Source organism: Nocardioides potassii (assembly GCF_021648885.1).
Lineage (GTDB): Bacteria > Actinomycetota > Actinomycetes > Propionibacteriales > Nocardioidaceae > Nocardioides > Nocardioides potassii.
Window position 1 is genome coordinate 227,131 of record NZ_JAKJHZ010000006.1, and the last position, 55,229, is coordinate 282,359.

The 55,229-nt window shown below is 72.0% G+C and carries 59 protein-coding genes, 1 tRNA gene and 1 pseudogene (2 of these 61 only partly in view); 29 read left to right on the forward strand and 32 right to left on the reverse strand.

Annotated elements, in window-relative coordinates:
• Positions 1-1,529, forward strand: partial view of an acetate--CoA ligase gene (gene acs, locus L2K70_RS10400; RefSeq protein WP_236401767.1) — the 3' portion only. It extends 436 nt beyond the left edge of the window; only the last 1,529 of its 1,965 coding nucleotides appear in the window; its start codon lies off the left edge, out of view; it ends in the stop codon at positions 1,527-1,529.
• A gap of 12 nt (positions 1,530-1,541) precedes the next feature.
• Here acs and L2K70_RS10405 read toward each other — a convergent pair whose 3' ends face one another.
• Complete coding sequence (locus tag L2K70_RS10405; protein ID WP_236401768.1) at positions 1,542-2,231, reverse strand: TetR/AcrR family transcriptional regulator; 690 nt, start codon at positions 2,229-2,231, stop codon at positions 1,542-1,544.
• 84 nt (positions 2,232-2,315) lie between these two features.
• Between L2K70_RS10405 and L2K70_RS10410 the strand changes: the two genes are divergently transcribed.
• From L2K70_RS10410 to L2K70_RS10420, 3 genes are read left to right on the forward strand one after another with little or no spacing between them, the layout of a single operon-like run.
• Entirely contained in the window at positions 2,316-3,185 is an 870-nt protein-coding gene (locus tag L2K70_RS10410; RefSeq protein ID WP_236401769.1) for an NmrA family NAD(P)-binding protein, read from the forward strand.
• Between the two features lie 9 nt (positions 3,186-3,194).
• Positions 3,195-4,010 carry an S-methyl-5'-thioadenosine phosphorylase gene (locus L2K70_RS10415; RefSeq protein ID WP_236401770.1) on the forward strand — a complete coding sequence of 272 codons (816 nt, stop codon included), beginning with the start codon at positions 3,195-3,197 and terminating at the stop codon, positions 4,008-4,010.
• The gene (locus L2K70_RS10420) at positions 4,007-5,056 is read left to right on the forward strand and encodes an NAD-dependent epimerase/dehydratase family protein (protein WP_236401771.1); all 1,050 of its coding nucleotides are present in this window, start codon (positions 4,007-4,009) and stop codon (positions 5,054-5,056) included. The genes L2K70_RS10415 and L2K70_RS10420 overlap by 4 nt, the downstream gene beginning before the upstream one ends.
• Here L2K70_RS10420 and L2K70_RS10425 read toward each other — a convergent pair whose 3' ends face one another.
• Entirely contained in the window at positions 5,057-6,382 is a 1,326-nt protein-coding gene (locus tag L2K70_RS10425) for a hypothetical protein (RefSeq protein WP_236401772.1), read from the reverse strand.
• Positions 6,383-6,495: 113 nt separating this feature from the next.
• On the opposite strand from L2K70_RS10425, the gene L2K70_RS10430 reads away from it, so the two are divergent.
• From L2K70_RS10430 to L2K70_RS10460, 7 genes are read left to right on the forward strand one after another with little or no spacing between them, the layout of a single operon-like run.
• A complete protein-coding gene (locus L2K70_RS10430; RefSeq protein ID WP_236401773.1) occupies positions 6,496-7,152 on the forward strand; it encodes a glycosyltransferase family 2 protein in 657 nt (218 codons plus the stop codon).
• A complete protein-coding gene (locus L2K70_RS10435) occupies positions 7,149-7,799 on the forward strand; it encodes a TIGR04282 family arsenosugar biosynthesis glycosyltransferase (protein WP_236401774.1) in 651 nt (216 codons plus the stop codon). The genes L2K70_RS10430 and L2K70_RS10435 overlap by 4 nt, the downstream gene beginning before the upstream one ends.
• Positions 7,796-8,434 carry a class I SAM-dependent methyltransferase gene (locus L2K70_RS10440; RefSeq protein ID WP_236401775.1) on the forward strand — a complete coding sequence of 213 codons (639 nt, stop codon included), beginning with the start codon at positions 7,796-7,798 and terminating at the stop codon, positions 8,432-8,434. The genes L2K70_RS10435 and L2K70_RS10440 overlap by 4 nt, the downstream gene beginning before the upstream one ends.
• Complete coding sequence (locus L2K70_RS10445) at positions 8,431-9,609, forward strand: molybdopterin-dependent oxidoreductase (protein WP_236401776.1); 1,179 nt, start codon at positions 8,431-8,433, stop codon at positions 9,607-9,609. The genes L2K70_RS10440 and L2K70_RS10445 overlap by 4 nt, the downstream gene beginning before the upstream one ends.
• Positions 9,606-10,037, forward strand: a complete 432-nt coding sequence (locus L2K70_RS10450) for a hypothetical protein (protein ID WP_236401777.1) — start codon at positions 9,606-9,608, stop codon at positions 10,035-10,037. The genes L2K70_RS10445 and L2K70_RS10450 overlap by 4 nt, the downstream gene beginning before the upstream one ends.
• A gap of 4 nt (positions 10,038-10,041) precedes the next feature.
• Positions 10,042-10,791, forward strand: a complete 750-nt coding sequence (locus L2K70_RS10455) for a response regulator transcription factor (protein ID WP_236401778.1) — start codon at positions 10,042-10,044, stop codon at positions 10,789-10,791.
• Positions 10,788-11,930 (forward strand): sensor histidine kinase, encoded by a 1,143-nt coding sequence (locus L2K70_RS10460; protein ID WP_236401779.1) that lies wholly within the window; start codon positions 10,788-10,790, stop codon positions 11,928-11,930. Before L2K70_RS10455 ends, L2K70_RS10460 begins: the two co-directional genes overlap by 4 nt.
• A gap of 23 nt (positions 11,931-11,953) precedes the next feature.
• On the opposite strand, the gene nhaA is transcribed toward L2K70_RS10460, so the two are convergent.
• Positions 11,954-13,369, reverse strand: a complete 1,416-nt coding sequence (nhaA, locus tag L2K70_RS10465) for a Na+/H+ antiporter NhaA (RefSeq protein ID WP_236401780.1) — start codon at positions 13,367-13,369, stop codon at positions 11,954-11,956.
• Positions 13,370-13,544: 175 nt separating this feature from the next.
• Between nhaA and L2K70_RS10470 the strand changes: the two genes are divergently transcribed.
• On the forward strand, positions 13,545-13,949 hold the full coding sequence (locus L2K70_RS10470; protein ID WP_236401781.1) for a phage holin family protein: 405 nt from the start codon (positions 13,545-13,547) through the stop codon (positions 13,947-13,949).
• Between the two features lie 327 nt (positions 13,950-14,276).
• Here L2K70_RS10470 and L2K70_RS10475 read toward each other — a convergent pair whose 3' ends face one another.
• Genes L2K70_RS10475 through nth form a run of 4 tightly spaced genes read right to left on the reverse strand, consistent with a single transcriptional unit; the run spans position 14,277 to position 17,450 of the window.
• Positions 14,277-15,452, reverse strand: a complete 1,176-nt coding sequence (locus tag L2K70_RS10475; RefSeq protein WP_236401782.1) for a MarP family serine protease — start codon at positions 15,450-15,452, stop codon at positions 14,277-14,279.
• A gap of 5 nt (positions 15,453-15,457) precedes the next feature.
• A complete protein-coding gene (locus tag L2K70_RS10480) occupies positions 15,458-16,195 on the reverse strand; it encodes an NUDIX hydrolase (RefSeq protein WP_236401783.1) in 738 nt (245 codons plus the stop codon).
• Positions 16,192-16,797 carry a TlpA family protein disulfide reductase gene (locus L2K70_RS10485; protein ID WP_236401784.1) on the reverse strand — a complete coding sequence of 202 codons (606 nt, stop codon included), beginning with the start codon at positions 16,795-16,797 and terminating at the stop codon, positions 16,192-16,194. The genes L2K70_RS10480 and L2K70_RS10485 overlap by 4 nt, the downstream gene beginning before the upstream one ends.
• Complete coding sequence (gene nth, locus L2K70_RS10490) at positions 16,794-17,450, reverse strand: endonuclease III (RefSeq protein WP_236401843.1); 657 nt, start codon at positions 17,448-17,450, stop codon at positions 16,794-16,796. Before nth ends, L2K70_RS10485 begins: the two co-directional genes overlap by 4 nt.
• 247 nt (positions 17,451-17,697) lie before the next feature.
• Here nth and L2K70_RS10495 point away from each other — a divergent pair, with 247 nt between their 5' ends.
• The 3 genes from L2K70_RS10495 (at position 17,698) to L2K70_RS10505 (ending at position 20,216) form a co-directional block, all read left to right on the forward strand.
• Positions 17,698-18,375: a Crp/Fnr family transcriptional regulator gene (locus tag L2K70_RS10495; protein ID WP_236401785.1), complete on the forward strand. Its 678-nt coding sequence runs from the start codon at positions 17,698-17,700 to the stop codon at positions 18,373-18,375.
• A gap of 81 nt (positions 18,376-18,456) precedes the next feature.
• Positions 18,457-18,954, forward strand: a complete 498-nt coding sequence (locus tag L2K70_RS10500; RefSeq protein WP_236401786.1) for a SigE family RNA polymerase sigma factor — start codon at positions 18,457-18,459, stop codon at positions 18,952-18,954.
• On the forward strand, positions 18,951-20,216 hold the full coding sequence (locus L2K70_RS10505; protein WP_236401787.1) for a WD40 repeat domain-containing protein: 1,266 nt from the start codon (positions 18,951-18,953) through the stop codon (positions 20,214-20,216). The genes L2K70_RS10500 and L2K70_RS10505 overlap by 4 nt, the downstream gene beginning before the upstream one ends.
• A gap of 185 nt (positions 20,217-20,401) precedes the next feature.
• Here L2K70_RS10505 and L2K70_RS10510 read toward each other — a convergent pair whose 3' ends face one another.
• The 3 genes and pseudogenes from L2K70_RS10510 to L2K70_RS10515 all read right to left on the reverse strand — a co-directional run bounded on the left by L2K70_RS10510 (position 20,402) and on the right by L2K70_RS10515 (position 22,315).
• On the reverse strand, positions 20,402-20,620 hold the full coding sequence (locus L2K70_RS10510) for a DinB family protein (RefSeq protein ID WP_236401788.1): 219 nt from the start codon (positions 20,618-20,620) through the stop codon (positions 20,402-20,404).
• 44 nt (positions 20,621-20,664) lie between these two features.
• Positions 20,665-20,931, reverse strand: a pseudogene (locus L2K70_RS21855) (maleylpyruvate isomerase N-terminal domain-containing protein); the annotation flags it as partial.
• 10 nt (positions 20,932-20,941) lie between these two features.
• The gene (locus tag L2K70_RS10515) at positions 20,942-22,315 is read right to left on the reverse strand and encodes a helix-turn-helix transcriptional regulator (protein ID WP_236401789.1); all 1,374 of its coding nucleotides are present in this window, start codon (positions 22,313-22,315) and stop codon (positions 20,942-20,944) included.
• A gap of 110 nt (positions 22,316-22,425) precedes the next feature.
• Here L2K70_RS10515 and L2K70_RS10520 point away from each other — a divergent pair, with 110 nt between their 5' ends.
• Positions 22,426-22,998 carry a hypothetical protein gene (locus L2K70_RS10520; RefSeq protein ID WP_236401790.1) on the forward strand — a complete coding sequence of 191 codons (573 nt, stop codon included), beginning with the start codon at positions 22,426-22,428 and terminating at the stop codon, positions 22,996-22,998.
• On the opposite strand, the gene L2K70_RS10525 is transcribed toward L2K70_RS10520, so the two are convergent.
• From L2K70_RS10525 to L2K70_RS10545, 5 genes are all read right to left on the reverse strand, one after another.
• Positions 22,995-23,780, reverse strand: a complete 786-nt coding sequence (locus L2K70_RS10525; RefSeq protein WP_236401791.1) for an MBL fold metallo-hydrolase — start codon at positions 23,778-23,780, stop codon at positions 22,995-22,997. The two genes, L2K70_RS10520 and L2K70_RS10525, sit on opposite strands and share 4 nt — an antisense overlap.
• Entirely contained in the window at positions 23,777-24,652 is an 876-nt protein-coding gene (locus L2K70_RS10530) for an NUDIX hydrolase (protein ID WP_236401792.1), read from the reverse strand. Before L2K70_RS10530 ends, L2K70_RS10525 begins: the two co-directional genes overlap by 4 nt.
• A 4-nt stretch (positions 24,653-24,656) precedes the next feature.
• Entirely contained in the window at positions 24,657-25,112 is a 456-nt protein-coding gene (locus tag L2K70_RS10535; RefSeq protein ID WP_236401793.1) for a RidA family protein, read from the reverse strand.
• Complete coding sequence (gene sp36, locus L2K70_RS10540; protein WP_236401794.1) at positions 25,112-25,267, reverse strand: Sp36 family protein; 156 nt, start codon at positions 25,265-25,267, stop codon at positions 25,112-25,114. Before sp36 ends, L2K70_RS10535 begins: the two co-directional genes overlap by 1 nt.
• A 149-nt stretch (positions 25,268-25,416) precedes the next feature.
• Entirely contained in the window at positions 25,417-26,037 is a 621-nt protein-coding gene (locus L2K70_RS10545; RefSeq protein ID WP_236401795.1) for a hypothetical protein, read from the reverse strand.
• 179 nt (positions 26,038-26,216) lie between these two features.
• Here L2K70_RS10545 and L2K70_RS10550 point away from each other — a divergent pair, with 179 nt between their 5' ends.
• The 3 genes from L2K70_RS10550 to L2K70_RS10560 are packed head-to-tail and all read left to right on the forward strand — an operon-like array spanning position 26,217 to position 29,326.
• On the forward strand, positions 26,217-28,238 hold the full coding sequence (locus L2K70_RS10550; protein WP_236401796.1) for a sensor histidine kinase: 2,022 nt from the start codon (positions 26,217-26,219) through the stop codon (positions 28,236-28,238).
• Entirely contained in the window at positions 28,235-28,918 is a 684-nt protein-coding gene (locus L2K70_RS10555; protein ID WP_236401797.1) for a response regulator transcription factor, read from the forward strand. Before L2K70_RS10550 ends, L2K70_RS10555 begins: the two co-directional genes overlap by 4 nt.
• Before the next feature lie 9 nt (positions 28,919-28,927).
• Positions 28,928-29,326, forward strand: coding sequence for a low affinity iron permease family protein (locus L2K70_RS10560; protein WP_236401798.1), 399 nt, complete (start codon positions 28,928-28,930; stop codon positions 29,324-29,326).
• On the opposite strand, the gene L2K70_RS10565 is transcribed toward L2K70_RS10560, so the two are convergent.
• Positions 29,320-30,354, reverse strand: a complete 1,035-nt coding sequence (locus tag L2K70_RS10565) for an LLM class flavin-dependent oxidoreductase (protein WP_236401799.1) — start codon at positions 30,352-30,354, stop codon at positions 29,320-29,322. The two genes, L2K70_RS10560 and L2K70_RS10565, sit on opposite strands and share 7 nt — an antisense overlap.
• Before the next feature lie 76 nt (positions 30,355-30,430).
• On the opposite strand from L2K70_RS10565, the gene L2K70_RS10570 reads away from it, so the two are divergent.
• The gene (locus L2K70_RS10570; protein WP_236401800.1) at positions 30,431-31,804 is read left to right on the forward strand and encodes an MFS transporter; all 1,374 of its coding nucleotides are present in this window, start codon (positions 30,431-30,433) and stop codon (positions 31,802-31,804) included.
• 115 nt (positions 31,805-31,919) lie between these two features.
• Here L2K70_RS10570 and L2K70_RS10575 read toward each other — a convergent pair whose 3' ends face one another.
• From L2K70_RS10575 to L2K70_RS10605, 7 genes are all read right to left on the reverse strand, one after another.
• Positions 31,920-33,008, reverse strand: coding sequence for an alkene reductase (locus L2K70_RS10575; protein ID WP_236401801.1), 1,089 nt, complete (start codon positions 33,006-33,008; stop codon positions 31,920-31,922).
• Between the two features lie 218 nt (positions 33,009-33,226).
• A complete protein-coding gene (locus tag L2K70_RS10580; RefSeq protein ID WP_236401802.1) occupies positions 33,227-34,273 on the reverse strand; it encodes an aldo/keto reductase in 1,047 nt (348 codons plus the stop codon).
• Positions 34,270-35,610, reverse strand: coding sequence for an LLM class flavin-dependent oxidoreductase (locus L2K70_RS10585; protein ID WP_236401803.1), 1,341 nt, complete (start codon positions 35,608-35,610; stop codon positions 34,270-34,272). Before L2K70_RS10585 ends, L2K70_RS10580 begins: the two co-directional genes overlap by 4 nt.
• A complete protein-coding gene (locus L2K70_RS10590) occupies positions 35,607-36,398 on the reverse strand; it encodes an ABC transporter ATP-binding protein (RefSeq protein WP_236401804.1) in 792 nt (263 codons plus the stop codon). Before L2K70_RS10590 ends, L2K70_RS10585 begins: the two co-directional genes overlap by 4 nt.
• Positions 36,374-37,216 carry an ABC transporter permease gene (locus L2K70_RS10595; protein WP_236401805.1) on the reverse strand — a complete coding sequence of 281 codons (843 nt, stop codon included), beginning with the start codon at positions 37,214-37,216 and terminating at the stop codon, positions 36,374-36,376. Before L2K70_RS10595 ends, L2K70_RS10590 begins: the two co-directional genes overlap by 25 nt.
• Positions 37,213-38,274 carry an ABC transporter substrate-binding protein gene (locus L2K70_RS10600; protein WP_236401806.1) on the reverse strand — a complete coding sequence of 354 codons (1,062 nt, stop codon included), beginning with the start codon at positions 38,272-38,274 and terminating at the stop codon, positions 37,213-37,215. Before L2K70_RS10600 ends, L2K70_RS10595 begins: the two co-directional genes overlap by 4 nt.
• Positions 38,275-38,375: 101 nt before the next feature.
• The gene (locus tag L2K70_RS10605; protein ID WP_236401807.1) at positions 38,376-39,437 is read right to left on the reverse strand and encodes an LLM class flavin-dependent oxidoreductase; all 1,062 of its coding nucleotides are present in this window, start codon (positions 39,435-39,437) and stop codon (positions 38,376-38,378) included.
• A gap of 108 nt (positions 39,438-39,545) precedes the next feature.
• Here L2K70_RS10605 and L2K70_RS10610 point away from each other — a divergent pair, with 108 nt between their 5' ends.
• Positions 39,546-40,472 carry a DNA-binding protein gene (locus tag L2K70_RS10610; RefSeq protein ID WP_236401808.1) on the forward strand — a complete coding sequence of 309 codons (927 nt, stop codon included), beginning with the start codon at positions 39,546-39,548 and terminating at the stop codon, positions 40,470-40,472.
• On the opposite strand, the gene L2K70_RS10615 is transcribed toward L2K70_RS10610, so the two are convergent.
• Together L2K70_RS10615 and L2K70_RS10620 are read right to left on the reverse strand one after the other, a co-directional pair.
• Positions 40,426-41,094, reverse strand: coding sequence for a 3-oxoacid CoA-transferase subunit B (locus L2K70_RS10615; protein WP_236401809.1), 669 nt, complete (start codon positions 41,092-41,094; stop codon positions 40,426-40,428). The genes L2K70_RS10610 and L2K70_RS10615 overlap by 47 nt on opposite strands.
• A 1-nt stretch (position 41,095) precedes the next feature.
• Positions 41,096-41,932, reverse strand: a complete 837-nt coding sequence (locus L2K70_RS10620) for a CoA transferase subunit A (RefSeq protein ID WP_236401810.1) — start codon at positions 41,930-41,932, stop codon at positions 41,096-41,098.
• Between the two features lie 99 nt (positions 41,933-42,031).
• Here L2K70_RS10620 and bagA point away from each other — a divergent pair, with 99 nt between their 5' ends.
• Positions 42,032-43,057 (forward strand): ATPase BagA, encoded by a 1,026-nt coding sequence (gene bagA, locus L2K70_RS10625; protein WP_236401811.1) that lies wholly within the window; start codon positions 42,032-42,034, stop codon positions 43,055-43,057.
• Positions 43,054-44,217: an ArsA family ATPase gene (bagB, locus tag L2K70_RS10630; RefSeq protein WP_236401812.1), complete on the forward strand. Its 1,164-nt coding sequence runs from the start codon at positions 43,054-43,056 to the stop codon at positions 44,215-44,217. Before bagA ends, bagB begins: the two co-directional genes overlap by 4 nt.
• Positions 44,218-44,229: 12 nt before the next feature.
• Here the strand turns inward: bagB and L2K70_RS10635 are convergent, their stop codons facing one another.
• Positions 44,230-44,517, reverse strand: coding sequence for a WhiB family transcriptional regulator (locus L2K70_RS10635; protein ID WP_236401813.1), 288 nt, complete (start codon positions 44,515-44,517; stop codon positions 44,230-44,232).
• Between the two features lie 206 nt (positions 44,518-44,723).
• Between L2K70_RS10635 and L2K70_RS10640 the strand changes: the two genes are divergently transcribed.
• Positions 44,724-47,096: a penicillin-binding protein gene (locus tag L2K70_RS10640; RefSeq protein ID WP_236401814.1), complete on the forward strand. Its 2,373-nt coding sequence runs from the start codon at positions 44,724-44,726 to the stop codon at positions 47,094-47,096.
• A gap of 88 nt (positions 47,097-47,184) precedes the next feature.
• Here L2K70_RS10640 and L2K70_RS10645 read toward each other — a convergent pair whose 3' ends face one another.
• On the reverse strand, positions 47,185-47,643 hold the full coding sequence (locus L2K70_RS10645) for a GatB/YqeY domain-containing protein (RefSeq protein ID WP_236401815.1): 459 nt from the start codon (positions 47,641-47,643) through the stop codon (positions 47,185-47,187).
• Positions 47,644-47,669: 26 nt separating this feature from the next.
• Here L2K70_RS10645 and L2K70_RS10650 point away from each other — a divergent pair, with 26 nt between their 5' ends.
• The 5 genes from L2K70_RS10650 (at position 47,670) to L2K70_RS10670 (ending at position 51,311) form a co-directional block, all read left to right on the forward strand.
• Positions 47,670-48,620: a metallophosphoesterase gene (locus L2K70_RS10650; RefSeq protein ID WP_236401816.1), complete on the forward strand. Its 951-nt coding sequence runs from the start codon at positions 47,670-47,672 to the stop codon at positions 48,618-48,620.
• A complete protein-coding gene (locus L2K70_RS10655) occupies positions 48,620-49,246 on the forward strand; it encodes a dihydrofolate reductase family protein (RefSeq protein WP_236401817.1) in 627 nt (208 codons plus the stop codon). Before L2K70_RS10650 ends, L2K70_RS10655 begins: the two co-directional genes overlap by 1 nt.
• A gap of 81 nt (positions 49,247-49,327) precedes the next feature.
• Positions 49,328-49,401, forward strand: a tRNA-Pro gene (locus tag L2K70_RS10660).
• Between the two features lie 75 nt (positions 49,402-49,476).
• Positions 49,477-50,238, forward strand: coding sequence for an alpha/beta hydrolase (locus L2K70_RS10665; RefSeq protein WP_236401818.1), 762 nt, complete (start codon positions 49,477-49,479; stop codon positions 50,236-50,238).
• Between the two features lie 239 nt (positions 50,239-50,477).
• The gene (locus tag L2K70_RS10670; protein WP_236401819.1) at positions 50,478-51,311 is read left to right on the forward strand and encodes a hypothetical protein; all 834 of its coding nucleotides are present in this window, start codon (positions 50,478-50,480) and stop codon (positions 51,309-51,311) included.
• 6 nt (positions 51,312-51,317) lie between these two features.
• Here L2K70_RS10670 and L2K70_RS10675 read toward each other — a convergent pair whose 3' ends face one another.
• The 5 genes from L2K70_RS10675 to L2K70_RS10695 form a co-directional block, all read right to left on the reverse strand.
• Positions 51,318-52,364 (reverse strand): aspartate-semialdehyde dehydrogenase, encoded by a 1,047-nt coding sequence (locus L2K70_RS10675; protein WP_236401820.1) that lies wholly within the window; start codon positions 52,362-52,364, stop codon positions 51,318-51,320.
• Complete coding sequence (locus L2K70_RS10680; RefSeq protein ID WP_236401821.1) at positions 52,361-53,641, reverse strand: aspartate kinase; 1,281 nt, start codon at positions 53,639-53,641, stop codon at positions 52,361-52,363. The genes L2K70_RS10675 and L2K70_RS10680 overlap by 4 nt, the downstream gene beginning before the upstream one ends.
• A gap of 69 nt (positions 53,642-53,710) precedes the next feature.
• Positions 53,711-54,298 carry a DUF5063 domain-containing protein gene (locus L2K70_RS10685; RefSeq protein ID WP_236401822.1) on the reverse strand — a complete coding sequence of 196 codons (588 nt, stop codon included), beginning with the start codon at positions 54,296-54,298 and terminating at the stop codon, positions 53,711-53,713.
• A complete protein-coding gene (gene recR, locus L2K70_RS10690) occupies positions 54,291-54,890 on the reverse strand; it encodes a recombination mediator RecR (RefSeq protein ID WP_236401823.1) in 600 nt (199 codons plus the stop codon). Before recR ends, L2K70_RS10685 begins: the two co-directional genes overlap by 8 nt.
• 10 nt (positions 54,891-54,900) lie before the next feature.
• Positions 54,901-55,229: the 3' portion of a YbaB/EbfC family nucleoid-associated protein gene (locus tag L2K70_RS10695; protein ID WP_236401824.1), read on the reverse strand. 64 nt of this gene lie beyond the right edge of the window; 329 of the gene's 393 nt are visible here — the last part of the coding sequence; its start codon lies beyond the right edge, outside the window; it ends in the stop codon at positions 54,901-54,903.

Sequence of the window (55,229 nt, forward strand, 5' to 3'; positions counted from 1 at the left end):
CCGAGGTCGTCGTCGCCATGCTCGCCTGCGCCCGCCTCGGCGCCCCCCACACCGTCGTGTTCGGCGGGTTCTCCGCCGACGCCCTCGCGTCCCGCCTGGAGGACTGCGAGGCGCACGTCGTCATCACCAGCGACGGCGGCTACCGCCGCGGTGCGGCCAGTGCGCTCAAGCCCGCCGTCGACGAGGCGGTGGAGAAGACCGGCGACCTCGTGCGCAACGTGCTCGTCGTACGTCGTACGGGCCAGGACGTCGACTGGCACGAGGGCCGCGACGTGTGGTGGCACGACGCCGTCGACTCCGCGTCGGCCGAGCACGAGGCCGAGCTGCACGACAGCGAGCACCCGCTCTACGTGATGTACACCTCCGGCACGACCGGCAAGCCCAAGGGCATCCTGCACACCACGGGCGGCTACCTGACCGGTACGTCGTTCACGCACTGGGAGGTCTTCGACCTCAAGCCCGACACCGACGTCTACTGGTGCACCGCCGACGTCGGCTGGGTGACCGGCCACAGCTACATGGTCTACGGCCCGCTCGCCAACGGCGCGACGCAGGTGATGTACGAGGGCACGCCCGAGAAGGGCCGCTGGTGGCAGATCGTGCAGGACTACAAGGTGACGATCTTCTACACCGCGCCGACCGCGATCCGGACCTTCATGAAGCAGGGACGCGAGATCCCCGACGGCTACGACATGTCATCGCTGCGCCTCCTCGGGTCGGTCGGTGAACCGATCAACCCGGAGGCCTACGTCTGGTACCGCGAGGTCATCGGCGGCGACCGCTGCCCGGTCGTCGACACCTGGTGGCAGACCGAGACCGGCCAGATCATGATCAGCCCGCTGCCCGGCGTCACCGCCGGCAAGCCGGGCTCGGCGATGAAGGCACTGCCCGGTGTCGGCGCGGACGTCGTCGACGACGAGGGGAACTCCGTGCCCGACGGCTCGGGCGGCTACCTCGTGCTCACCAAGCCGTGGCCGGCGATGCTCCGCACGCTGTGGGGCGACGACCAGCGCTTCAAGGACACGTACTGGTCGCGCTACCCCAAGCAGGGCTTCTACTTCGCCGGCGACGGCGCGAAGAAGGACGAGGACGGCGACCTCTGGATGCTCGGTCGCGTCGACGACGTCATGAACGTGTCCGGCCACCGCCTCTCCACCACCGAGATCGAGTCGGCGCTCGTGTCGCACCCGAAGGTCGCCGAGGCCGCCGTCGTCGGCGCCGCCGACGAGACCACCGGACAGGCCGTCTGCGCCTTCGTCATCCTCCGCGAGTCGGCGGGTGACGGCGGCCCCGACATTGTTGAGGAGCTCCGCAAGCACGTGCAGAAGGAGATCGGCGCGATCGCCAAGCCGCGCCAGATCATGGTCGTGCCCGAGCTGCCCAAGACCCGCTCCGGCAAGATCATGCGCCGCCTGCTCAAGGACGTCGCCGAGCACCGCGAGGTGGGCGACGTGACCACCCTCGCCGACTCGACGGTGATGGACCTGATCAAGGACAAGGAGGGCTCCGCCGCCTCGTCGGAGGAGTGATCGGCGCGCGGATCAGGCGCGGGTGGTGCGGTCGAGCCACTCGCGCATGAGCCCCCGCTCGGCCGGGGTGAGGTCGAGTCCGTCGAGGTGCGCGAGCAGGGCGAGCGCAGCGGGCACCGGACCGGGGTCGGGCCGGTCGTCGCCGGGGTCCGGGGTGACGACAGCGGCGAGCACCGCCTCGCACATCACCTCGACCATGCCGAGGTCGCGCTCCTCGACCGGACGGCTCAGGAGGTCGACGACCAGCCCGTTCCCGCTGGCGTGCAGGAGGGTCGTCGCCTGCTCCTGCGGCAGCGCGAGCCGGCCGTGCTCGGCGAGCCGGCGCACCTTGGCGCGCAGGACCTCGAGCCCGGCCGCGACCGCCGGGGACGGCGCGCCCGGCCGTGGCGCCATCATCAGCGAGACGAGCGCCGGGTTGGCGAGCCCGAACTCGACCGCCTCGATCCAGCCCGCCCGAACGTCGGACACGGGGTCGCTGTCCCGGGCGCCGGCGGCACGGCGCGTCTTGTCCGCCACCCAGGTAGCCATGGTGTGCTCGGCGACGGCGTCGAGGAGCCCGTCCTTGTCCCCGAAGACGCGGTAGATCGCCGGGGCCTGGACTCCCGCCTCCTGCGCGACCCGGCGGGTGGTGACCGCGTCGACCCCCTCGGCGTGGAGCAACCTCGCGGCCACCTCCACCAGAACGTCGCGACGATCGGTCATGTTTCCAACGATATCGCGTGACCGGTTCCGCTGATGTATCTTTGATATCGCCAAACCGTTATCATCGATATCGAGGAGACATCCATGATCGTCATCACCGGAGCGACCGGCCGCCTCGGCTCCCTGGTAGTCGAGAAGCTGCTCGCCCGCGTCCCGGCGTCCGAGGTGGGGGTGAGCGTGCGAGACCCGCAAGCGGCCCACCGCCTCGCCGCTATCGGGGTCCGTGTCAGGCGCGGCGACTTCACCGCGCCCGAGACGCTCCTGCACTCCTTCGAGGGCGCCGTTCGCGTGCTGGTGGTCTCGGCGCCACTGGTGGGCGCGGAGGCCGTGGAGGCCAACACCGCGGCGATCGACGCCGCGGTGGCGGCGGGCGCGGAGCGCGTGGCCTACACGGGCCACCAGGCGGCCTCACCGACCTCGCTCTTCACGCCCCAGCCGGTGCACGCCGCCACCCAGGACCACCTCGCTGGGGCCGGCGTGCCCTTCACCGCACTGCGCAACGGCTTCTACGCCAGCACCGTCCCGATGCTCGTGGCGGACGCCCTCGAGACCGGTGAGCTTCGGGCGCCTGCCGACGGGCCGGTGTCGTGGACCGACCACGGCGACCTCGCCGAGGCGGCGGTCGCTGCACTCCTCGGTGACCCGCGGCTCGACGGCGTCACCGCTCCCCTCACGGCCCAGCGCGCGTTCGACTTGACCGAGGTCGCCGCCCTCCTGTCGGAGATGACCGGGCGAGCGGTCGAGCGCCGCGTCGTCGACGACGAGGAGTGGGTCGCCACCCAGGTCGCCGCGGGCACACCGGAGGGGCGGGCGCGGTTCGCCCTCACGATGCACCTCGCCTCGCGTGCCGGCGAGTTCGACATCACCGACCCGTTGCTCGGCGAGGTGCTGGAGCGGCCGACGACCCCGCTGCGCGAGGTGCTGGCACGAGAGGTTCTCGGGCAGGCTCACTAGGGTGGCCGGGTGCCTGACTCCCCACGCGCGGACGTCGCCGTCATCGGCGGCACCGGCTTCTACTCCTTCCTCTCCGACGCCGTCGAGCACCGTGTCGAGACGCCGTACGGCGACCCGTCGGCGCCCGTCTCGATCGGCGAGGTCGCCGGACGCCGGGTCGCCTTCCTTCCTCGGCACGGCCAGCACCATGAGTTCCCGCCGCACGCCATCCCCTACCGGGCCAACGCGTGGGCCCTGCGCTCGCTCGGCGTGCGCCAGGTGCTGGCGCCGTGCGCCGTGGGCGGACTGCGGGACACGGTGGCCCCGGGCGACCTCGTCGTACCGGACCAGCTCGTCGACCGCACCCACCGCCGCATCGGGTCGTACGTCGAGTCGGGCGCGGTCCACCTGCCGTTCGCCGACCCCTACTGCCCGGGCGTCTCGCGCGCGCTGTCGGCCGCCGGCGCCGACATCCACGACGGCGGCACCATGGTCGTCATCGAGGGGCCGCGGTTCTCCACCCGCGCAGAGTCCCGGCACTACGCCGACCAGGGCTGGGACCTCATCAACATGACCGGCGCCCCCGAGGCGCAGCTCGCCCGCGAGATGGGCCAGTGCTACGCCTCGCTCGCGCTCGTCACCGACATGGACGCCGGCGCCGAGTCGGGCGACGGGGTCGGCCAGGACGAGGTCTTCGCGCTCTTCAGGCAGAACCTCGACCGGCTCACCGGCCTCCTCGCCGCCGCCATCGAGGGGCTCCCCGACCCGGCCGGCTGCACGTGCGCGACGTGGTCGGACGGCATCGAGCTGACCTACGAGGTCCCTGGGATCGAGCTCCGCCCGTGAAGGTGCTGCTCACCGGGTCGGCCGGCTTCATCGGGTCCGCGATCGCCCGGCGGCTCGAGGGCGAGGGGCACGAGGTGGTCGGCGTCGACCTGATGTTGTCCTCGGCGCACGGGTCGAGCGAGCCGCCGGAGGGCACGCTCCAGCTCGACGTGCGCGACGCGGGCTCGGACGAGTGGGCCGAGGCCCTGCGGGGTGTCGACGCGGTCTGCCACCAGGCGGCACTCGTCGGGGCCGGCGTGCGGGTCGCGGACCTTCCGGACTACGCCTCGCAAAACGACCTCGGCACGGCCGCCCTGCTGGCCGCGATGCACGAGGCGGGGGTCGACCGACTGGTCCTCGCGAGCTCGATGGTCGTCTACGGCGAGGGTTGCTACGCCTGCTCCGAGCACGGGCCGCAGCTGCCGCCCCCGCGGCCGGTCGCGGCGATGGAGGCGGGCGACTTCGAGAACCGCTGCCCGGCCTGCGGCCAGGCGCTCGACTGGGAGCTGGTGCCGGAGGACGCGCGGCTCGACCCTCGCAGCAGCTATGCCGCGAGCAAGCTCGCCCAGGAGCACTACGCCTCGTCGTGGGTGCGCCAGGCCGGAGCGGCCGCCATCGCCCTGCGCTACCACAACGTCTACGGCCCGATGATGCCGCGCGACACCCCCTACAGCGGCGTCGCGGCGATGTTCCGCTCGTCGCTCGAGCGCGGCGAGGCGCCGCAGGTCTACGAGGACGGCGCGCAGGTGCGCGACTTCGTCCACGTCGACGACGTCGCCCGCGCCAACGTCCTCGCGCTCGAGGCGGTCGTCGCCGGCGGTACGCCGCGCTGGTCGGCGTACAACGTCTGCTCCGGCCAGCCGGTCACGATCCTCGACGTCGCCACCCGGGTCGCCGAGGGAACCGGCTGCGACATCGCGCCGCAGGTCACCGGCGGCTTCCGGCCCGGCGACGTCCGCCACGTCGTCGCCTCGCCGGCCCTGGCCGCGGCCGAGCTCGGCTTCACCGCGTCGGTCTCGCCGGAGGAAGGCCTGCGGGCGTTCGCGACGGCACCGCTGCGGACCTGATCACCAGCTCGTGTAGAGCAGGTGCTCCACCACGAGCGCCGTGAGCACCTGCAGGCCCAGGCCCCAGCGCAGCCACCCGCCCGGGAGCAGCGAGAGCGACACAGTGAGCCACGGGACGAACGGCAGCCAGATCCGCTCGACCTCGGCCTTCGACATCCGGCTCAGGTCGGCCAGCGCGATGGCGAGCGCCGCCGCACCCGCCAGCACGGCGACCGTGCGGGAGGGCCCGATGTGCCGACGGGCCGCGACGGCGAGGCCAGCCCCGAGCAGCGGCCCTCCGGACACGAGTAGCGCCCCGAGGTTGCCCCACACCCAGTAGGAGAACGGGCGGGTCGAGGCAAGGCCCGCCCAGTAGCGGTCGTGCAGCACCGGATAGGCCCCCCACCACGAGAAGCCGAGCACGGCGAAGCCCAGCACGACGGCGAGCGCAGCGGCCGCAGCGACGGGCAGGGGCCACCACGACCGGGCCAGCCAGAGCACTGCCAAGGCGAGGATCCCGAGCAGCGGCAGGCCGTAGGAGCTCATCACGCACCAGCCGAGCAGCAGCCCGGCCACGACGCCCCATCCCACGAGACGGCCGCGCACGGTCGACGTCGCGGACGCCGCGAGGGCCGCGAGCCCCCACGCGGCGCAGGCGGCGAAGACCGCGTCGGCCGAGACGGCGAGGAACACCGCGGCCGGGGAGAGGACGAGGAACGGAGCGGCGAGCCGCCCGAACCCCTCCGCACCCAGGAGCCGGAGGGTCACGAGGGTCGCCAGCGGGATGGTCGCCGCGATCGTGACGATGACCAGCGCCGACACGAGGTCGCCGCCGAGCCCGAGCCGCACCAGCGCGACGTGGAACAGCACGGCCCCCGGCGGGTGTCCGGCGAGGTGGATCGGCCAGTTGTCGGGCGCGGTGTAGGGGATGCGGTCGACGTACTCCCGCAGCATCGCCGGGACGTCGGTGATCTCGCGGGCCGTGACCATGTACTCGCTCGGGCTCGTCATCACCCGGGTCAGCCCGACCTCGCCGTCCACCAGTGCGAGGGCGACGAGCCACACCAGCCCGACGACGTACGACGTCAGCAGCAGGCGCCGCCACGACAGCGTGCGGGCCAGGTGCTCACCTCGCCACACGCCCGCGACCGCGACCAGGACGGCCAGCACGGAGGTCGCCGACCAGCGCACGTCCACGAAGCCGTGGAGCGGTGGCAGGCCGACCATGTCGCTGCGCGCATCGACGTCCCACCCGGTGAGGGGCGGTACGACGAAGGACGCGACGACGACCACGACCGCCACCGCCAGACCGGTCGCTGCGCGTGGGGCGAGGCGGTCGCGGCTCATGCCGACACCCTAGGGACGCGGCCTGAGGCGACGGCGGCGGCGACGCACACGTCATTGGTTCGTAAGGGTGAGAAGGATGGTCCAACGTCTGCTGCTCTGGCAGCGTCGAGGACGTGACAACCTGCGACCTCGTGCTGCCGTGCAAGGACGAAGCACCGGCCCTGCGCACGCTCCTCCCGCGTGTCCCCCGCACCTTCTCGGTGATCGTCGTCGACAACGGCTCGCGCGACGACACCGCCGACGTCGCCCGGGCCCTGGGTGCGCGCCTGGTGCGAGAGACGACGCCGGGGTACGGCGCCGCGGTGCACGCGGGTGTCGAGGCGGCCACCTCCGACTACGTCGCCGTGATGGACGGGGACGGCTCCTTCGACCCCGACCAGCTGCTCCCCCTGCTCGCCGACGTCGCCTCCGGGCGCGCCGACATCGCCATCGGCCGGCGTCGACCGGTCCGACGCGGGGTGTGGCCGTGGCACGCCCGCGCCGGCAACGCGCTGATCGCGACGTGGCTGCGCCACCGCATCCGGATGGACGCCCACGACATCGCACCCATGCGCGTGTGCCGGCGGCAGGCGTTGCTCGACCTCGGGCTGCAGGACCGCCGCTTCGGCTACCCCGTCGAGCTGCTGCAGGCGATCACCGTCGCCGGCTGGCGGGTCAGCGAGCACGACGTCGACTACCACCCACGCGCCGCAGGGACGCGGTCGAAGGTCTCGGGCTCGGTGGTCGGCACCGCGCGCACGGCGCGCGACTTCTGGCGGGTGCTGCGGTGAAGGTGCTGCTCGTCGCCAAGGCCCCGGTTGCCGGGCGGGTGAAGACGCGGCTGGGGGCTCTTGTCGGCCACGACGCCGCGGCGGACCTCGCCGCCGCCGCCCTGCTCGACACCCTCGACGCGTGCCGGGCGACCGGTGCCGGCGGTCACCTCAGCCTCGACGGCGACGTCGCCGACGCGGTCCGCGGCGCCGAGGTCGCGGCCGCGCTCGAAGGCTGGACCGTCACCCCGCAGCGCGGCGACGACTTCGCGGCGCGGCTCGTCGCTGCTCACCGCGACGCCGGGGACGGGGTCGTGGTGCAGATCGGGATGGACACCCCGCAGGTCACCGCCGCAGCACTGGTCGACGTCGTCGACGCGATGGCCGACCACGACGCCGTGCTGGCACCCGCGACCGACGGCGGCTGGTGGGCGCTGGCTCGCCGGCGCGCGGACGTCGTACGGCACCTGCGGGAGGTGCCGATGTCGAGCGACCGGACCTTCGACGAGACCCAGGCCGCGCTCGAACGAGCGGGCGCCCGGGTGACGCACGGCGCCTCGATGACCGACGTGGACGAGGTGGCCGACGCCGACCTCGTCGCCTCGCTCGCACCGGGGACGCGGTTCGCGGAGGCGTGGCGGGCGCTCCGGGCGGGGGCGGCGTCGTGATCGAGCAGTCCTTCAGCGAGGTCTTCGCCAGTGCGCTCGGCGGTGCTCACACCGTCGTCGTCGGGATCGGCGACGAGCCGGTCGTCCTGCCGGTGCACCTCTGGAGCCGCGCGGCAGACGCACACGACCACACGCTCGTGGCGCTGTGCGACGGCCCGACCCTCGACATCGGGTGCGGTCCCGGGCGGCTCACCGAGGCCCTCGCGGCCCACGGACACCTCACCCTCGGCATCGACGTGGTGGCCGCCGCCGTCGCGATGACCGTCGACCGGGGCGTGCCCGCACTGCAGCGCGACGTCTTCGACCCGCTCCCGGGCGAGGGTCGCTGGCACACGGCGCTGCTCGCCGACGGCAACATCGGCATCGGCGGCGACCCGGTCCGGCTGCTGCGCCGGGTGCGCTCGCTGGTCGTGCCCGGCGGCCGCGTCGTCGTCGAGCTCGACGGGCCGGGCGCCGCGGTGGTGCAATGCTGGGCCTCGCTCCAGGCCAGCGGCCGCCGCAGCCGTCCCTTCCGCTGGGCGACGCTCGGCGTCGACGGCATCGCCCATGCGGCCGCCACCGCCGGACTGCGGGTCGTCGACACCCACCGCCTCGGCGAGCGGTGGGCGGCGGTGCTGTCGGAGGCGGTGGCATGACAATGCGACTCGCACCCCCGTCCCCCGACCAGTTCACGTCGCGACTCCGATCCCCCGCCGTCGCCGCACGCGTCGGCCTGTGGCTCGGCATCTGCTTCGGCACCTGCTTCGTCACCGGCCTGATCAGCCACTACGCGCAGCTCCCGGACCAGCCGATCCCCTTCCCGACCAGCCCGAGCTGGGGCTACCGCCTCACCCAGGGCCTCCACGTCGTCACGGGGACCGCCGCGATCCCGCTGCTCCTGGTCAAGCTGTGGTCGGTGCTGCCCAAGCTCTTCGAGGGCCTTCCGCTGCGCGACGTCCGCGCGCTCGTCCTCACCGGACTCGAGCGTGCCTCGATCGCGGTCCTGGTGGCCTCGGCGATCTTCCAGCTCGCGACCGGGCTCGCCAACGCCGCCCAGTGGTACCCGTGGTCCGCCTTCTCCTTCCGCACCACCCACTACGCGATCGCGTGGGTCGCGATCGGCGCGCTCGTCGTGCACGTCGCGGTCAAGCTGCCGGTCATCCGCGACGTGCTCACGAGCGACATCGACGCGACCTCGCGCGACCGCGCGACGGCCGCGACTGACACGCCAGGCGTCCTGTCACGCCGCGCCCTCGTGCGTACGACGTTCGCTGCCGCCGCGGTCACCGCGCTCGCGACGGCCGGCAGCACCGTGCCGTGGCTGCGTCGGGTGTCGGTCTTCGCGGTCCGCACCGGCGAGGGCCCCGGCGGCGTACCGATCAACAAGTCGGCGCGGGCCGCCCGCGTCGAGGAGTCCGCGACGTCGGCCGACTGGCGGCTCGAGGTGGTCGTCGACGGGAGCACCGCAGCCTCGCTGTCGTACGACGACCTGCGCGCGATGCCGCAGCACACCGCCGACCTCCCGATCGCCTGCGTCGAGGGCTGGAGCGCGCAGGGGACCTGGTCCGGCGTCCGGCTGGTCGACCTGCTCGCCTCGGCCGGTGCACCGGCGGACCGCGACGTGGCCGTCACGTCGCTGCAGGAGTCGGGGCCCTACCGCCGGACCACGCTCCCGGCGAACTTCGCCGCCGACCCGCGCACGCTGCTCGCGCTCGACCTGTCCGGCGAGCCGCTCGCCCTCGACCACGGCTACCCCTGCCGGCTGATCGCGCCCGACCGCCCGGGCGTGCTGCAGACGAAGTGGTTGTCCCGTCTCGAGGTCTCGACATGAAGCCCACCCCGCGAAAAGCGATGCGGCTCGCGCTCGGCGCAGTCGGGCTGCTGGTCGGGATCTACGGGGCCGTCCTGCTGCTCACCCGGCAGGACCCGCGCCAGTGGCTCGAGGTCGCCATCTGGTTCGGCGTGGGCGTGCTCGCGCACGACGTCGTGCTGTCGGGGCTGCTGATCGGCGTGTGCCTGCTCGGTGGCCGGTTCCTGCCGCCGCCGTGGCGCGCGCCGGCGACGATCGCCCTGGTCGTGTGGGGCACGCTGACGGTCGCGACCGTGCCCGTGCTGACCCGGGCGGGCGCCCGTGCCGACAACGCGACGCTGCTCGACCGGCCCTACGCCGCGACGTGGTGGGCGATGACTGGCATCGTGGTCGTCCTCGTGGCCGTCGCCGGGCTCGTCCGCTCCCGCCGGTCGCACGAGGAGGGGTGAGCCGATGTCCAGGGTGCTGGTGGTCGACGACGACGCCACCGTGCGCGAGGTCGTCGTCTCCTACCTGCGCGCGGCGGGCCACGAGGTGCGCGAGGCCACCGACGGGCCGGGCGCGCTCGACGCCGTACGCACCGAGCCTGCGGACCTCGTCGTGCTCGACGTGATGATGCCCGGCCTCGACGGGCTGGAGGTCTGCCGCCGCCTCCGGGCCACCTCCGACGTACCGATCGTCCTGCTCACCGCTCTCGGCAGCGAGCAGGACCGCGTCGTCGGCCTCGAGATCGGCGCCGACGACTACGTGACCAAGCCCTTCAGCCCGCGTGAGCTCGTGCTCCGCGTCGACTCGATCCTGCGCCGCTCCTCCGCCGGCCTCGACACCGGCACGCCGTCCGTCCTGACCGACGGCGACCTCGTCGTCGACCGCGCGCGCCGGCTCGTCACCCGCGACGGCCGGGAGACGTCGCTGACGTCACGGGAGTTCGACCTGCTGGCGTTCCTCGTGTCCCGACCGGGCATCGCGTTCTCCCGCGACGACCTGCTCCAGCAGGTGTGGGGCTGGTCGTTCGGCGACCAGTCGACCGTCACGGTCCACGTCCGGCGGTTGCGCGAGAAGGTCGAGCCCGACCCGACCAACCCGGTGCGGCTGCTCACCGTCTGGGGCGTCGGCTACCGCTGGGAGGCAGCCGATGACCACCCCACGACGTTCCGCTCCCCCGCAAGCTCCTCCGCACAACGCCGCGGGGACCCCGGATGAGTGACCTCGCCGAGATCTGGCTCGTCGCCATCGGCAGCGGCGTCACCGTCGGGCTGCTCGGGCTGCTCGCCGGCTGGGCGCTGCGCCACCGCTCGCTGCGGTGGCAGCTGCTCGTCGTGGGTGTGGTCACCACGGTGACGGTCCTGCTCGGGGTTCAGGTCATCTCGCGGCGGATGCTGATCTCCGACCACGACCGGTCGGTCGTGCTGATCGTGACGAGCGCCGCCGCCGTGGTCTCGCTCGCGGTCGCCCTCGGCCTGGCGGCCGCCTTGGCGCGGTGGTCGCAGTCGCTGCGCGAGGAGGTACGACGCGTCGGCGACGGCGGCGCGGTGGTCGCCGAGCGCCGCTACCCGGCCGAGCTCCAGGGGCTGGCGACGGAGCTCGCCGACGCGAACCGGCGCCTGGCCGAGGCCCGTGAGCGCGAGCAGCGGCTCGAGGACTCGCGGCGCGAGCTGGTCTCGTGGGTCTCCCACGACCTCCGCACGCCGCTCGCCGGGATCCGGGCGATGGCCGAGGCGCTCGAGGACGGCGTCGCCGTCGACCCCACCCGCTACCACCGGCAGATCCGTGGCGAGGTCGACCGGATGGTGCTGATGGTCGACGACCTCTTCGAGCTCTCCCGGATCCACGCCGGCCAGCTCGTCGTCGAGCCGCAGGCGGTGTCGCTCGGCGACCTCGTCAGCGAGGCGCTCGCCGCGGCCGACCCGGTCGCCCGCGCCCGCGGCGTGCGCCTCGACGGCGAGGTCCCCCACGGCCTCCAGGTCGACGCCGACCCCGCCGGGTTGTCACGCGTGCTGGCCAACCTGATCGTCAACGGCATCCGGCACACGCCCGCCGATGGCTCGGTGCACGTCCTCGCCCGGCCGGTGGACGACGGCGTCGAGCTCGCCGTGACCGACGGTTGCGGCGGGATCGCCGACGACGCCCGCGACCGGCTGTTCGACGTCGGCTACCGCGGCACGGCGGCGCGCACCCCCGAGGGCGGCGAGCTGCAGGACGTCCACACCGCCCGGGCCGGGCTCGGCCTCGCGATCGTCAAAGGCATCGTCGAGGCACACCACGGCCGGGTCGCGGTCGAGAACGTCCCGACGGCCGCCGGTCTCGCCGGCTGCCGCTTCCGGGTCGTCCTCCCCGCCTGATCCGCCGCCCCGACCGCGGGCCTTCACTGGGTATCTAGGGATGTTCTGGTAGGCGATCCGGCCTCCGGACCTACCATTTCGTCCCTAGATACCCCGCCTTGACGGCGGGTGGACGCCATCAGGAGGACGACGCCGACGACGGCGGCGATGAGCGAGGCCAGCAGGATCGCGATCTTCGCCTCCTCGGTCAGCAGGTCCGCGCCCGGGAAGGACAGCCCGGCGATGAAGATCGAGACGGTGAACCCGATGCCGCCGACCGCGCCGAGGCCGAGGACCATCGGCCAGGTGGTGTCCTCGGGCAGCCGCCCGAGCCCCAGCCGTACGGCCGCGAACGACGCCAGGAAGATCCCGACCGGCTTGCCGAGCACCAGCCCCAGCACGATGCCGATGCCGACCGGTTCGGTGAAGACCTTGCCGATCGCGCCCAGCTCGACGCCGGCGTTGGCGAGCGCGAAGACCGGCAGGACGACGTACGACGACACCGGGTGCAGCGTGGCCTGGAGCCGCTCGACGACGGACACCGACTCCTTGAGGAGGAACCGCAGCTTCGCGAGCTCGTCGGGGTCGAGGTGGTGGTCGCGCAGCGCCTCGCGGGCGTACTTGCGGGAGACGTCCTCCTTGAGCAGCGGCGAGGCGGGCGCGAGCAGGCCGATCGCGACGCCGGCCAGCGTGGCGTGCACCCCCGACTCGAGCAGCGCGAACCACACGCCGACGCCGAGGACGGCGTAGACCACGACCGTCCAGATGCGCAGCGCCTTGGCCACGGCCATCGCGGCGAGCAGGGCCAGGGCGATCGCGAGCCAGCCGAGCGACAGGTCGGAGGTGTAGAAGACCGCGATCACGAGGATCGCGCCGATGTCGTCGACGATCGCCAGCGTCAGCAGGAAGAGCCGCGCGGACGACGGGATCCGCCGGCCCAGGATGCCGAGCACCCCCACCGCGAAGGCGATGTCGGTCGCCATCGGGATGCCCCAGCCCGCGCTGCCGTCGCTGCCGGGCGGGTTGAGCGCGAGGTAGATCCCGGCCGGGACGACCATCCCGCCGATCGCGGCGACGATCGGCAGGGCCGCGGTCTTCGGGTCCCGCAGGTCGCCGTTGACCAGCTCGTACTTGATCTCCAGGCCGACGACGAAGAAGAAGACGACCATGAGCGCGTCGTTGACCCAGTGCTGCAGCGACTCGTCGAGGTGCAGCGGGCCGACGTCGAGGACGAGGTGCGTGTGCCACAGGGAGTCGTACGACGACGCCCACGGGCTGTTGGCCCACAGCAGCGCGACCGCCGCGGCGAGCAGCAGGAGGAGCGAGCCGGCCGCCTCGACCCGGAGGAACTCGCGCACCGGCCGCGCGACCAGCCTCGCCAGTGGTCGGTCGCTCGCGGTGTAGGAGGGGCCGGACTGCCAGAGCTCGTCGGGCGCGCGGCGGGGAGGGGTGGAGGCCATCGGGAGGTGCGTCCTTCCGGGGTGGTCGTCGACGTCATCACCGCGACTGCACGTCGCGGGCCGACCAGACTTCCCGGCTCACCTGTCCCCATTCTAGAGGGTGGCCGGACGGGCGGGGACGCGTTGGTAGGGTCGCTGACGTCAGCCCCCGGCGTACACCGAAGGATCGCTCCCCATGTCTCACGCACCGATCAAGGACGAGGATCCCACGCTCGGCAAGCTCGTCATGGACGCGCAGCGCGACATCTCGACGCTCATCTCCAAGGAGATCGAGCTCGCCAAGAGCGAGCTGAAGGTCAGCGTCAAGCACGGTGGCGTGGGGATTGGCCTCTTCGCGGCCGCGGCCTTCCTCGGCCTCCTCGCGATCATCATGCTGTCGGTCTCGATCGCCTACTTCATCCACTGGAACGGCAGCGGTCTCGACCTCCACTGGGCGTTCCTCATCGTCTTCGCGCTCTACCTGCTGATCGCCGGGCTGCTCGCCTTCATCGGCATCAAGCAGGTCAAGAAGGTCAAGGCGCCGGAGAAGGCGATCAAGCAGGGCAAGCAGATCCCCCAGGCCCTCAAGGGCAAGGGCTGACCCTCCGCCTCCCGGTGATCGAGTAGCCGGCGAGGACGAGCCGCTCTACTGCCAGTCGGGTAGCCGGCGAGGAACGAGCCGGCGTATCGAGACCGACCTCTTCCGGAGCGGTGGTCCACCCACATTCGCCGCGCTGGAACTGTGGCTCAGCCACCGCTCGTCGGCGTGTCATCCACGACGCCCCGTAGGGGCGGTGGTCCAGCCACATTTCGGGCCCCAGGAATGTGGCTCCACCACCGCTGAGCGGGACGGACGGGCGGTGAGTGAGGGGGATTCCATTGCCCGAAAATGCCCCTCACCCACCGCCGAGCGGGAGGACGTACGGCGTCAGCGCACGCAGGTGCCGGTGTCGACCGGGGCGTCGCGGGTCAGCCCCTTCGCCGCCGACTCGCTGAGCTGGGTGGCGGTCAGCGCGTAGCCGGTGTCCTTGTCGCTCACCGAGGCGGCGAAGACCATGCCGGCGACCTCGCCGGCCGAGGTGACGATCGGGCCGCCGGAGTTGCCGGGGCGGATGAGGGCGCGAAGCGAGTAGACCTGCCGGATGACCGTGCCCTCGCCGTAGATGTCGGGCGAGCGCAGCCGCTGCTGCGACCGGATCCGGCCGACCTCGACCGTGTAGGGGCCGTCCTCGGGGTAGCCGAGGACCGCGATGTTGTCGTCGGGGCCTGCGCCCGTGTCGAGCGTGAGCTGGGGAACGCCGGCGTCGGGGAGCGCGAGCACGGCGATGTCGAGGTCGGCGTCGTAGAGCACCACCGAGGCGACCACCGTCGAGCCGGCCACCTCGACCTCGGGGCGGGTCACGCCGGCGACGACGTGGGCGTTGGTCATCAACCGGCCGGGCCCGTAGAAGAAGCCGGTGCCCTCCACGCCGCCGCCGCAGCCGTTGGTGCCGCGGACCTTCACGACGCTCGACTGGGCGACCACCACGTCGGGGTCGGTCAGCATCCGCTTGTCGCCGGGCTTGACCGCGACGATCCGCTCGGGCGCGAACGGCTCGAGGTAGCGCGGGAAGAAGGTCGTGCCGACCACGTTGTTGAAGGCCTGCAGGACCTTGCTCGAGTCGGGCGGCAGGGTCTCGTTGACCTTGGCCAGGACGGTCGAGTCGCGCACGAGCGGCGTGATCCCGCCGATGCGGGTGCCGGAGACCGCGACGCCGAGCGCCCACGCCACCAGCAGTACGGCGACCGCGCTCAGGGCGGACCCCCCGATGGCGTCGACCGCCCGGATCGGCTGCCACGTGATGCGCGCCCGGATGCGCGAGCCGGCGTACTGGAACAGCGCCTGTCCCAGCGACGCGGCCGCGATCACGATGAAGAGCGCCCCGAGCGAGACCCACAGCGACGGCGCGGCGTCGCCGAGCGCCATCGGCGCGGCCCAGATGCCGAGCAGGCCGCCGAGCAGCAGGCCTGCGGTCGCGAACGCGCCGGTGATGAAGCCCTGCCAGTAGCCCGAGAGGGCATAGATCCCCACCAGTGCGAGCAGGCACCAGTCGAGGACGTTCAACTCCACTACTCCTCGAGCCGGGTGTTCTGCGCTGGATTGTCTGCGAGGTCGGTGCCTCTGGGCACACCCTGCAGCATGTGGTCCGGCAGGTCACGCACCCGCGCCCGGTCCCAGTCCTGCGCCCAGCCGAGGTAGGAGAACAGCCGGGCGATGATGCCGGCCGTGAATCCCCACAGGATGACGTCGCGGTCGGGCCCGATCAGGAACCCCGGACCCGTCCAGCCGCTGGGGTGGCGGACGTTGATCCGGTTGTCCGGGTCGAGCAGGTCGGCGATCGCGACGCGGTGGATCTCGTGGACCTCGTCGGGGCTGACGATGCGTACGACGCCCGGGTGGCGCCAGTAGCCCAGGATCGGGGTGACGGCGAAGTTGCTCGGCGGCAGCCACAGCTCGGGCAGCTCACCGAAGACCTCGACCTCGGCGGGGTCGAGCCCGATCTCCTCGTAGGCCTCGCGCAGCGCCGCCTGCTCGGGGGTCTCGCCCTCGTCGAGGCTCCCTCCGGGAAAGGACACCTGGCCGGGGTGGGAGCGCATGTGGTGGGCGCGCTCGGTCAGCAGCAGCTCGCCGCGGTGGGCGAGGTCGTCCGGCCCCTCGGGCGCGCCGGGGCGGTCGGCGAACACCATCAATACCGCACCGCGGCGCGGCTCGCTGTCCTCCGGCGGCATGAACCGGGTGAGCTCGTGGACGGTGATGGTCGAGGCCGCCTCGACGACCGGCTGGAGCCAGGCGGGGAGGTCGGTCACAGGGAGATCCCGAGGTGCTCGGAGACCAGGTCCTTGACCTCGGCGACGGAGTCGACGCCGCCGGACGAGGTGCCGGCGATCGTCCCGTCGGCCGCGACGAAAAGGAAGGCGGGCAGCCCGCGCCGGCCAATGGCGAAGGCGTCCTGCGTCATCAGGTCGCCACCGGGGTCGGCGATCGACGGGTAGGTGACCCCGGTCTCCTCGGCCAGCGCCATCGCGGCGGCGGGCTGGACGTCGTTGAAGTCGACGCCGACCACGGCCACCTGGTCGCCGTACTGCTGGTGGAACTCCTCCAGCGCCGGCATCTCCCGCTTGCAGGGCTCGCACCGCGCCTGCCAGAGGTTGATCACCATCGGGCCTCGCAGCGAGCCGAGGTCGATGTCGGGACCCCCGGCGAGGCACGGCAGCGTCACGTCGGGCAGTCCGCCCTCGACGGGCTCGCCCGTGCCGGGCTCGCAGTCGAGCATCCCGATCCTGTCCTTGGCGGCGCGCAGCTCGGGGGTGTCGACCTCGACGTCAGGAGGTCGTACGACGATGCCACCGTCGGACGAGCAGGCGCTGAGGGTGACGGCGAGCAGCAGCGCGGCGAGGAGCTTCTTCACGCGGGGCCCTGGGTGGTGACGAGCTTCTCCGCGACCTCCGGGTCGGTCGGCCCGGTGCCGTAGGAGGGGCACAGCCTGGCGAGCGGGCAGGCACCGCACGCCGGCTTCTTGGCGTGGCAACGCCGGCGACCGTGCCAGATCAGGTGGTGAGACAGCATGGTCCAGTCGCGCTTGGGGAAGAGCGCGGCGACGGCGAGCTCGACCTTGACCGGGTCTGTCTCCTCGGTCCAGCCGAAGCGGCGCGCCAGCCGGCCGAAGTGGGTGTCGACGGTGATGCCGGGCAGGCCGAAGGCGTTGCCGAGCACGACGTTGGCGGTCTTGCGGCCGACGCCCGGCAGCTTGACGAGCTCCTCGAGGGTGCGCGGCACCTCGCCGTCGTGGTTCTCGACGAGCGCCTGGCTGAGCTTGAGGACGGAGTCGGTCTTGGCGCGGAAGAAGCCGAGCGGGCCGAGCAGCTGCTCGAGGTGCTCGCGCGGGGCCGCGGCCATCGCCTCCGGGGTCGGGTAGGCAGCGAAGAGCGCCGGGCTGGCGGCGTTGACGCGGCGGTCGGTGGTCTGCGCGGAGACGACGGTGACGACGAGGCACTCGAAGGGGTTCGTGAAGTCGAGCTCGGCGGCCGCGTCGGGATAGGTCTCGGCGAGGATCCGGTCCATCTTGCGGGCCCGCCGCACGAGGGAGGTGTCGGGCTTCGGCGGCTCGGGCTCGGCGACCTTCTTCGCTACCTTCGGGGCGGGCACGGGCCCAGCGTACGGTCCGCCGCCGACAGCGCCCGAGCCGCGTGACCACCGTCCCACCCGCCCGGTAGTGGCCTTTGTGAGCCAGACCACGGCTAGGATCATGCCGATCCCGCGGCCCAGCGCAGGGCATGGCACGGGGCGCACCGAATCTTGGAGGAATGACGTGGACAACGACGTGCTCCGGCAGGCACCGCTGTTCAGCTCGCTCGACGACGAGGCGGCGACCGCTCTCGGCGGGTCGATGGCCGAGACCACCCTCCGTCGCGGCGACGTCCTCTTCCACGAGGGCGACTCCGGCGACAAGCTCTACATCGTCACCGAGGGCAAGGTGAAGCTCGGCCGCTCCTCCTCCGACGGCCGCGAGAACCTGCTGGCGATCATGGGCCCGGGCCAGATGTTCGGCGAGCTCTCGCTCTTCGACCCCGGCCCGCGCTCGGCCACCGTCACGGCCGTCACCGACGCCACCTTCGCCTCCCTGTCCCACGACGACCTGCTCCGCTGGCTCGAGGGCCGCCCGCAGGTCGCCCGCGGCCTGCTCTCCCAGCTCGCCTCGCGGCTGCGCAAGTCCAACGACGTCGTCGCCGACCTCGTCTTCTCCGACGTCCCCGGACGCGTGGCCAAGGCGCTCCTCGACCTCGCTGACCGCTTCGGGCGCACCGCCGACGACGGCGTCCACGTCCACCACGACCTCACCCAGGAGGAGCTCGCCCAGCTGGTCGGCGCCTCCCGCGAGACCGTCAACAAGGCGCTCGCCGACTTCGCCTCGCGCGGCTGGCTGCGCCTGGAGCCCCGCTCCGTGGTGATCATGGACCTCGAGCGGCTCTCGCGCCGCGCCCGCTGAAAGTTCTTCGCCCCTCCTGACACCCGGCGCGGCGCGTGCCTGCGTCGTACGTCGTGCAGAGTCATTCCCTGGGAGGGCACCGTGACCACGAACGACGCAGCAGGCTTCGACGAGTTCGTCGCCGCACGCAGCGCTGCGCTGTCGCGGACGGCGTACCTCCTGACCGGCGACCACCACCTCGCCCAGGACCTCGTCCAGTCGGCACTGCTGCAGGCGGTGAAGCACTGGCGGCGCATCCACACCTCGCCGGAGGCCTACGTCCGGCGGGCGATGTACCACCAGAACATCTCCTGGTGGCGCCGACGCCGCTTCACCGAGACCGGTCTGGGTTCGTACGACGACGCCGGGCCGGCGAGCGACCCCGACCTGCGGCTCACGCTCGACCAGGCGCTCGCCCGGTTGACGCCCAAGCAGCGCACCGTGCTGGTGCTGCGCTTCTACGAGGACCTCACCGAGGTCGAGACCGCCCGCGCGCTCGGGCTCTCGACCAGCACGGTGAAGTCGACGACCCGCCAGTCGCTGGCCCGGCTGCGCACCCTCGCACCCGAGCTGGCCGAGCTGATCGGAGCAGACCGATGACCGACCTCCGCTCGCAGCTGCACCGCGTCGCCGACGCGGTCGAGCCCCTCCCGGTCGACGACGACCTCTGGCAGCGCGGCGTCGCCGCCCGCCGGCGCGGGCAAGCCCTCGTCCTCGCCGCCGTCCTCGCGATCATCGCCTCCATCACCTGGAGCGCGGTGCTGCTCCAGACCCCGGACCGTGAGGCGCGTACGGCGTCCACGCTCCCCGCGGAGGGCGCCATCCCACAGGTCATCGCAGGTGTGCCCGCCGACCTGGAGCCGACGTCTGACTTGGCCGTCGGCCGGGCTTCGGTCGCGTTCGTCTCCGGGCAGCGCGAGCCGGTGGTGGTGACAGCATCGGACGGCGTGGCCCATGTGCTCGACCTTCCTTCGTTCGGCCCCGACCGTGCGGCGTACGCACTCTCCCCCGACGGCCGACGACTGGCCTATGGCGCGGAGCCCGACGGCACGCTCGCGAGGATCGAGGTGGTCGATCTGGAGACCGGCGAGTCGCAGGTCTACGGCTCGTCCAACACGGGCAGCCTGGAGTTCGATGCTCTTGCCTGGTCGCCAGGCGGTACGTGGCTGGGCTGGACATCGACCGCCGTGGGCGACCGGACCGGGATCGTCGGCGCGATCCGCGTCGGCGGCAGGACCCAGCGCGAGGTGTTCGTCGACGGGACCGTTCCCCAGCTCGCCGCCGCCGACGACGGCTCCCTCGGGCTGAGCTGGATCGGTGGTGCACTCGCCATCAACCGCCCTGGCGCCGACCTCGACCGCATCCGGCCGGCTCCCCCGGGCGCTGCCGGCGCCTTCTCCCCGGACGGCCGCCTCCTCGCGTTGGCCTCGGGTCCTGGTCGCGAGTCCTATACCCTGGACGTGACCACTCGGCAGGTCCTGCGGCACCCCTTCCCGGACGACACCCTCGCCGACTCCGTGGTGCGTCCGGTCGGCTGGGTCGACGAACGGCTCCAGCTGTTCCTGGTACAGCCGGTCGACGGTTCCGACGCGGAGCTCGTGGTGACGACACCGGAGGTCGACGACCAGAGCACCTGGCGACGGCGGGTCGGCTCGGTCGCTGCGACCGGGGTGACCAATCTCAGCGTCGCGGTCGACCTCGTTCCCGACCTCGACGGCACGTCGTCGCAGGAGCTGACCCACGACTTCGGCGACACCACTCCCGGCCAGCGGGACGTGTCGTGGATCATCGGCCTGGGCGTCGCGGCAGCGATCGCCGTACTCATGGCCCTCCGCTGGCTCTGGCGCCGCCTGCTGGGGTAGTCCGGTGGCCTTCTGTCGTCCCGAGGCCCATATGCCAGCAGGAGCCCACTGGACCACCCCGCGACGGTTGCTGGGGTAGTCCAGTGGCCTTCTGTCGTCCCGAGGCCAGATGCCAGCAAGAACCCACTGGACTACCCCGAGCGGGCGACAAGAACCCACTGGACTACCCCGGACGGGGCGCGAGCTCAGGCGTGCGGGTCGCGGCCCGAGAAGGCGGCGAGGCGCTCGTAGGCGGACGCGTCGTCGGGCACGGAGACCTCGGACCCGAAGGCACCCGTGCGGTTCTCCTCATTGAGTCCGCCCTGCATCGCGGCGAGGCCGGTCTCGGCGAGGGAGTCGTCGAGGTCGATCGAGGCCCCGGTGCCCCGGACGAGGTCCCAGGAGTGAACGGCGTACTCGGCCACCTGGAAACCCGCGACGCCCTGCTGGTCCTCGGCAGCCCCCGCATCGTGGTGAGCAGCTGGTCGGCGTTGGCCCGGAAGGTCGAGGCCCACTCGCCGTCGGGCACGTCCGAGTCGGCGGCCCAGTCCACCTTCTCGCCGCCCGACGACCGGGCGAAGAGGCCAGGTCCCGCCGCGACGTGCGCGGCGAGCTGCCGCACGGTCCAGTCCGAGCACGGCGTGGGGTTGTCGAGGTTGTCGTCGTCGATGGTGCCGAGGGCGTGCTCGGCCTGGTCGAGCGCCTTGGCGAGCTGGTCCACAGGAGAGTCGGTCATGGCCCTCACCTCACTCCTCCCGATGGATCGACGCAAGCCCCTCGACCGAGCGCAGGTAGGCCAGCACGGCGAGCACGCGCCGGTTCGTGTCCGGCTGCTGGTGCAGCTGGAGCTTGGCGAACACCGAGCTCACTGCGGGCTCGACCGTCTTCACCGACAGGTGCAGCCGCTCGCAGATCGCCGCGTTGGAGAGGCCCTCGGCCATCAGCTCGAGGACCTCGCGCTCGCGCAGGGTCAGTACGTCGAGGTGGCCGGCGCGGCGCTCTCGCTCGACCAGCTCACCGAGGGTGAGGTGCTGCAGCACGAGGGCCGCCTGCGCGGAGAGGTCGTCGAGGACCCGCGACTCGGAGGGCGCCAGCTCACGACGCTCGACGGTCAACGCGCCCACGCGATCACCGTCCAGGTCGACCCGCCGGTGCACGAGCCCGGCCAGGTCGGCCGGCGCGAGCGGAAGGGGATCGTCCGCAGACGTCGGCCACACCCCCACCGGCCGCAGCTCGGCGGGCGACCCGAGCCAGAGCGTCACCGGGGCGCCCAGTGCCTCCGAGGTCGCGCGGGCGAGGTCGGTGGGCAGGTCGTCGGCGGCCGGACTTCGGCGCGACATCCAGGTCAGGGCGGCGTACGCCGCGGCGTGCTGGCCGTGCACGACCGCGAGCCCCGCGACCACCGGGACGAGCGTCGCCGCGATCAGCCCGGGCGTCGGCGAGCGCCACCCGACCAGCCCGACGACCAGCACCAGCGCGGCCGCGACGGCGCCGCGGAGGAGCCACGCGAGCTGACGTCGTACGAACCCGGTCGTCCCACGCCACCGCGCCCACAGCGCCACGGGCCAGAGGAGCTGGCAGACCAGGTACGCCGGGTGCGCGAGCACCGTCCACGCCGCGTCGACCGCCGCGGGCGGGTCGCCGGCGAACGGGTGCGGCACCTCCACTCCCGTCGAGGCGTACTCGACCGGCCACAGCAGCGACAGCAGCGCGCACACCGCCGTCACGACCACCACGACGACGACCACCGGCCGCCAGCGCGGCGACGGCAGGCGACCGTCCGGGAACGCGACCACCGACACGGTGACGAGGCCGATGCTGAGCGCGACCGGCCAGACGCCGAGCCAGGCTGCCCACTCGTCGCCGCCGGCATGCCCGACCTGGCGCCCCCAGAACAGCACCGCCTGGACGGCGCCGACACCCAGGAACAGCGCGCCCAGCCGATGGGCACGCCGCTGCAGCAGGACGTAGGCGCCGACGAGGGCGAAGGCGAGCGCGAGCAGGCCGTTGTGCAGGTTGCTCACCCACACGCCCCGGGCCAGCCCCCACGTCACGAGCAGGACGACGCCGCTGACCACCACGAGCGGCACCAGTCCGCGCGGGAGCCGGACGCTGGTCATGGCGACATCGTGGCACCGCACGAGCGCACGCGGCACAGGGTTGTCCCTGGGACCGCGGTCCAGGGTCAGCCCCGTACCCCGGCGGCCGGTCCGGGACCGAGCGTGGAGCCATGACCATCCTCTTCGCCGAGACCGGCGCCACGACACAGTCCGCACCCACCCCGACCGACCGGCTGCTCACGAGCTCCCTCGCCGTCGCACCCCTTCTCTACCTCGCCGCCGACACGACGTACGCCGTCCGCGGCTGGGACGACGCCACCGCCGGGGTGCTGCACGTCCTGGGCGCGACGGCGTACGGCTTCGTCGTCCTGGCCATCGCGTCATGGCTGCCCCGCACGTCCCGGCTCGCCGCCGCGATCCTCCTGAGCGGGGTCATCGGGATGTGCGGCAACGTCGCCTACGGCTTCGACGCCATCCACCTGTCGCTCGGGGACGTCTCGCTCGTCGACCAGCCCGGCGCGGCCAACCTGATCAAGCCGCTGGGCCTCTTCTTCCCGCTGTCGTTCGCCCTCGTCGCGTGGGCACTGGCGCGCCTCGGTCACCGGTGGCAGGCGGTGTTGGTGCTCGTGGCCATCGTGGCGTGGCCGGTCGCGCACATCGGCAACATCGCCGCGGTCGCCGTACCGGTCAACGTGGCGCTGGTGATCGCGTTCGGCAGCCTGCTCTGGGCCCGCCGCGCCTAGCGTTCGTCCGCGAGGTACGCCAGCTGGGCGCGGACCGAGAGCTCCGCCGCACCCCACAGCACCGGGTCGACGTCGGCGTACACGACCTCCACGACGGCGCGGGCCGGGTCGTCGCTCGGCGGCAGGGTGGCGAGCGCGGCACGTACCTGGTCGAGCCGCTGCTCGCGGTGCGCGAGGTAGAAGTCGATCGCGCCGAGCGCGTCCTCGATCACCGGGCCGTGGCCGGGCCAGACGGTCGTGATGCCCTGCTCGCCGCACAGCGCGTGCAGCCGCTGGAGGGACGACAGGTAGGCCCCGAGCTCGCCGTCGGGGTGCGCGACCACGGTCGTGCCGCGGCCCAGGACGGTGTCGCCGGTCAGCACCGCACGGTCCTGCGGGACGACGAAGGACAGCGAGTCGGCGGTGTGGCCGGGCGTCGCGACGACGTGCACCTCGAGCCCGCCGACCGACACGACGTCACCCTCGCCGAGGCCCTCGGACCCGAGGCGGTGTGCCGGGTCCAGGGCACGTACGCCGCACCCGTGCCGCTCGGCGTACTCCCGGGCCGCCTCGCTGTGGTCGGCATGGTGATGGGTCAGCAGGACCGTGGCGACGTCGCCCGCGGCCGCGTCGATGGCGTCGAGGTGGGAGGCGATCGGGGGGCCCGGATCGACGACGACCGACCGCGACGAGTCGGGGTCGCGGAGCACCCAGGTGTTCGTGCCGTCGAGGGTCATGATGCTGGCGTTCGGCGCCAGCACGCACTGGCCGGTCGTGCCGAAGGAGCCCCCTGCCCAGGTCATCGTGCTGCCATCAGTGCGCTGTAGCGCGGCGGCGTCGAGAGGATGAACCCGTCACCGTCGGGCACGACCTCGGGGGTGAACATCTCGACGGTCCGGTCGCGCGACTCGCGCAGCACGGCGTCGACGTCGGCGTGCTGGCCGACGTCGAGGCAGGTCAGCCAGGTCGGGGGCATCATCGTCAGCCGGTCCTGCTCTACCTGCTCGACGGCGTCGAGGGCCGCGGTCCACTGCACGGCCGACGACTCCGTCGACACGTCGCGGGTGACCTGGCCCTCGGGCAGCCGGGCGACGAAGAACCACGTGCGGTAGCGGCGCGGCTCGAAGACCGGGGTGAGCCAGCCCGACCACGGCCCGAGGAGGTCGGTGCGGAGCACGAGCGCGCGCTTCTCGAGGAACGCCGTCATCGACAGCTCGCGCGACTCGAGGGCGACCCGGTCCGCTTCCCAGTCGTCGCCGGTCGTGTCGGCGACGACCTCGTCGGCATCGGCGCCCGCGAGCAGGACGCCCGACTCCTCGAAGGTCTCGCGTACGGCGGCGCAGACCAGGGCGCGCGCCTTCGGCTCGTCGACGCCGAGCCTCGCCGCCCACTCGGTCGGCGACGGACCGGCCCAGAGACCGCGCTCGACGAGCTCGTCGGCGCCGCCCTCCTCGGCGTAGTCGCGCGGGTCGACACCGCCTCCCGGGAACACGCACATGCCGCCGGCGAAGGCCATCGACGTCTGGCGGCGCAGGAGGTAGACCTCGGGACCCCGTGACCCGGGGCGCATGAGGACCACCGTCGCGGCGTCCCGCGGCTCGGCGGGCGTCGCCGAGCCCTCGGCGTACGACCTGGCCTGGGCGACGAGCGCCTCCGGGAGGGGCAGCCGCTCCACCTGCTCAGACCTCGACGATGATCTCGACCTCGACGGGGACGTCGAGCGGGAGCACCGAGACGCCGACGGCGGAGCGCGCGTGCTTACCGGCGTCGCCGAACACCTCGCCGAGCAGCTCGGAGGCGCCGTTGGCGACCTTGGGCTGGCCGGTGAAGTCGGGTGCCGACGCGACGAAGACGACGACCTTCACCACCCGCTTCACGTCGTCGAGCGAGCCGATCTCGGCCTTGACCGCGGCGAGCGCGTTGAGGGCGCACTGGCGCGCGCACTCGTAGCCCTGCTCCTCGGTGACCTCGGCGCCCACCTTGCCGACGGCGAGCATCTCGCCGTCGCGCGCGGGCAGCTGGCCGGCGGTGAAGACGAGGTTCCCGGCGCGAGCGGTGGGCTGGTAGGCCGCGACCGGCGGGACGACCTCGGGGACGGTGATGCCCAGCTCGGCGAGCCTGGCCTCGGCACCCATCAGGACGCCTTCGGCTTCTTGAGGAAGGCGACCAGACCGCCCTGGGCGTTGGTGTGGATGGCCACCAGCTCCCAGCCGTCCTGGCCGAAGTTGTTGAGCATGAGCGCTTCGTTGTGGAGCGGAATCGGCGCCACCTGGTACTCCCACTGGGTCATGGATCGCACCCTACTCGGGGTGGTTCGGCCGTCCATCGGCGGTTGAGGTGCGAGCGGAGCGAGCCTCGAAACCACGCGGATCCGTGGTTTCGAGGCTCGTCGCTGGAGCTCCTCGCACCTCAACCACCGGGGAAGAGGTGTCGAGCCGATCAGTCGGTCTTGCGGCTCACGAGCACGCCGAGGACGGCGTAGCCGACCACGAGGTGCAGGCAGGCGACGGCGTTGCCGACCGTCTCGCCGAAGATGCCCAGCGCCGGGATGGTGACGACCGCCCAGCTCTCGGCGACCATCGGCCAGAAGCGTGAGGTGCCCTTCCAGCGGCCGGCGATCGCGATGCGGATGCCGATGAAGAACATCCCGAGCATCGAGAACGGCCAGAAGGCGTCCAGGATGGCCCAGCCGACCTGGTCCAAGTCGGAGACCCGGATCGCGTCGACGAAGGTCGACGCCATCGCCATGCTGACGAGGAACGCCTCGAAGCGCAGCACGCCCCGGGCGACCTTGCCCTCACCCAGCGCGCGGGTGCGCCAGAGGGTGCGGAGCAGGAAGAGCAGGCCGACCTGGAAGAGCAGGGCGCCGACGCCCTGCACCGCGAGACCGAGGTCGGACTCAGGGTTCAGGCCGTAGAGCGCCATGGAGGCCGACCACGCGAGGGCGCCGGCGGTGAGGACCCGACCGTGGACGGCGTACGGGTGACGGGGGCTCGAGCCGGTCGGCGCGGTCTTCGCGACGTCGGAGCGAGCGGGAGCGGGAGAGTGCGAGATGGTCAACGGACCTGTCCTGTCTGGAGTGGTGTGGAGCCGCTGTCTGCGGCACACCGGAAGGTTGGCCGTCCCGCTGCCCCGGCCCACAGGGAGCGGCGTCCCGACCTCGGTCCCCTCGACTGGTCCCGTCAGGGAGGGACCTCGGTCCCGCGACGACGGGACGCGCGCGCGGTGATACTTCTCGCGTGCGCAGAGTACTCGAGCCCGTCGGCGTCGCCGTCGTGTCGCTCGTCGCGATGGCCGCATCGATCTGGCTCGACCTCGCCACCACCGGCGCCCAGCGCGCCGCGGCCGGCACGGACCCCGCCGCCGCCACCGTCCTGCCGGGACTGCTCCTCGCCGCGGCAGCGATCGCCGTGCTGTGGCACCGCCCGGGCGACACCGTCGGGCTGCTCATGGGGGTGGTCGCACTCGTGTGGACCGTCGACGGCGCGCTCTACGGCTGGATCCCCTACGCCCTCGCCCACGACCTGCCGAGCACGGACGCCTCGTACTGGTTCGTCGCCCGCTTCGGCGCCTTCCTGCTCTCCGGCCTGGTCGCGCTGCTCCTGCTCTACCCGACAGGTCGCCTGGTCGGCGGGCGCGCCCGCCCGGTGGCGTACGCCGCCCTCATCGCCTGCGTCGCCCTGCCCGTGGGCCTGCTCCTCGCGCCCGACAGCGTGCTGTTCACCCACGGCGAGCCGGTCGGGTCGACCGACATCGTCACGCTCCCGGTGAGCGACGCGACCGCGCAGGCGATGCTGCGGGTCGCACAGGTCGCCACCATCGGCTCGATCCTCGTCGCGGTCGTCCTGGTGTGGGTGCGCCACCGGCGCGCCGCCGCGCACGAGCGGATGCAGCTGCGGTGGCTGCTGTGGGCCGGGATCATGTGCGTGCTGATGGTCCTGGCGGCCGCGACGCTGTCGGTGGGCGGGCTGGTCACCACGATCTTCCTGGACCTCGCGGTGGCGGCCCTGTCGGTGTCGATCGCGATCGGCCTGGTCCGCCCGGGTCTCGGCGACGTCGACGCCCTGGTGGCGTGGACGCTCACCACCGCAGTCGTCGCGGCCATCGTCGTCGCGATCGACCTCGCCGTGCTCGCCGCCGGGACCTCCCTGCTGGGCGAGCGCCTCGACGAGCGCGACGTCACCGTGCTGGTGCTGGTGCTCGCCGTCGTGGTCTACGGCCCGCTGCGCGGCTGGCTCGGCGGGCTCGTCCGCCGGCTGCTGCTGGGCCGGCGCGGCGACCGGTACGGCGCCGTGTCCTCGCTCGCGGCCCGGCTCGAGACCACCGGCACCGTGGACGAGCAGCTCCCCGCGCTCGCCTCCGCGGTCGCGGACACCTTCAAGGTCGGCCACGTGCGGGTCGAGGTCGTCGCGCCCGACGGCGGCATCCTCTCGGCCACCCACGGCCGTGCGCCCGCGGAGGTGCAGGAGATCGACATCGCCTACCAGGGCGAGCAGGTCGGCCGGCTCGTGCTTCCCGTGCAGGGCTACCGCTCGCTGCTGTCCCGCCGCGACCAGGGCCTCCTCGTCGACCTCGTCCGGCAGGCCGCCGTCGCTATCCGCGCCCGGCTGCTCGCCACCGAGCTCCAGGAGAGTCGCGAGCGGCTCGTGCTCGGCCGCGAGGACGACCGTCGCCGGATCCGCCGCGACCTCCACGACGGTCTCGGGCCGGTCCTCGGCGGCGTCGCGCTGCGGCTGCAGGCCGCCGGCAACGCCATCGAGTCCGACCCCGACCGCGCCCGCGACCTCGTCGGGCTGGCCCGGACCGAGGTCAGCGACGCCCTCGACGACGTACGACGCCTCGTGCACGACCTGCGGCCGCCCGCCCTCGACGACCTCGGCCTCGAGGCCGCCGTGCGCCAGCAGGCCGACCGCGTGCGCTCCGAGCTCGACGTCACGGTCGAGACCGCCGGCACCGCCGGGTTGCCGGCCGCTGTCGAGGTGGCGGCCTACCGCATCGTGTCCGAGTCGCTCGCCAACGTGGTCAAGCACGCCGGCGCCGGCCGGGTCGACGTACGCCTCGACGCCGGACCCACCGCCCTCACCGTCACCGTCGCCGACGACGGCCGCGGCATCGGCCCCGACGTCACAGCCGGCGTCGGCCTGCTGTCGCTGCGCGAGCGCGCCGAGGAGCTCGGCGGGCGCTGCGAGGTGGTCTGCCCGGACGAGGGTGGTACGACGGTGCGCGCCGTGCTGCCGTACGGAGAGAGGATGCCGCGATGACCACCCCTGCTGAGCCGATCCGCCTGCTGATCGCCGACGACCATCCGGTCTTCCGCGACGGCCTGGCCTCGCTGCTCGACCCGCTGCCGGGGATCGACGTCGTGGCACGCGCGTCCGACGGTGCCGAGGCCGTGGCGATGGTCGAGGAGCACCGGCCCGACGTGGTGATCATGGACGTGCAGATGCCGGTGATGAACGGCATCGACGCCACGCGGGCCGTGGTCACCGCACACCCCGCGACGGGCGTGCTCGTGCTCACGATGGGAGAGGACGACGGCACCGTCCTGTCCGCGCTGCGGGCCGGCGCCCGCGGCTACCTCCGCAAGGGCGCCGAGCAGGACGAGATCGTCCGCGCGGTGTCGACGGTCCACGCCGGCGGCGTCGTCTTCGGCGCCTCCCTGGCCGCGCGGATCTCCGAGGTGCTCGCTCCGCCGACGCGGCCCGACCGGCCCTTCCCCGAGCTCACCGAGCGCGAGACCGAGGTCCTCGACCTCATCGCGGCCGGTCGCAACAACGCGCAGATCGCCCAGACGCTCTTCCTGTCGCCCAAGACGATCCGCAACAACATCACCAGCATCCTCGCCAAGCTGCAGGCGACCGACCGGGCCGACGTGATCATCCGCGCCCGCGATGCGGGACTGGGCCGTGAGGATGGCGACGGCGGGTCGTCCACCCACTAGGTTCCGGCAATGGAGCAACGCACGGAGGCGGCCGAGAGCCGTGAGAACAAGAAGGGGCTCGACCCCTTCGAGCGGTTCGTCGAGATCTCGACCAAGCTGATCAGCCGGGCGCCGTTCTTCGCGGTCGTGGTCGCGGTCGTCGTCATCTGGGCGGCAAGCTACCCGCTCTGGAAGAGCACCACCAAGTGGGAGCTGGCGATTCACACCTTCGGCGGCGTGCTGTCCCTGCTGCTGCTGGTGCTCCTCGAGAACGCCGGCCGGCGCAACACCGAGTCGATGCAGGAGAAGCTCAACGTGATCGCCGAGGCCCTCGCCGCACTCATGGACTCACGTGCGGCGGACGACCCCGAGCTCCGGGAGGCCGCAGAGAACCTCCGCGAGGCCGTCGGGCTCGAGGAGCGTCACTGAGCCAGGAGGCGCAGGGTCTCCTCGCGCGCGGGTGAGGTGGTCGCGTCCGTGCCGGCAGATGCGCCGGCCACCGGGTGAACCATCACCTCGTCGACGCCGTACGTCGTCGCGAGCTCCTCGAGCTGGGCGCGGGCCTGGTCGGCCGATCCGACGATCCACCGCGTGGCCATCGCCTCGCCGAACGCCCGCTGGTCGGCTGTCATCTCGACGGCCTCGGCCTCCTCGACCGTCCGCTGCGGGTGGAGCGGCGCGCCGGTGCGCAGCGCGATCATCTGCTGCACGTTGGGCAGCGCGCGACGGCGCGCCTCCTCCTCGGTCTCGGCCACGACGGCGTTGACGGTGAGAAAGGTGCGCGGCTCCGGGTACTCGGGCGAGGGACGGTACGACGACCGGTAGAGGTCGAGCGCCACGCCGGTCCCGTCGCCGGAGAAATGGTGCGCGAACACGTACGGCAGGCCCTTCTCGGCGGCGAGCCGCGCGGAGTAGTCGGACGAGCCCAACAGCCAGATGTCCGCGATCGTGCGGGCGGCCGGCGTCGCGCGCAGCGGCTGGCGGCGCGGGCCGATCTGCAGCTCGACGCCGTCGGTCGACATCAGGGTGCGGATGTCCTCGACGTACTCCGGGAACTTCGCGACCGCGTCGTCCGCGGACTCGGCGCTGCCGCCGCGGAGGACGTACCTCGTGAGCGGGTCCGTGCCGGGCGCGCGGCCGATGCCGAGGTCGATGCGACCCGGGAAGGCCGCCTCCAGCAGGGCGAACTGCTCCGCGACCACCAGCGGCGCGTGGTTGGGCAGCATCACGCCGCCGGATCCGACCTTGATGCGCTCCGTCGCCGCGGCGAGCATCGCGATGATGACGGGCGGGTTGGTCGAGGCGACGGCCGGCATGTTGTGGTGCTCGGCGACCCAGTAGCGGCGGTAGCCCAGCTGGTCGGCGACCTGCGCGAGGCCCCGGGAGGCGGCGAGCGCGTCACCGGTGGTCTGGTCGCTGCGGACGGTCACGAGGTCGAGCACGGAGAGGGCAGTCACTGTCGGTGCAGCGCCCGCGGGACTCGTCGTATTCCGGATTGACCTCACGTGCACCTGAGGTCCTACCGTCGGGCCAGTGAGCACCGACGCCGACACCGCGCAGCGCGACGGCATCCTGTCCCCTGCCTACGCCGCGACCACGATCGCGATGTTCGGGCTGATCGCCTTCGTCGCCTTCGAGGCGATGGCCGTGGCGACCGTGATGCCGACGGTGGCCCGCGACCTCGACGGGCTCGACCTGTTCGCGCTGGCGTTCGCGGCACCATTGGCGAGCGGCGTGGTCGGCATGGTCGCCGCCGGGATGTGGAGCGACCGCACCGGTCCCGTCGTGCCGCTGCTCGCGTCGATGGCGCTCTTCTCGCTCGGCCTCCTCGTGTGCGGCCTCGCGCCCGACATGGAGGTGCTGCTGGTCGGCCGGGTGCTGCAGGGTCTCGGCGGCGGGGCGCTGACCGTCGGGCTGTACGTCATGGTCGGGCTCTGCTTCCCGGCCCACCTCCGGCCGGCGGTCTTCGCATCGTTCGCCGCGGCGTGGGTGCTGCCGTCGCTCTTCGGTCCCGGCGTGGCCGCCCTGGTCGCGGACGTGTGGAGCTGGCGCTGGGTCTTCCTCGGCACGGTCGCCTTCGTCGCCATCGCGCTCGCCCTGCTCGCTCCCGCCCTACGAGGCCTCGAGCCGCACGCCGAGGGCGTCACCACCCCGGCCTCACGACTCTGGTGGGCGGTCCTCGGGGCCGCGGCGGCACTGGTGCTCGAGCTGCTGGGCTCGGCCGTCGGCGTGACGGCCCTCGGGGCAGTGGCCGCGCTGGTGGCCGTGTGGTTCGCCCTCGGCCGGATGCTGCCCGCCGGCACCCGCACCCTGCGTCGCGGACTGCCGTCGGTGATCGCGACCCGCGGCCTGCTGTCGGCGACGTTCTTCTGCGCGGAGGCCTACATCGTCTACGTCCTCCAGGACCACTGGTCGCTGAGCCCGGGCCGGGCCGGCATCGCGCTCACCTGCGTCGGCCTGGTGTGGGCGACCGCGAGCCAGGTGCAGTCGCGGCTCGGCAGCCGCGTCTCGCACACGCGGGCGATGGTGATCGGCACCTGCGTCGTGCTGACCGGGCTCACCGCCCTCGCGACCTCGGTGCTGCTCCACGATGGGGGAGATGGGCCGTCCGCCGTGCTCCCGGCGGCGTCGTACGTCCTCGCGGGGGCGGGCATGGGCTTCGCCTACCCGCGGACCGGGGTGGCGATGCTCGAGGTGTCGACCGACCGGGACCGCGGCTTCAACTCCTCGGCCCTCACGGTCGCCGACTCCCTCGGCGCAGCGCTCGCACTGTCCATCGCGGGCTCGGCGTTCGCCGCAGCCGAGCGCGGAAGCGTCGACCCGTTCCTCACGGTCTTCCTCTTCGCCGCGGGCTCGGCCGTGGTCGGCGTCGTCGCGGCCTCCCGGACGAGGGCACCCGCTATCTAGGGACGAAATGGTCGGAGAACCACCTCGTCGACCTACCAGAACGTCCCCAGGTACCGAGACGGGTCCGGCCGGCCCCCGGGGGAGAGGGCCGGCCGGACGATCTGGGAGGACTCGCTCAGGAGGCCTGGTCGAGCGTCGGGTAGTCGGTGTAGCCCTCGGCCCCGCCGCCGTAGAACGTGGCCTGGTCGGGCTCGTTGAGCTCGGTGCCCAGCCGCCACCGGTCGACGAGGTCCGGGTTCGCAAGGAACTGACGACCCACGACGACGGCGTCCGCAAGGCCGGTGGCGAGGAGCTCCTCGACCGAGTCGAGGGTGGTCACGTCGCCGAAGCCGTCGTTGAGGAGCACGACGCCGTCGAAGCGCTCGCGCAGGTCGCGCACCAGCGTCTCGAGGGGCTCGAGCGGGCTGGCGAGCAGGCTCAGGTAGGCCAGGCCGAGCGGCTGGACGCCGTCGACGACGGCGCGGTAGGTCGCGGTCAGGTCGGACCCGATCTCCTCGCCGATCCCGTTGAACTGGTGGCCGGGGCTGAGCCGCAGGCCGACACGCTCCGCGCCGATCGCCTCCGCGACCGCGGTGACGACCTCGATGACGAAGCGCGCGCGGTTCTCCGGCGTACCGCCGTAGAGGTCGTCGCGCTGGTTGACCGTCGGGTCGAGGAACTGGTGCAGGAGGTAGCCGTTGGCGGCGTGCACCTCGACGCCGTCGAGGCCTGCGGCCACCGCGTTGCGCGCGGCGGTCACGAAGTCCGCCACGAGACCGGCGACCTCGTCCGCCGCGGGCGAGCGCGGTACGTCGTGGGGCTTGTTGCCGTCGGCGGTGACCATCTCGCCCGGCGCCTGCACGGCGCTGGGGGCGACGGTCTCGGCGCCGTCCTTGTTGTCGGCGTGCGCGATGCGACCGGCGTGCATGAGCTGGGCGACGATCACACCGTCACGGGCGTGCACGGCGTCGGCCACGAGACGCCAGCCGGCGACCTGCTCGTCGGTGTAGAGGCCGGGGACGTTGAGGTAGCCCTGCCCGACCTGGCTCGGGGCGATGCCCTCGGTGACGATCAGGCCGGCGGAGGCGCGCTGGCCGTAGTACTCGGCGTTCAGGGTGGTCGGGGCGTGACCGGCGCCGGCGCGGTTGCGCGTCAGCGGCGCCATCACGAAGCGCTGCGGGAGCTGCCAGCGGCCGACGGTGAGGGGCTCGAATGCACGGGACATGAGGTGGGGGCCTCCTGAGGAAGTTGACGTCTGTACGACTTCCTCAGCGGCCCGGGACCCCACCATGTTCCCGGATCGGGCCCTTCGAGAGATGCCTCACAGCCGGCGCTCACCCGTCCGGGCGAGGCACTTCGCACCCCAGTCCTACGGTTGTCGGCTGAGATCTCGGCTGACAACCGTGGGAGTCACCGGACATCCGGTGACTCCCACCGCTGCCCCTAGCGGCGCCGGAGCGCCGCCTCGACGAGCGCCGGCGGTGCGTAACCCCGGTCTGCCTCGTTGAGCGTGGTGCCCGGAGGGACGATCTCGTCGATCCGGTCGAGCACGTCGGGCGTCAGGACGACCTTCTCGACGCCGAGCTGGGACTCGAGCTGCTCCAGCGTGCGGGGGCCGATGATGGCCGACGACACCCCCGGGTGGGCGAGCACGAAGCCGAGCGCGAGGTGGATCAGCGACAGGCCGGCCTCGTCGGCGAGCTCCTGCAGCTGGTACACCGCCTCGAGCTTGACCTTGTTCTCCGGCGAGGTCGGGTCGTGCCGCGCCGGCTGCCGCTCGAGGCGGCTCGACGTCACCGACGGGTCCTCGCCGCGCCGGTAGCGACCGGACAGCCACCCGCCGGCCAGCGGGCTCCACGGCAGCACGCCGAGGCCGTACCTCTGCGCCGTCGGCAGGATGTCGCGCTCCACCTCGCGGGCGAGGATGGAGTACGGCGGCTGCTCGCTGACCGGTCGCTCGCGGCCGCGCTTCTCCGCCACCCACTGCGCCTCGACGACCTGCGAGGGCAGGAAGGTCGACGTGCCGAAGTAGCGGATCTTGCCCTGCCGGACCAGGTCGGTCAGCGCGCCGAGGGTCTCGTCGATGTCGACCTCGGGGCGGGGGCGGTGCACCTGGTAGAGGTCGATGTGGTCGACCTGCAGCCGACGCAACGAGTGCTCGACCTCGCGGATGATCCAGCGACGCGAGTTGCCGGCCTGGTTGGGGTCCTCGTCGTGCATGTTGCCGTGGAACTTGGTGGCGAGGAAGACGTCGTCGCGGCTGCCCGCGCGGGCCTGGAGCGCCTTGCCGACGATCTCCTCGGACTCGCCGCGCGCGTAGACGTCGGCGGTGTCGATGACGTTGATCCCGGCGTCGAGCGCGCGGTGAATGATCGCGATCGACTCGTCGTGGTCGGGGTTGCCCCACGCGCCGAACATCATCGCGCCGAGGGTCAGCGGGCTGACCTGGACGCCGGTGCGGCCGAACGGACGGTAGTGCTCGAAGGTCATGCGGTCTTCTCCCGGATGGTGGGTGCGTACTGGCTGGCGGGTCGCGACAGCCCGAGGTGGTCGCGGAGCGTGCTTCCTGTGTACTCCGTGCGGAACAATCCGCGCTCGCGCAGGATCGGCACGACCTCCTCGATGAAGACGTCGATCCCGCCCGGCAGCCACGGCGGCATCACGTTGAAGCCGTCGGCGGCCCCCTGCTCGGCCCACTTCTGGATCGTGTCCGCGACCTCGACCGGCGTACCGGCCACGACCCGGTGCCCGCGGGCACCCGCGAGCCGGTGGCAGAGCTGGCGGATCGTGGGGTTCTCGCGCGCGACGATGTCGAGGACGAGCTGCGAGCGGCTGTGGAACGCGCGGTCACCCACGGGCGCCACGACCTCGGTCGGGAACGGCCCGTCGAGGTCGTACGACGACAGGTCGACGCCGACGAGGTTGCTCAGCTGCCTGAGGGAGTACGCCGGCTGCGTGAGGTCGTTGAACTCCTCCTCGAGCGCCCGCGCCTCAGCCGACGTCGAGCCGATGAACGGGCTGATCCCGGGGAGCACCTTGAGCTGGCCGGGGTCGCGACCGGCCGCGCGGGCGCGGGCCTTGATGTCGGAGTAGAACTCCTGGGCGTTCTCCAGCGTCTGGTGCGCGGTGAAGATGGCCTCGGCCCAGCGGGCGGCGAAAGCGCGACCGTCGGGCGACGATCCGGCCTGCACGTAGACAGGCCGACCCTGCGGCGAGCGCGGGACGTTGAGCGGGCCGCGCACCCGGAAGTGCTCGCCCTCGTGGTCGACGCGGTGGATCTTGTCCGTGTCGGCGTAGACACCGCTGCGGCGGTCGGCGACGACGGCGTCGTCCTCCCAGCTGTCCCACAGCCGGGTGACGACGTCGAGGAACTCCTCGGCCCGCTCGTAGCGCTGGGCGTGCACCGGGTGCGCGTCGAGGCCGAAGTTGTGGGCCGCGGCCGCCGACGAGGTGGTGACGATGTTCCACCCGACCCGGCCGTTGCTCAGGTGGTCGAGCGAGGCGAACTGACGGGCCAGGTTGTAGGGCTCGTTGTAGGTCGTCGACGACGTGCCGATGACGCCGATCCGCTCGGTGGCCGCCGCGATGGCGGTCATCTTGGTGATCGGCTCGAGCCCGGCGCGGGCGGCGTACGCGATGTTGTCCGCCAGCGCCGGCCCGTCGGCGAAGAAGACGGCGTCGAACGTGGCGTCCTCCGCGCGCTGCGCCAGCTCCTGGTAGTAGGAGATGTCGGTGATCCGCTCGGGCTGCGACTCGGGTCGCCGCCAGGCCGCCTCGTGGTGGCCGTCGGGGTAGATGAAGAGGTTGAGGTGGAGGGACCGGCTCATGAGGCCGCCCTCGCGACGTGGCGGGGAGCCGAGTCGTGGTCGTCCTCGACCCCGAGCTCGTTGAGCAGCTGCGAGCGCAGCCGCGCGAAGACCGGGTCGGCCTGCGAGCGACGGCCGTCGATCTCGACGCGCGCGTCGTGGCGGACCACGCCGCCGTCGAGGACGATCACCCGGTCGGCGAGCACGATGGCCTCGTCGACGTCGTGGGTGACGAGGAGGACGGCGGGCTCGTGCACCTCGCAGAGCTTGCGCAGCAACGTGTGCATCCGGATCCGGGTGAGCGCGTCGAGTGCACCGAACGGCTCGTCGGCGAGCAGCAGCTCGGGGTCCCGGACGAGCGAGCGCGCCAGCGCGGCACGCTGCTGCTCGCCTCCGGACAGCTCGTGTGGCCACGCCTTCTCGCGTCCGGCGAGGCCGACCTCGGCGAGCGCCTGGCGTCCGCGCTCCTCGGCGTCGCCGGCCCGGAGGCCGAGGACGACGTTGTCGAGGATCCGCTTCCACGGCAGCAGCCGCGAGTCCTGGAAGACCACGGAGACCTTCTCGGGCACCTCGATCCGGCCGGTGCCGGCGACACCCCGGTCGAGGCCGGCGAGCGAGCGGAGCAGCGTGCTCTTGCCCGAGCCGCTGCGGCCCAGCAGGGCCACGAACTCGCCGGGCGCGATCTCGAGGTCGAGACCGTTGAGGACGCCGCCCGCCTCGTTGAAGCTGCGGTGCAGGTCCGTCACCTTCACCGCCGCGTCCCTCCGGTCGGACGGGTGGGTGTTCAGCTGGCCAGCGTGCGACGCCATGACAAGGCCTTCCTCTCGATGAGCCGGACCACTGCGTCGGCGGTGACGCCGAGCAGTGCGTAGACGACCAGGCCGACGACGATGACGTCGGTCTGCCCGTAGTTGGACGCGAGCGTGATCATGTGGCCGATCCCGCTCGTGGCGTTGATGACCTCGACGACGACCAGCGCGAGCAGCGACGACGTCACCGCGAAGCGCAGGCCGAGCAGGAAGCCCGGCATCGCACCGGGCAGCACCACGTGGCGGATGAACTCACCACGGGTGACGCCGAGGGTCTCGGCGAGCTCGGCGTACCTGCCCTCGATCGTGCGCAGGCCGTTGTGGGTGTGGATGTAGATCGGCACGAAGACCGCGAGCGCGATCGTGAGGATCTTGAAGGGCTCGCCGATCCCGAACCACAGGAGAAGCAGCGGGATCAGCGCGAGCGTCGGGATGGAGCGCTTCACCTGCACCGGTCCGTCGATGAGCGTCTCACCGATGCGGGACAGGCCCGAGACGAGCGCCAGGACCAGGCCGACGACCACGCCGAGGCCGAGACCGAGGGCAGCGCGGATGCCCGAGGTCACCAGGCTCTCCTGGAGGCGGCCGTTCTCGATGAGCGTCTCGCCGGTCGCGATGACGGTCCACGGCGCGCTCAGGTTGCGCTCGTCGAGCAGGCCCGTGGCCGAGCCGACGATCCACGCCAGCAGCAGTACGGCGATGCCGATGAGGCTGCCGAACCGGATCGGCTTGCCGGGGCCGAGGCGGCGGCGCAGCGGGCGGACGTCCTCGGTCTCCGACGAGATCGCGCGACGGTAGGGAGCGGTCAGCGTGGTCACGACGACTCACCCCCGAGCGCGGCGGCGATGGCCTTCTCGAAGCGACGGTCGTAGAGCGTCTCGACCTCGAGGGGCTCCTGCTGCTGCTCCTTCACGAGCGTGTCGACGGTGACCTGGTGCCGGGCGATGAACTCGTCCCAGTTGGTCGGCACGGTGAACTTGCCGAGCGCGTCGACGACGTAGGTCGCGTCCTCGGGAGTCAGGCCCTCGTGGTCCTCGTAGTAGGCCTTGGCGAACTCGTCGGGGTGGTCGGAGATCCACAGCTGGGCCTTCGCCCAGGCGGCGACGTACTCCTTGATCGCGGCGGCCTTGTCGGCGTCCTCGAGCACGCTCGTCGGGGCGTAGAGCGTCCAGGCATCGTCGCGGACCCCCGACGGGATGGTGGTGGCGCCGTCGCGCTCGTACTTCGCGAGGTAGGTCTTGACCAGGGTCTGGCCGAGCGGCGCGACGTCGACCTGCTTGCCCGCGAGGGCGACGGAGAAGGCGTCGTCGACGCTCTGCATCTCGACCAGCTCGACGTCGTCCTGGGTCAGGCCGGCCTCGCGGAGCACGTTGAGCACCAGCGCGCCCTGCGCCTGTCCGGGGCTGTAGGCGATCTTCTTGCCCTTCAGGTCCTCGATGGACTTCACGTCGACACCGGGGGCGACACCCAGCTCGTAGGTCGGGTGCGCGGCCGGGTCGACCGTCTCGCGGGCGGCGACGATCCGGACGTCGGTGCCGGTCCAGTGCGCGAAGAGCGGCGGGATGTCGGCGACCGAGCCGATGTCGATCGCGTCGGCGCGGAAGGCCTCGAGCGTCTTCGGGCCGCCGGTGATGTTGGCCCACTCGATGTCGACGTCGAGGTCGTCGATGGCGCCCGAGGTCTCGAGCGCGACCTGCGTCGCCGGGTCGCCGACGCGCAGCACGGTGCCGTCGGCGGGCTTGTCGGGAAGGGCGGCGGTCAGCTCGAGCTTGGGTCCGGCCTCGTCGCCACCGCAGGCGGACAGCGCCATGAGGCCGGCGGCGGTCAGCAGGGCGGTGCGGATGAGGGGGCTCTTCAGCCCTCGTCGTGACTTCACAGTTCTCCTAGGGACGTTCGCGGGTGTTCTAAAGTAGTGCAAGTTGGTTGACTTACTGCATTTATGGTGCGTCGTGTTGCCTGCACCCCTGCAGGCACCGGTCAGGCCGAGCGCAGCAGCGGCAGCAACGAGTCGCCGATGCGGACGATCTCCCGCTCGTACGGTGTGTCGCTGAGCACGAAGTGGGTGATGCCGAGGTCGGCGTAGCGGAGCAGCGCCTTCGCGACGTCGTCGGGCGAACCGACCAGCCACGTGGTGCCGGCACCGCCGCCACCGACGCGCCCGGGAGCGGTGTAGAGGCAGTCGTCGAGGACGTCGCCCTCTTCGGCGAGGTCGAGCAGGCGCTGCTGGCCGACGGCGACCCGGCGGCCGGGGTCAGCGGCCCACTCGTGCTGCCCCTCGGCCATCGCGGCGACCTTGGCCTCGGCGTCGGCCCACGCCTCCTCGGTGGTGTCGCGGACCAGCGTCGTGATCCGCAGGCCGTACTGCAGCGGCGGCAGGTCGCGCTCGAGCTCGACGCTCAGCTTCTCCAGGTGCTCGATGCGTGCGGCCACGCCGTCGAGCGGCTCGCCCCAGAACAGCTGGACGTCGGCCTCCGCGGCCGCCGTGCGCTGCGCCGCCTCGGACGCGCCGCCGAAGTAGAGCTGGGGGTGCGGGCGGCCCTCGCGGGCGACCGGCTTGTGCTCGAGGGTGGCCGCCTCGGCCCTGTAGTGCTCGCCCTCGAAGGTGACGTCGTCCTCGGTCCAGTACCGGCGCACGAGCCGCATGAACTCACGGGTGCGGGCATAGCGGTTGGCCTGGTCACCCTCGTCGTCGCCGTACTGCGGCTGGTGATCCGGGCCGCTCACGATGTTGATCTTCACCCGACCACCGCTCAGCTGGTCCAGCGTGGCGGCCGACGAGGCGAAGTGGGCCGGGGTCCAGTAGCCGGGCCGGATCGCGATGAGCGGGTTGAAGGTCGTGGTGCGCGCGGCGAGCGCCGTCGACACGGTGAACGTGTCCGGACGCTTCCAGCCGGTGCCGATCAGCGCGCCGCCCCACCCGTGGTCCTCGGTGAGCCGCGCCAGCGCCGTCAGTCGGTCCAGGCTGTTGTGCCCCTCGACCGTCGTGTCCGAGCGGTGACCGGGCGTCACCTGGTTGGGGATGTACCAGAGGAGCTCCATGCCGAGCCTTTCAACTATTTGTCTACTGGGTTACTACAGTAAGCACAACCGCTGCCCTTCCGCGAACCGCGTCCACCTCGGCGAGTCGAGGTGAGGCAAGATCCTGCAATGCCCGACCTCGACCTGCACACGATCCGCCGCCGGATCGAGCCCGGGCGACTGGTGCTCGGCTCGGCGCTCGAGCTGTTCATCCGGGCGTACGGCGCCGCGGCCGCGCTGAGCGTCGCGCTGAGCGACTCCGAGACGACCGGCGGCAAGCTCGGCGACGCCGTCCGCGCGGTGCCCAACCTCGCGGACAAGTACCACGAGGCGCGCTACGTCATGGACCACCGCGAGGAGATCCAGGCGGCGGTCACCTACCTCAACGAGCACACCCTCCCGCAGGACGAGCTCCAGCGGACCGCCGACGAGAGCCTGCGCACGCTCGGCTCGATCGAGACGACGTACGACGAGGTGGGCGCGGCCCGCGACGTCCTCCAGCTCGACGGGATCAGCGGCACGCTCGACAACGTCCGCGAGGCGATCGGCCACATCGGCAGCGCCTACGACGCGCGCCCCGACCTCGACTCCCTGCGGCGGCTCGCCGAGGTGGCCGACCAGGTGGAGCCGTTCAAGCAGCAGGTGGACGTGCTCATCCCGGTCTACTACGGCAACTTCTTCACGCTCACCGACAACTTCGCCGGCGACGAGATCGTCTCGACGGTCTTCGTGATGCTGCTGGCACTGGCAGCCGCCGGGGTCGTCGGCCGGGTCGTCGGCTTCTGGGTGCGCCGCGGCCGACCCGGGATCGTCGCCCAGCTCCTCCAGGCCCTGGGCGCGAAGGTCTTCCGTCCCTGGTACGTCCGCAACCTGCCCTACGCCATCACCCCGCCCCTGTACGACGCCGCCCGCGAGCACCTCGCGCAGGAGATCCGCAGCGACCCGGAGGCCGCCCTCGACCCCGAGACGCTCGCCGGGCTCGAGGAGTGGTTCGCGAGGCGGGACGAGGTCAGACCAGGGTCGGCTGGGTCTTCTCCCGGACCTCGTCCTCGGTGACTCCCGGTGCGAGCTCGACCAGCCTGAGCACGCGCTCGCCGGCCGTGCCGGAGGGGGCCACCTCGCCGGTCGCGGGGTCGATCACGTCGATGACCGCGAGGTCGGTGATGATCCGCTGCACCACCCGCTTGCCGGTGTAGGGCAGGTCGCACTCCTCGAGGATCTTCAGCGACCCGTCCTTCGCGACGTGCTCCATCAGCACGATCACCCGCTTGGCGCCGTGGACGAGGTCCATCGCACCGCCCATGCCCTTGACCATCTTCCCCGGGATCATCCAGTTCGCGATGTCACCCGCGGCCGAGACCTGCATGGCGCCGAGGATCGCGGCGTCGATCTTGCCGCCGCGGATCATCCCGAACGACTGGGCGGAGTCGAAGAACGACGCGCCCTTGCGCAGGGTCACCGTCTCCTTGCCGGCGTTGATCAGGTCCGGGTCCTCCTCGCCCTCGAACGGGTACGCCCCCACACCGAGGATCCCGTTCTCCGACTGGAGCACCAGCTCCACGTCGTCGGCGACGTAGTTCGGCACCAGCGTCGGCAGCCCGATCCCGAGATTGACGTAGGACCCGTCGGTCAGCTCGGAGGCGGCACGCGCCGCCATCTCCTCACGCGTCCAGCTCATGTCAGCCTCCCAGTCCGTGCGTCGCCGCGTCGTCGACCAGGGCACCCTCGGTGGAGCTCGGCCCGCCCGGTCGCGGTCGCGTGGTCGTCTTCTCGATCCGCTTGTCGGCGGCCTGCTCCGGGGTCAGCGCCACGACGCGCTGGACGTAGACACCCGGGGTGTGGACGTCGTTGGGGTCGAGCTCACCAGGCTCGACGAGCTCCTCGACCTCCGCGATCGTCACCCGGCCACACATCGCGGCCAGCGGGTTGAAGTTGCGCGAGGACTGGCGGTAGACCAGGTTGCCGTGCCGGTCGCCCTTCCAGGCCCGGACGAGACCGAAGTCGGCGACGATCGCCTCCTCCAGCACGTACTCCTTCTCGCCCTCTGCCGTGGCGAAGACCTTCGTCTCCTTCGGCGGCGAGGCCACGACGACGTTGCCGGAGTCGTCGTACTTCCACGGCAGACCACCCTCGGCGACCTGCGTGCCGACGCCGGTCGCGGTGTAGAAGCCCGGGATCCCCGACCCGCCCGCGCGCATCCGCTCCGCGAGGGTGCCCTGCGGGGTCAGCTCGACCTCCAGCTCGCCCGAGAGGTACTGCCGCGCGAACTCCTTGTTCTCCCCCACGTAGGACGAGATCATCCGCCGGATCCGCTTCGCGAACAGCAGCTTCCCGAGCCCCCACTCGTCCACGCCGCAGTTGTTCGACACCGCCTCCAGATCGCTCGTGCCGGCCTCGAGCAGCGCGTCGATCAGCACCGACGGGATGCCGCACAGACCGAAACCCCCCACCGCCAGCGTCGCACCGTCCGGGATGTCCGCGACCGCATCGGCCGCTGAGGAGACCACTTTGTCCATGCCCGGCACCCTAGCGGCCGTGTGAGCGTCGCCACTGTGTGGGCGGGGGCCACAGTTCGGGCCTCCGGATGGCTTCCGCGACCGCCCTACGCTGGAGTCGTGACCGCCCCCCCGGACCGCTCCCCCGACTGGCCCCAGGTGGCCCTGCACGTGGTCACCGGCAAGGGCGGGACGGGCAAGTCGACGGTCGCCGCAGCACTGGCGCTGGCCCTGGCCACGACCGGCAAGAACGTGCTGCTGTGCGAGGTCGAGGGGCGCCAGGGCATCGCGAAGATGTTCGACGTCGACCCGCTCCCCTACGAGGAGAGGCGCATCGCCAAGGGCGCGCCGGACGAGCAGGGCCGCTCCGGGCAGGTCAACGCGCTCCACATCGACCCGGAGTCGGCGCTGCTGGAGTACCTCGCGATGTACTACAAGCTCGGTCGCGCCGGGAAGGCGCTCGACCGGTTCGGCGTCATCGACTTCGCGACCACGGTCGCGCCGGGCGTGCGTGACGTGCTGCTGACCGGCAAGGTCTACGAGGCGGTGAACCGACCGCGCGGCGGGCGCAAGGGCAACCAGGTCGTGTACGACGCCGTGGTGCTCGACGCCCCGCCGACGGGCCGGATCGGCCAGTTCCTCGGGGTCAACTCCGAGCTCGCCGGGCTCGCCAAGGTCGGCCCGGTGCGCAACCAGGCCGACAGCATCATGAGCCTGCTGCGCTCCCCGCGCACCGCCGTCCACCTCGTCACCATCCTCGAGGAGATGCCGGTGCAGGAGACATCGGACGGGATCGCCGAGCTCCGTGCCGCCGGCCTTCCCGTCGGCGGCATCGTGGTCAACCTGGTCCGGCCCCAGGCCCTCAGCACCTCGGCGCTGGCGATGGTCCGCGACGACGAGGTCGCCCCGGCGTCGATCACCTCGGACCTCAAGCGTGCGAAGGTCGACGTCGACGCTGCGCTGGTGGCCTCGCTGGTCGACGAGGGGCGCGACCACGCCGTACGACGTCAGCTCGAGGACGAGCAGCGCGCGCTCGTCGCGGCCGAGGGCGTGCCCACCTACGAGCTCCCCCGCCTCTCCGGCGGGATCGACCGCGGCGCCCTTCTCGAGCTCGCCCAGCTCCTCCGCCACCAGGGGTTCGGATGAGACCACCTGTCCTCGACATCGACGCCCTCCTCGACGACCCGGGCACCGGGATCATCGTGTGCTGCGGGTCCGGCGGGGTCGGCAAGACCACCACGTCCGCAGCCCTCGCCCTGCGCGCCGCCGAGCGCGGGCGCAAGGTCGTCGTCCTGACGATCGACCCGGCCCGCCGGCTGGCTCAGGCGATGGGCATCGAGGCGCTCGACAACACCCCGCGCCCGGTGACGGGCATCCGGCCGATGGTCGAGGAAGGCGCGCAGCGCCTGTCAGGGGACCAGGGCTCGCTCGACGCGATGATGCTCGACATGAAGCGCACCTTCGACGAGGTGGTGGAGAGCGGAGCCAGCCCCGAGAAGGCCAAGCAGATCCTGGAGAACCCGTTCTACATCGCGCTGTCGAGCTCGTTCGCCGGCACCCAGGAGTACATGGCGATGGAGAAGCTCGGCCAGCTCCACCGCGACGCCGCGCGCGACGGCACCTACGACCTGATCGTCGTGGACACGCCGCCCTCGCGCTCGGCCCTCGACTTCCTCGACGCCCCGGAGCGGCTCGCCGGGTTCCTCGACGGGCGGCTGATCAAGCTGCTGCTCGCGCCGGCGCGCGGTCCCGCGCGACTGATGACCGCGGGCTTCTCGCTGATCACCGGAGCGCTGACGAAGGTGCTCGGCGGGCAGATGCTCCGCGACGTCCAGACGTTCGTCACCGCGCTCGACACCCTCTTCGGCGGCTTCCGCCAGCGCGCGGAGAAGACCTTCGCCCTGCTGCAGGCCGACGGGACGGCGTTCGTCGTGGTCGCGGCTCCCGAGCCAGACGCGCTGCGCGAGGCGGCGTACTTCGTCGACCGGCTCACCGACGACGACATGCCGCTGGCCGGCCTGGTCGTCAACCGGGCGAGCCCGTCGGCGCGCACGGACCTGTCGGCCGAGGAGGCGATCGCCGCCGCCGACCGGTTGCGCGCGATGGACTCCTCGTCGCTGACCGCCGGACTGCTGCAGCTCCACGCGGACCGGGTCCGCATCATCGAGCGCGAGCAGCGCCTGCGCGACCGGTTCGCCGCCTCGCACCCGCACGTCCCGACCGCCGTCGTGCCCGCCATGGCGAGCGACGTCCACGACCTCGACGGCCTGCGCGAGGTCGGCGTACGACTGGCCGACCAGGGCTGAGCGACCGTCAGGTCAGACGGAGACGGACGGCGTCTCGACCTTGGTGCGCGCGGTCTCGAGGATCGAGCGCCACGACGAGCCGGGCTTGCGACGGAGCAGCGCACGCCGCTCACGCTCGGTCATGCCGCCCCAGACACCCCACTCGATCTGGTTGTCCAGCGCCTCGGCGAGGCACTCGGTCCGCACGGGGCAACCCGCGCAGACCTGCTTGGCCTTGTTCTGCTCCGCGCCGCGCACGAAGAGTGCGTCGGGCGTGTCCGCCTTGCAAGCGGCGCGCGATGCCCAGTCCTCAACCCACATAGTCATTCCCCACGATCAATGGAGCCCGGTCAGCCGCCCCCATAGCGGCCATCCCGATCTCGAGTAGAAAAGTAAACGAGTTGCCCGAGGTGCAGACAGGGGCCGAGTGGCTCAATTCGCATAGTCCGATGTGACTAGTGGGGTGGTCGTTCGGGCCCCGCGAGTGGATTGAGTGTGCTAAGCGCCTCCCCCGTACTCTGGTGCCCATGTCCTCGCGTACGCCGTCGCCCGCCCGGAGCCCCCAGGGGCGCCCGAACGCCGGGCGCATCGCCTCGCACCTCGCCGTCATGGCCGCGGTCGCCGTGGTCATGGGCGTCCTCATCGCCTGCCTCGCCATCCCGTTCGCGGGCCTGGTCGGCGTCGCCGCGAAGGACGTCAGCAAGGGCATGGTCAACCTGCCGGAGTCGCTCGAGGCCAAGGACCTGTCGCAGAAGACGCGCATCTACGACGTCAACGGCAACCTCATCGCCTCGCTCTACGACCAGAACCGGATCAACGTCCCGCTCACGTCGATCTCGCGGCCCATGGTGAAGGCGATCGTCGCCATCGAGGACTACCGCTTCTACGACCACGGCGCGCTCGACCTCAAGGGCACGCTGCGCGCGTTCATCACCAACCAGGCCAACGGCGGCTCGGTGCAGGGCGGCTCGTCCATCACCCAGCAGATGGTGAAGCAGACCCTGCTCTACCAGGCCGAGACCGACGAGGAGCGCAAGGCCGCGACCGAGGAGACGTACGCCCGCAAGATCCGCGAGCTGCGCTACGCCATCGCCTTCGAGAAGAACCACAGCAAGGACTGGATCCTCGAGCGCTACCTCAACATCGCCTACTTCGGCGACGGCGCCTTCGGCGTCCAGGCCGCCGCCAAGCACTTCTTCTCCAAGAACGCCAGCAAGCTCAACCTGCTCGAGTCGGCCACGCTCGCCGGCCTGGTGAAGAACCCCGTCGGCTACGACCCGGTGGACAACCCCGAGCGCGCCGAGTCGCGACGCAACGTCGTCCTCGACCGGATGGCGCAGCTGGGCATCCTCACCGAGAAGAAGGCCGACCGCCTCAAGAACACCCCGATCGGGGACACGCTGAAGGTCACCAGCTCGCCCAACGGCTGCCAGCAGTCGCAGGCGCCGTTCTTCTGCGACTACGTCGTCAGCTGGCTGCTGAAGGACCCGGTCCTGGGCGACACGATGAAGGAGCGTCGCCGTACGCTCAACAACGGCGGCCTCACGATCAGGACGACGATCGACCTCGACATGCAGAAGGCCGCCGACCAGGCCGTCTCCGCGCACGTCTTCCCGACCGACCAGGCGATCGGCGGCCTCGCCATGGTCGAGCCCGGCACCGGCGACGTACGCGCACTCGCGCAGTCGCGCCCGATGGGCAAGGACAAGGCGGCGGGCCAGACCTACCTCAACTACGTGGTGCCCAAGAAGTACGGCGACGCCAACGGGTTCCAGGCGGGGTCGACGTTCAAGGTGTTCGTCCTCGCCTCCGCCATCAACCAGGGCATCCCGCTCAGCACCACGATCAGCTCGCCCGAGCAGATGAACATCCCGGACGAGGACTTCGAGAACTGCGACGGCCCCTACGCCGGCGACGGCAAGGGCTGGACGGTCAGCAACTCGACCGGGTCGGGCACCTTCGACCTCTACTCCGGCACCCAGAACTCGGTGAACACCTTCTTCGCCCAGCTCGAGGAGCAGACCGGCATGTGCGAGCCGCTCCAGCTCGCGAAGGACATGGGCGTCAAGGTGCCGCTCGCCCAGAAGGTGCCGTCATGGATCCTCGGCGTCTCCGACAGCAACCCGCTCGAGCTCGCCCAGGCCTACGCCACCTTCGCGGCCCGCGGTCTCCACTGCGACCCGCGCCCCGTGACCGAGGTGCTCGACTCACAGGGCCAGGCGCTCAAGGACTTCTCCAGCCAGTGCGAGCAGGTCATGCCGGGCGCGACGGCCGACGCGGTCAACGACATCCTGCGCGGTGTCATGGAGCCCGGAGGGTTCGGCCAGAACATCGCGATCGACAAGCCGTCGGCCGGCAAGACGGGCACGAACCAGAACAACATGTCGGTGTGGTTCGCCGGCTACACCCCCAAGATCGCCACCGTGGCGATGGTCGCCGGCGCCAACCAGCTCGGTGAGTGGGTCAGCCTCAACGGCCAGTACGTCGGCGGCAGCCCGATCTACGAGGCGTTCGGCTCGACCGTGGCCGGCCCGATCTGGGGCGACGCGATGTCGGCCATCTCGGCCAAGCTCCCCTACGAGGACTTCCAGGCGCCCGCGGGCGACGAGATCGCCGGCGTGCTGACCAGCGTGCCGGACGTGACCGGCCAGTCCGTCGAGGCCGCGACGTCCACCCTCGAGGCGGCCGGCTTCACCGTCGCCGACGGTGGCCAGGTCAACTCCGACCTCGAGCAGGGGCTCGTCGCGAGCACCTCGCCCGCTGCCGGGATCCAGCTGAGCAGCGGTGACACGGTCACGCTCTACACCTCGACCGGCTACGTCCCGCCCCCGCCGTCCAACGACGGCGGCAAGGGGAAGGGCAAGGGGAAGGGCAAGGGCGGCGGCAAGGGCCGCGGCTGACCTCCCCAACCGGTGGTCGAGGTGCGAGCCCTTCGAGACGCCTCGTCCCTCGGCTCCTCAGGATGAACTCCGCGAGCCTCGAAACCGATCAGCCGAGCTGTCGCCGTACCTCGGCGGCGACCGCGCCACCGTCGGCGCGACCCTTGACCTGAGGCGTCACCACGCCCATCACCTTGCCCATCGCGCGCATGCCCTCGTCGGCCGCGCCAGTCGTGGCGATCGCCGCCGACACCAGCTCGCTGATCTCGGCGTCGGTGAGCGGGGTGGGGAGGTACTCGGCGATGACCTCGCCCTCGGCGGCCTCCTTGGCCGCCATCTCCTCACGCCCGCCCTCCTTGAAGGCCGTGGCCGCCTCGCGGCGGCGCTTGGCCTCGGTGGACAGCACGCCGAGGACGTCCTCATCGGTGAGCTCGCGGGCGACCTTCCCGGCGACCTCGGCGTTGGTGATGGCGGTCAGCACCATCCGCAGGGTCGAGGAGCGCAGCTCGTCACGCGCCTTCATGGCGGTGGTGAGGTCGGCGCGGAGACGGTCCTTGAGGTCACTCATGCCGACCATTGTGGCAGCCTTGGCGAATGGCTTTCCTCCCTGTCGTTCGGCGCACGATCGGGCTCGGTGCCCTCGCCGGCGCGGGGCTGACGGCGTACGCCGCCTGGGAGGCACGCCAGTACACGCTGCGCCGCGTGACCGTGCCGCTGCTGCCCGCGGGGCACGCGCCGCTGAAGGTGCTGCACCTCAGCGACATCCACATGGCGCCCGACCAGCGCGCCAAGCAGGACTGGCTGCGCGGGCTCGCCGCCCTCGAGCCGGACCTGGTCGTCAACACCGGTGACAACCTCGCGCACTCCCGATCCGTACCGGTCCTCGCGGACGCCCTCGGCGGCCTGCTCGACGTGCCGGGGGTCTACGTCCTCGGCTCCAACGACTACTGGGTGCCGGGCATGCGGAACCCGCTGCTCTACCTGCTGCCCGACACCGGCAAGCGGCACACGTCCGGACGCCAGCTGCCGTGGCCGGACCTCAAGGACCGCTTCAACAGCGCCGGCTGGCTCGACCTCACCAACGGCTTCGGCCGCCTCGACGTGGGCGGCACGTCGATCGCGTTCGCCGGCGTCGACGACCCGCACCTGCAGTACGACGACCTGGGGCGCGTCGCCGGCCCGGCCGACCCGGCGACCGACGTCCGGATCGGCGTCACGCACGCGCCGTACCTCCGCGTGCTCGACCAGTTCGCCGCCGACGGCTACGAGGCGATCATCGCCGGCCACACGCACGGGGGCCAGGTGTGCCTGCCCCTGCTCAACGGGGGTGGCCGGGCGTTGACCACCAACTGCGACATCGAGCCCGCCCGCGCGCGCGGCCTGCACCGCCACCCCGCCGACTCCGCACCCGGCGACGAGAGGTCGGCGTGGCTCCACGTCTCTGCCGGCCTCGGCACCAACCCCTACGTCCGGATCCGCGTGGCCTGCCGTCCCGAGGCGACGCTGATGACCTTCGTCCCCGTCGGAACCGCCCAGGAGGCCTGATGCCGCTCGTCCGCGTGACCAACTTCGCCATCTCCCTCGACGGCTACGGCGCCGGGGAGCCGCAGTCGCTCGAGGCGCCGTTCGGCCATGCCGGCATGAAGCTCCACGCCTGGCGGTTCGCGACCTGGCAGGACGGCGCCCCGAGTGGCGTCGACGCTCTCTTCGGCAAGCAGTACGACGTCGGTTTCGGCGCGGAGATCATGGGCGCCAACAAGTTCGGTCCGCCCGGGTGGCAGGACGACCCCGACTGGCGCGGCTGGTGGGGCGAGGACCCGCCGTTCCACACGCCGACGTACGTCCTCACGCACCGACCGCGCGAGTCCATGGAGATGGAGGGTGGCACGACCTTCCACTTCCTCGACACGTCGGTCGAGCAGGCGCTGGCGGTCGCCCGGGAGGCGGCGGGTGACCTCGACGTCCGCATCGGCGGGGGCGCCAGCACGGTGCGCGACTTCGTGCGGGCCGGCCTCGTCGACCACCTCCACCTCGCCGTCGTGCCCGTCGTCCTCGGTCGCGGGACGCTGCTCTGGGAGGGTCTCGAGGGGTTGGAGGACACCTTCCACATCGAGGCGGTCTCCGCGCCGAGCGGGGTCGTCCACCTGTCGCTCAGCCGCATGCAGGGCTGAGCCCCGGGGCGATTTCGGACGGCCCTGACCCAGCCGGTATGCTCGCCCACGTTGCCCGGACGGTTCCGACCGTACGGGCGGCGGGCTGTGGCGCAGCTTGGTAGCGCGCCTCGTTCGGGACGAGGAGGCCGCAGGTTCAAATCCTGTCAGCCCGACATCGGGACGGACCCACGTGAGACGTGGGTCCGTTCGTCATTTCTCATCCGGTTGGCGCTCCCTAGGGTGGGGCGATGGCCCTGCTGACGTGCGACTTCTTCTCCGACGCCCTCGAGCGCGGGACCTCGATGACCGTCGTCCTGCCGCAGCCGACGCAGGAGCAGATCGGGGTGGACGGGACGGGCTTCGCCGACCCGCCCCGCCTGCTCTACCTCCTCCACGGACTGTCGGACGACCACACCGCGTGGCTGCGCTACACCTCGATCGAGCGCTACGCGACCGCCCTCGGCTTCGCCGTCGTCATGCCGGCCGTGGACCGCTCGTTCTACGCCAACGAGAAGCGGGGACACCGCTACTGGGACTACGTGTCCGAGGAGCTGCCCGACGTCGTACGACGGTTCCTGAGGGTCTCGCACGACCCGGCGGACACGTTCGTGGCCGGGCTCTCGATGGGCGGCTACGGCGCGCTCAAGCACGGGGTCACCCACCCCGAGCGCTACGCGGGCGTCGCCTCGCTCTCCGGCGTCGCCGACGTCCGCGAGCTGGATGGGCGCCTCGACCGGGCCGAGATCGTGGAGCGTGTGTTCGGCGGATCGATGGCGCCGTCGGACGACCTCTTCACCCTCCTCGACTCCGTCGACCCGGCGACGGCACCCCGGCTCTACATCGGGTGCGGCACCGAGGAGGACCTGTTCGTGGGACCCAACGAGCGCTTCGTCGAGGCCGCTCGGGCCCGCGGGCTGGACGTGACGACCGACTTCCGTCCCGGCGTGCACGAGTGGGGACTCTGGGACGCCCAGATCCAGGACGTCCTGACCTGGATGGCCGCGACCTGAGGTGTCCGGCCACTCGGTCGACACGTGTCCGACGGATGGCCCCCGATGGGCCGGTCCGAGGGCCACGTGCCGGACACGTGTCCGACTGGTGGCCTCCGATCGACGGGTCCCAGGGCCACGTCCCGGACACGTGTCCGAACGGGCGGCGTCGGTGGGCGCGGGCCTCGCGCATGTCGGCCAGTCCGACGGCTGACGCGGCAGCTGCGGCCTCGGCGGCCCGTATTTGGCACACTGCCCCCATGGCAGACACGGGCAAGCCCGACGACGGCACGGAGGAGACTCCCTCGTTGGAGATGCCCTCCTTCTCGTTCCGACGGAAGAAGAAGTCACCACCGCCTGAGGACGCCGCGCCCGAGCCCGAGGTCGAGCCGCGGCCCGAGCCGGTCGCCGAACCCGAGCGCCAACCGGAGCCGGAGCCCGCGACCGACCCCGAGCCCGAGCCGGTCGCTGTCGCAGAGCCCGAGCCAGTTGCGGCACCTGAGCCCGACACCGTGACTGCCGCCGACCGCGAGCCGGCCACCGAACCGTCTGCGCAGCCCGAGCCCACGCCCGTGCCGGCGTACGAGACACCGACCGCCGTCGTGCCCGTGGTGCCCGCCGACCAGGACGACGTGGCGTACGAGACCGAGGACGAGCCGGCACGCGAGCCGCGGCAGCTGCCGTTGTCCGGCCTCCCGGCGGCGGCAGCCACGGGTGTGGTGGTCGGCGTCCTGGCGGTGCTCCTCGCCTGGCTCGCGACGAGCAGCTGCGAGGCGGTCCGCGGTACGTCGTCCTGCGGCGGCGGCCCCGGCCTGCTGATCCTGCTCGCCGTGCTGGCGTTGCTGGCGGTGGCCGGCGCGTGGTTGCTGGCGCGCTTCGGGGAGCCCGAGTCAGGCTCCACGAGCCTCCTGGCCGTCGGCATCATGGCCGTCCTGGTGATGGTCTTCCTGCTCGGCTCGCTGGACGAGGCGTGGGCACGCATCGCCGTACCCGTCACCGCCGTCATCGGCTACTGCGTGTCGTGGTGGGTCACCCACGCGGTGGTCAGCGACGAGACCGAGCCGGACCTCGCGGAGCCCCACGACGTCAGGTGAGGCGGATCAGCGCGCGGCGGCGATCAGCTCCGCGATCTGCACGGTGTTGAGCGCGGCGCCCTTGCGGAGGTTGTCGCTGCTGACGAAGAGCGCGAGGCCGCGGCCGTCGGGCACGCCCTCGTCGGCGCGCAGCCGGCCGACGTAGGACGGGTCGCGACCGGCGGCCTTGAGCGGGGTGGGCACCTCGTCGAGCTCGACGCCGGGCGCCGACGACAGGAGCTCGCGCGCCCGCTCGGGCGACATCGGCTGCTCGAACTCGGCGTTGATCGCCAGCGAGTGGCCGGTGAAGACCGGGACCCGCACGCAGATGCCCGACACCGGCAGCGCCGGGATGCCCAGGATCTTGCGGGACTCGTTGCGGAGCTTCTGCTCCTCGTCGGTCTCGTTGAGGCCGTCGTCGACGATCGAGCCGGCCATCGGGAGCACGTTGTAGGCGATCGGCTCGACGTACTTGACCGGGTCGGGGAAGGCGATCGCGGAGCCGTCGTAGGCCAGCTCGCGCGCTTTGTCGCCCGCCGCGGCCACCCCGTCGTAGAGCTCGTCGACGCCCGCGACGCCCGAGCCGGACACCGCTTGGTAGGACGAGATGACGAGGCGGGCCAGGCCGGCCTCGTCGTGCAGCGGCTTGAGGACCGGCATCGCGGCCATCGTCGTGCAGTTGGGGTTGGCGATGATGCCGCGCCCGGCCTCCACCACACCGGCCATCGCCTCGGGGTTGACCTCGGAGACGACGAGCGGGATGTCGGGGTCCTTGCGGAACGCCGAGGAGTTGTCGACGACGATCACACCGGCCTCGACGAAACGGGGCACGAGCGCGCGCGAGGTCGTGGCGCCCGCGGAGAACAGCGCGATGTCGAGCCCGGCCGGATCGGCGGTCTCCGCGTCCTCGACGGTGATCTCGCGGTCGCCGAAGGGCAGCACCTTGCCGGCCGAGCGCGCCGAGGCGAAGAAGCGGACCTGGTCCGCGGGGAAGGCGCGCTCGAGCAGGATCTGGCGCATCGCCACGCCGACCTGCCCGGTGGCGCCGACGATTCCGATGTTGACCGTGCTCATCGGCCCGTGCCTCCGTAGACCACGGCCTCGACCTCGTCGGCGTCCAGGTCGAACGCCGTGTGCGTGGCGCGTACGGCGTCGTCGACCGCGTTCTCGTCGACGACCACCGAGATGCGGATCTCCGACGTCGAGATCATCCCGATGTTGACGCCGGCCGAGGCGAGGGCGCCGAAGAACTTCGAGGTGATGCCGGGGTGCGAGCGCATGCCGGCACCGATCAGCGAGACCTTGCCGATCTTGTCGTCGTAGAGCAGCTTGTCGTAGCCGACCTCGGCCTGGATGCGCGCGAGCGCGGTCATCGCCGTCTGGCCGTCGGTGCGCGGCAGCGTGAACGAGATGTCGGTCAGGCTCGTCGCGGCGGCCGAGACGTTCTGCACGATCATGTCGAGGTTGATCTGGGCGTCGGCCAGGGCCTCGAAGATGCGGGCGGCCTCGCCCACCTTGTCGGGCACGCCGACGACGGTGATCTTGGCCTCGCTGCGGTCGTGCGCGACACCGGCGATGATGGGCTGTTCCATGGTCTCTCCCTCGGAGGCGGCGGCCGGGTCGTTGACGACCCAGGTGCCGTGGAGCTGGCTGAACGACGAGCGGACGTGGATCGGGATGCCGTAGCGGCGGCCGTACTCCACGCAGCGCAGGTGCAGGATCTTGGCGCCGCAGGCGGCGAGCTCGAGCATCTCCTCGTAGGAGACCTGGTCGAGCTTGCGGGCGGTCGGCACGATCCGCGGGTCGGCGGTGAAGACGCCGTCGACATCGGTGTAGATCTCGCACACGTCGGCCTCGAGCGCGGCAGCCAGCGCGACCGCGGTCGTGTCGGTGCCGCCGCGACCCAGGGTGGTGATCTCCTTGGTGTCCTGGGAGACGCCCTGGAACCCGGCGACGATGACGATGTGGCCCTCGCCGATGGCCTGCGTGATGCGGCCGGGCGTGACGTCGATGATCTTGGCCTTGCCGTGCACCGAGTCGGTGATCACCCCAGCCTGCGAGCCGGTGAACGAGCGCGCGGTGAACCCGAGGTCGCTGATCGCCATCGCGACGAGCGACATCGAGATGCGCTCACCGGCGGTCAGCAGCATGTCCATCTCGCGGGCCGGCGGGAGCGGCGAGACGCCGTTGGCCAGGTCGAGCAGGTCGTCGGTCGTGTCGCCCATGGCCGACACGGCGACCACCACGTCGTGCCCGGACTTCTTGACGTCCACGATGCGCCGCGCGACGCGCTTGATGGCGTCGGCGTCGGCGAGCGAGGAGCCGCCGTACTTCTGCACGACAATGCCCACGATCAGTCCCTCGGAAGATGTGACGAGAACGGCGTCCACCGACGCCGTCGGCGGCGGACCCGACCGATTCTACGGCTGGGCGGCGGGGGCGCTCTCCAGCATCTCATCGGCGACCTCGACCTGGTCGGCGTCGGCGTCGAAGTCGGTGTCGAACCGGTCGTGGGCGACCACGGTGATCAGCGCGTTGAGCGCCGCCCCGGCGAGGTTGCCCCAGTTGTTGACGTAGGAGAACTGCCACCACCACAGCGCCTCGTCGACGTTGCCGGCCCGGAAGTGGCGCAGGCCGTTCTCCAGGTCGATCGCGATCGAGGCGAGGTCGTCGGAGAGCCGGCTCTCGACGACCTCGGGGACGTAGGGGTCGAAGACGAACGTGTAGGCGTCGACGCCCTCGAGCATGTCGGCCAGCCGCAGGCGCAGGTCGTCGATGTCGGCCTCGGGGCCGACATCGGGCTGGAACTCCTCGCGCGGCGTGAAGTCGGTCTGCGCGCCGAGCCGGGCGCCGGCGAGGAGCACCTGGCTGATCTCCAGCAACAGGAGGGACACCGCCTGGGCGCCGTTGCCCTCGCGCGCGATCTCGCGCAGCGCGAGGAGGAAGCTCGTCACCGAGTCGGCGATCTGCTCCTCGAACTTGATCTTCTCGATCTGGGCGTCAGTCACTGGCTGATCTCCTTCCGGCGAACGCACGACCGAGGGTCACCTCGTCGGCGTACTCCAAGTCTCCGCCCACCGGCAACCCGCTCGCCAACCGGGTCACCCGGAGACCCATCGGGAGCAGCAGGCGGGTGAGGTAGGTGGCGGTGGCCTCCCCCTCGAGGTTGGGGTCGGTGGCCAGGATGACCTCGGTGACGGCACCGTCGGCCAGGCGGGGCATCAGCTCCTTGACGTGGAGCTGGTCGGGTCCGATCCCGTCGATCGGCGAGATCGCCCCGCCGAGCACGTGGTAGCGCCCGCGGAACTCACGGGTGCGCTCGATCGCGACGACGTCCTTGTACTCCTCCACGACGCAGAGCACGCTCGGGTCGCGCCGCTCGTCGCGGCAGATCCGGCACTGCTCGTCCTCGCTGACGTTGAAGCAGATCGAGCAGAACTTCACCCTCGCCTTGACCTCGATCAGCACGTCGGCGAGCCGGCGTACGTCGGTGGGCTCGGCCTGCAGCAGGTGGAACGCGATGCGCTGAGCGCTCTTCGGCCCGACTCCCGGCAACCGGCCGAGCTCGTCGATGAGGTCCTGGACGACGCCTTCGTACAACGCGGTCGCCTCAGCCGAGGGAGGGCGGCGGGAAGCCGAGCCCGCCGCCGGCACCCCCGCCGGACCCGCCGAGGCCCTCGGTGAGCCCGCCGAGCGAGTCGCCGGCGAGCGCCTCGGACTTGGCGCGCGCGTCGCGGTAGGCCGCGACGATCAGGTCGGAGAGGTCGGACAGGTCGTCGGGGTCGGTGCCGTCGAACTCGCCCGCGCGGATCGTCACGCCGACCAGCTCGCCCACGCCGTTGGCGGTCACGGTGACCGCGCCGCCCGCGACCGTGCCGTCGACGGTCTGCTGGGCGAGGGCGGCCTGCGCCTCCTCGAGCTGCTGCTGCATCTGCTGCG

Bases quoted from the DNA above. Each gene is read 5' to 3' on its own strand.
- L2K70_RS10405 (WP_236401768.1), bottom strand. From the start codon at position 2,231: ATGACCGATCGTCGCGACGTTCTGGTGGAGGTGGCCGCGAGGTTGCTC.
- L2K70_RS10410 (WP_236401769.1), top strand. From the start codon at position 2,316: ATGATCGTCATCACCGGAGCGACCGGCCGCCTCGGCTCCCTGGTAGTC.
- L2K70_RS10425 (WP_236401772.1), bottom strand. From the start codon at position 6,382: ATGAGCCGCGACCGCCTCGCCCCACGCGCAGCGACCGGTCTGGCGGTG.
- L2K70_RS10445 (WP_236401776.1), top strand. From the start codon at position 8,431: ATGACAATGCGACTCGCACCCCCGTCCCCCGACCAGTTCACGTCGCGA.
- L2K70_RS10450 (WP_236401777.1), top strand. From the start codon at position 9,606: ATGAAGCCCACCCCGCGAAAAGCGATGCGGCTCGCGCTCGGCGCAGTC.
- L2K70_RS10455 (WP_236401778.1), top strand. From the start codon at position 10,042: ATGTCCAGGGTGCTGGTGGTCGACGACGACGCCACCGTGCGCGAGGTC.
- L2K70_RS10460 (WP_236401779.1), top strand. From the start codon at position 10,788: ATGAGTGACCTCGCCGAGATCTGGCTCGTCGCCATCGGCAGCGGCGTC.
- nhaA (WP_236401780.1), bottom strand. From the start codon at position 13,369: ATGGCCTCCACCCCTCCCCGCCGCGCGCCCGACGAGCTCTGGCAGTCC.
- L2K70_RS10470 (WP_236401781.1), top strand. From the start codon at position 13,545: ATGTCTCACGCACCGATCAAGGACGAGGATCCCACGCTCGGCAAGCTC.
- nth (WP_236401843.1), bottom strand. From the start codon at position 17,450: ATGGACCGGATCCTCGCCGAGACCTATCCCGACGCGGCCGCCGAGCTC.
- L2K70_RS10505 (WP_236401787.1), top strand. From the start codon at position 18,951: ATGACCGACCTCCGCTCGCAGCTGCACCGCGTCGCCGACGCGGTCGAG.
- L2K70_RS10515 (WP_236401789.1), bottom strand. From the start codon at position 22,315: ATGACCAGCGTCCGGCTCCCGCGCGGACTGGTGCCGCTCGTGGTGGTC.
- L2K70_RS10520 (WP_236401790.1), top strand. From the start codon at position 22,426: ATGACCATCCTCTTCGCCGAGACCGGCGCCACGACACAGTCCGCACCC.
- L2K70_RS10525 (WP_236401791.1), bottom strand. From the start codon at position 23,780: ATGACCTGGGCAGGGGGCTCCTTCGGCACGACCGGCCAGTGCGTGCTG.
- L2K70_RS10535 (WP_236401793.1), bottom strand. From the start codon at position 25,112: ATGGGTGCCGAGGCCAGGCTCGCCGAGCTGGGCATCACCGTCCCCGAG.
- sp36 (WP_236401794.1), bottom strand. From the start codon at position 25,267: ATGACCCAGTGGGAGTACCAGGTGGCGCCGATTCCGCTCCACAACGAA.
- L2K70_RS10555 (WP_236401797.1), top strand. From the start codon at position 28,235: ATGACCACCCCTGCTGAGCCGATCCGCCTGCTGATCGCCGACGACCAT.
- L2K70_RS10560 (WP_236401798.1), top strand. From the start codon at position 28,928: ATGGAGCAACGCACGGAGGCGGCCGAGAGCCGTGAGAACAAGAAGGGG.
- L2K70_RS10575 (WP_236401801.1), bottom strand. From the start codon at position 33,008: ATGTCCCGTGCATTCGAGCCCCTCACCGTCGGCCGCTGGCAGCTCCCG.
- L2K70_RS10580 (WP_236401802.1), bottom strand. From the start codon at position 34,273: ATGACCTTCGAGCACTACCGTCCGTTCGGCCGCACCGGCGTCCAGGTC.
- L2K70_RS10585 (WP_236401803.1), bottom strand. From the start codon at position 35,610: ATGAGCCGGTCCCTCCACCTCAACCTCTTCATCTACCCCGACGGCCAC.
- L2K70_RS10590 (WP_236401804.1), bottom strand. From the start codon at position 36,398: ATGGCGTCGCACGCTGGCCAGCTGAACACCCACCCGTCCGACCGGAGG.
- L2K70_RS10605 (WP_236401807.1), bottom strand. From the start codon at position 39,437: ATGGAGCTCCTCTGGTACATCCCCAACCAGGTGACGCCCGGTCACCGC.
- L2K70_RS10610 (WP_236401808.1), top strand. From the start codon at position 39,546: ATGCCCGACCTCGACCTGCACACGATCCGCCGCCGGATCGAGCCCGGG.
- L2K70_RS10615 (WP_236401809.1), bottom strand. From the start codon at position 41,094: ATGAGCTGGACGCGTGAGGAGATGGCGGCGCGTGCCGCCTCCGAGCTG.
- L2K70_RS10620 (WP_236401810.1), bottom strand. From the start codon at position 41,932: ATGGACAAAGTGGTCTCCTCAGCGGCCGATGCGGTCGCGGACATCCCG.
- bagB (WP_236401812.1), top strand. From the start codon at position 43,054: ATGAGACCACCTGTCCTCGACATCGACGCCCTCCTCGACGACCCGGGC.
- L2K70_RS10635 (WP_236401813.1), bottom strand. From the start codon at position 44,517: ATGTGGGTTGAGGACTGGGCATCGCGCGCCGCTTGCAAGGCGGACACG.
- L2K70_RS10640 (WP_236401814.1), top strand. From the start codon at position 44,724: ATGTCCTCGCGTACGCCGTCGCCCGCCCGGAGCCCCCAGGGGCGCCCG.
- L2K70_RS10645 (WP_236401815.1), bottom strand. From the start codon at position 47,643: ATGAGTGACCTCAAGGACCGTCTCCGCGCCGACCTCACCACCGCCATG.
- L2K70_RS10650 (WP_236401816.1), top strand. From the start codon at position 47,670: ATGGCTTTCCTCCCTGTCGTTCGGCGCACGATCGGGCTCGGTGCCCTC.
- L2K70_RS10655 (WP_236401817.1), top strand. From the start codon at position 48,620: ATGCCGCTCGTCCGCGTGACCAACTTCGCCATCTCCCTCGACGGCTAC.
- L2K70_RS10665 (WP_236401818.1), top strand. From the start codon at position 49,477: ATGGCCCTGCTGACGTGCGACTTCTTCTCCGACGCCCTCGAGCGCGGG.
- L2K70_RS10670 (WP_236401819.1), top strand. From the start codon at position 50,478: ATGGCAGACACGGGCAAGCCCGACGACGGCACGGAGGAGACTCCCTCG.
- L2K70_RS10675 (WP_236401820.1), bottom strand. From the start codon at position 52,364: ATGAGCACGGTCAACATCGGAATCGTCGGCGCCACCGGGCAGGTCGGC.